This is a genomic window from Thermodesulfobacteriota bacterium, from assembly GCA_036397855.1.
Classification (GTDB): domain Bacteria; phylum Desulfobacterota_D; class UBA1144; order Nemesobacterales; family CSP1-2; genus DASWID01.
In genome coordinates, this window is sequence record DASWID010000024.1 from 1 (window position 1) to 57,355 (window position 57,355).

50 protein-coding genes and 2 tRNA genes are annotated in these 57,355 nt (G+C 40.4%); 38 read left to right on the top strand and 14 right to left on the bottom strand.

Going from position 1 to position 57,355, the window contains the following annotated elements; translation table 11 throughout:
* The 3 genes from VGA95_01625 to VGA95_01635 all read left to right on the top strand — a co-directional run.
* The coding region (locus tag VGA95_01625; protein ID HEX9665235.1) for a site-specific integrase at positions 1-121 on the top strand (121 nt) is incomplete at its 5' end.
* A 174-nt stretch (positions 122-295) separates the two neighbouring features.
* The gene (locus tag VGA95_01630; protein HEX9665236.1) at positions 296-580 is read left to right on the top strand and encodes a type II toxin-antitoxin system RelE/ParE family toxin; all 285 of its coding nucleotides are present in this window, start codon (positions 296-298) and stop codon (positions 578-580) included.
* The gene (locus VGA95_01635; protein ID HEX9665237.1) at positions 577-927 is read left to right on the top strand and encodes a helix-turn-helix transcriptional regulator; all 351 of its coding nucleotides are present in this window, start codon (positions 577-579) and stop codon (positions 925-927) included. The genes VGA95_01630 and VGA95_01635 overlap by 4 nt, the downstream gene beginning before the upstream one ends.
* A 32-nt stretch (positions 928-959) precedes the next feature.
* On the opposite strand, the gene VGA95_01640 is transcribed toward VGA95_01635, so the two are convergent.
* On the bottom strand, positions 960-1,178 hold the full coding sequence (locus VGA95_01640) for a hypothetical protein (protein ID HEX9665238.1): 219 nt from the start codon (positions 1,176-1,178) through the stop codon (positions 960-962).
* Between the two features lie 430 nt (positions 1,179-1,608).
* Between VGA95_01640 and bioB the strand changes: the two genes are divergently transcribed.
* Both bioB and VGA95_01650 read left to right on the top strand, forming a co-directional pair.
* Positions 1,609-2,598, top strand: coding sequence for a biotin synthase BioB (gene bioB, locus VGA95_01645; protein HEX9665239.1), 990 nt, complete (start codon positions 1,609-1,611; stop codon positions 2,596-2,598).
* 377 nt (positions 2,599-2,975) lie between these two features.
* Positions 2,976-4,199, top strand: a complete 1,224-nt coding sequence (locus VGA95_01650; protein ID HEX9665240.1) for a hypothetical protein — start codon at positions 2,976-2,978, stop codon at positions 4,197-4,199.
* A 677-nt stretch (positions 4,200-4,876) separates the two neighbouring features.
* Here VGA95_01650 and VGA95_01655 read toward each other — a convergent pair.
* Positions 4,877-5,032: a hypothetical protein gene (locus tag VGA95_01655; protein HEX9665241.1), complete on the bottom strand. Its 156-nt coding sequence runs from the start codon at positions 5,030-5,032 to the stop codon at positions 4,877-4,879.
* A 760-nt stretch (positions 5,033-5,792) separates the two neighbouring features.
* Between VGA95_01655 and cdd the strand changes: the two genes are divergently transcribed.
* The 3 genes from cdd to VGA95_01670 all read left to right on the top strand — a co-directional run bounded on the left by cdd (position 5,793) and on the right by VGA95_01670 (position 8,074).
* Positions 5,793-6,221 (top strand): cytidine deaminase, encoded by a 429-nt coding sequence (gene cdd / locus VGA95_01660; protein HEX9665242.1) that lies wholly within the window; start codon positions 5,793-5,795, stop codon positions 6,219-6,221.
* A 145-nt stretch (positions 6,222-6,366) separates the two neighbouring features.
* Entirely contained in the window at positions 6,367-6,681 is a 315-nt protein-coding gene (locus VGA95_01665) for a hypothetical protein (protein HEX9665243.1), read from the top strand.
* 706 nt (positions 6,682-7,387) lie between these two features.
* Positions 7,388-8,074 (top strand): hypothetical protein, encoded by a 687-nt coding sequence (locus tag VGA95_01670; GenBank protein HEX9665244.1) that lies wholly within the window; start codon positions 7,388-7,390, stop codon positions 8,072-8,074.
* A 178-nt stretch (positions 8,075-8,252) separates the two neighbouring features.
* On the opposite strand, the gene grxD is transcribed toward VGA95_01670, so the two are convergent.
* Complete coding sequence (grxD, locus tag VGA95_01675) at positions 8,253-8,585, bottom strand: Grx4 family monothiol glutaredoxin (GenBank protein HEX9665245.1); 333 nt, start codon at positions 8,583-8,585, stop codon at positions 8,253-8,255.
* A 4-nt stretch (positions 8,586-8,589) separates the two neighbouring features.
* Entirely contained in the window at positions 8,590-8,835 is a 246-nt protein-coding gene (locus tag VGA95_01680) for a BolA family protein (protein ID HEX9665246.1), read from the bottom strand.
* Between the two features lie 82 nt (positions 8,836-8,917).
* Here VGA95_01680 and VGA95_01685 point away from each other — a divergent pair, with 82 nt between their 5' ends.
* The 21 genes from VGA95_01685 to VGA95_01785 all read left to right on the top strand — a co-directional run bounded on the left by VGA95_01685 (position 8,918) and on the right by VGA95_01785 (position 33,681).
* A complete protein-coding gene (locus tag VGA95_01685; protein HEX9665247.1) occupies positions 8,918-11,302 on the top strand; it encodes a penicillin acylase family protein in 2,385 nt (794 codons plus the stop codon).
* A gap of 68 nt (positions 11,303-11,370) precedes the next feature.
* Positions 11,371-11,607, top strand: coding sequence for an Lrp/AsnC ligand binding domain-containing protein (locus tag VGA95_01690; GenBank protein HEX9665248.1), 237 nt, complete (start codon positions 11,371-11,373; stop codon positions 11,605-11,607).
* Positions 11,608-11,669: 62 nt separating this feature from the next.
* Positions 11,670-11,879, top strand: coding sequence for a hypothetical protein (locus VGA95_01695; GenBank protein HEX9665249.1), 210 nt, complete (start codon positions 11,670-11,672; stop codon positions 11,877-11,879).
* A gap of 205 nt (positions 11,880-12,084) precedes the next feature.
* A complete protein-coding gene (locus VGA95_01700) occupies positions 12,085-12,540 on the top strand; it encodes a CBS domain-containing protein (GenBank protein ID HEX9665250.1) in 456 nt (151 codons plus the stop codon).
* Positions 12,541-12,576: 36 nt separating this feature from the next.
* On the top strand, positions 12,577-12,957 hold the full coding sequence (locus VGA95_01705; protein ID HEX9665251.1) for a peptide chain release factor-like protein: 381 nt from the start codon (positions 12,577-12,579) through the stop codon (positions 12,955-12,957).
* Between the two features lie 258 nt (positions 12,958-13,215).
* Entirely contained in the window at positions 13,216-13,986 is a 771-nt protein-coding gene (locus tag VGA95_01710) for a class I SAM-dependent methyltransferase (protein ID HEX9665252.1), read from the top strand.
* Positions 13,987-14,515: 529 nt separating this feature from the next.
* The gene (locus tag VGA95_01715) at positions 14,516-15,538 is read left to right on the top strand and encodes a glycosyltransferase family 2 protein (protein HEX9665253.1); all 1,023 of its coding nucleotides are present in this window, start codon (positions 14,516-14,518) and stop codon (positions 15,536-15,538) included.
* 28 nt (positions 15,539-15,566) lie between these two features.
* Positions 15,567-16,748 carry a glycosyltransferase family 4 protein gene (locus VGA95_01720; GenBank protein ID HEX9665254.1) on the top strand — a complete coding sequence of 394 codons (1,182 nt, stop codon included), beginning with the start codon at positions 15,567-15,569 and terminating at the stop codon, positions 16,746-16,748.
* Between the two features lie 219 nt (positions 16,749-16,967).
* Complete coding sequence (locus VGA95_01725) at positions 16,968-17,669, top strand: class I SAM-dependent methyltransferase (protein ID HEX9665255.1); 702 nt, start codon at positions 16,968-16,970, stop codon at positions 17,667-17,669.
* A gap of 2 nt (positions 17,670-17,671) precedes the next feature.
* Positions 17,672-19,351 (top strand): glycerol-3-phosphate dehydrogenase/oxidase, encoded by a 1,680-nt coding sequence (locus VGA95_01730; protein HEX9665256.1) that lies wholly within the window; start codon positions 17,672-17,674, stop codon positions 19,349-19,351.
* A complete protein-coding gene (locus tag VGA95_01735) occupies positions 19,344-20,162 on the top strand; it encodes a methyltransferase domain-containing protein (GenBank protein ID HEX9665257.1) in 819 nt (272 codons plus the stop codon). The genes VGA95_01730 and VGA95_01735 overlap by 8 nt, the downstream gene beginning before the upstream one ends.
* A 47-nt stretch (positions 20,163-20,209) precedes the next feature.
* Positions 20,210-21,991 (top strand): asparagine synthase (glutamine-hydrolyzing), encoded by a 1,782-nt coding sequence (gene asnB / locus VGA95_01740; protein ID HEX9665258.1) that lies wholly within the window; start codon positions 20,210-20,212, stop codon positions 21,989-21,991.
* Positions 21,992-22,091: 100 nt separating this feature from the next.
* The gene (locus VGA95_01745; GenBank protein HEX9665259.1) at positions 22,092-22,889 is read left to right on the top strand and encodes an FAD-dependent oxidoreductase; all 798 of its coding nucleotides are present in this window, start codon (positions 22,092-22,094) and stop codon (positions 22,887-22,889) included.
* 231 nt (positions 22,890-23,120) lie between these two features.
* Positions 23,121-23,516, top strand: a complete 396-nt coding sequence (locus VGA95_01750; GenBank protein ID HEX9665260.1) for a glycerol-3-phosphate dehydrogenase C-terminal domain-containing protein — start codon at positions 23,121-23,123, stop codon at positions 23,514-23,516.
* Positions 23,509-24,237, top strand: a complete 729-nt coding sequence (locus VGA95_01755) for a class I SAM-dependent methyltransferase (protein ID HEX9665261.1) — start codon at positions 23,509-23,511, stop codon at positions 24,235-24,237. The genes VGA95_01750 and VGA95_01755 overlap by 8 nt, the downstream gene beginning before the upstream one ends.
* 66 nt (positions 24,238-24,303) lie before the next feature.
* Positions 24,304-25,533: an alkaline phosphatase family protein gene (locus tag VGA95_01760; GenBank protein HEX9665262.1), complete on the top strand. Its 1,230-nt coding sequence runs from the start codon at positions 24,304-24,306 to the stop codon at positions 25,531-25,533.
* Positions 25,534-25,606: 73 nt separating this feature from the next.
* Positions 25,607-26,566 (top strand): lysylphosphatidylglycerol synthase transmembrane domain-containing protein, encoded by a 960-nt coding sequence (locus VGA95_01765; protein HEX9665263.1) that lies wholly within the window; start codon positions 25,607-25,609, stop codon positions 26,564-26,566.
* A 319-nt stretch (positions 26,567-26,885) separates the two neighbouring features.
* Positions 26,886-28,382 (top strand): glycosyltransferase family 39 protein, encoded by a 1,497-nt coding sequence (locus VGA95_01770; protein ID HEX9665264.1) that lies wholly within the window; start codon positions 26,886-26,888, stop codon positions 28,380-28,382.
* Positions 28,383-28,878: 496 nt separating this feature from the next.
* Positions 28,879-30,288 carry an SAM-dependent methyltransferase gene (locus tag VGA95_01775; protein HEX9665265.1) on the top strand — a complete coding sequence of 470 codons (1,410 nt, stop codon included), beginning with the start codon at positions 28,879-28,881 and terminating at the stop codon, positions 30,286-30,288.
* 557 nt (positions 30,289-30,845) lie between these two features.
* Positions 30,846-32,525 (top strand): sulfatase-like hydrolase/transferase, encoded by a 1,680-nt coding sequence (locus VGA95_01780; protein HEX9665266.1) that lies wholly within the window; start codon positions 30,846-30,848, stop codon positions 32,523-32,525.
* 271 nt (positions 32,526-32,796) lie between these two features.
* Positions 32,797-33,681, top strand: a complete 885-nt coding sequence (locus VGA95_01785; protein HEX9665267.1) for a hypothetical protein — start codon at positions 32,797-32,799, stop codon at positions 33,679-33,681.
* A gap of 40 nt (positions 33,682-33,721) precedes the next feature.
* On the opposite strand, the gene VGA95_01790 is transcribed toward VGA95_01785, so the two are convergent.
* The 6 genes from VGA95_01790 to VGA95_01815 all read right to left on the bottom strand — a co-directional run bounded on the left by VGA95_01790 (position 33,722) and on the right by VGA95_01815 (position 39,746).
* Positions 33,722-33,799, bottom strand: a tRNA-Glu gene (locus VGA95_01790).
* A 337-nt stretch (positions 33,800-34,136) separates the two neighbouring features.
* Positions 34,137-35,519 (bottom strand): argininosuccinate lyase, encoded by a 1,383-nt coding sequence (gene argH, locus VGA95_01795; protein ID HEX9665268.1) that lies wholly within the window; start codon positions 35,517-35,519, stop codon positions 34,137-34,139.
* A 280-nt stretch (positions 35,520-35,799) separates the two neighbouring features.
* Positions 35,800-37,047, bottom strand: a complete 1,248-nt coding sequence (locus tag VGA95_01800) for a dicarboxylate/amino acid:cation symporter (GenBank protein HEX9665269.1) — start codon at positions 37,045-37,047, stop codon at positions 35,800-35,802.
* Between the two features lie 557 nt (positions 37,048-37,604).
* Positions 37,605-38,345, bottom strand: coding sequence for a hypothetical protein (locus VGA95_01805; GenBank protein ID HEX9665270.1), 741 nt, complete (start codon positions 38,343-38,345; stop codon positions 37,605-37,607).
* Between the two features lie 85 nt (positions 38,346-38,430).
* Positions 38,431-39,324, bottom strand: coding sequence for a phosphoribosylaminoimidazolesuccinocarboxamide synthase (locus VGA95_01810; GenBank protein HEX9665271.1), 894 nt, complete (start codon positions 39,322-39,324; stop codon positions 38,431-38,433).
* 200 nt (positions 39,325-39,524) lie between these two features.
* Complete coding sequence (locus VGA95_01815; protein HEX9665272.1) at positions 39,525-39,746, bottom strand: hypothetical protein; 222 nt, start codon at positions 39,744-39,746, stop codon at positions 39,525-39,527.
* Here VGA95_01815 and VGA95_01820 point away from each other — a divergent pair.
* The 5 genes from VGA95_01820 to rplT all read left to right on the top strand — a co-directional run bounded on the left by VGA95_01820 (position 39,747) and on the right by rplT (position 43,083).
* Positions 39,747-39,821, top strand: a tRNA-Val gene (locus VGA95_01820).
* A 123-nt stretch (positions 39,822-39,944) separates the two neighbouring features.
* Positions 39,945-41,879 carry a threonine--tRNA ligase gene (thrS, locus tag VGA95_01825; GenBank protein ID HEX9665273.1) on the top strand — a complete coding sequence of 645 codons (1,935 nt, stop codon included), beginning with the start codon at positions 39,945-39,947 and terminating at the stop codon, positions 41,877-41,879.
* The gene (gene infC / locus VGA95_01830) at positions 41,855-42,418 is read left to right on the top strand and encodes a translation initiation factor IF-3 (GenBank protein ID HEX9665274.1); all 564 of its coding nucleotides are present in this window, start codon (positions 41,855-41,857) and stop codon (positions 42,416-42,418) included. Before thrS ends, infC begins: the two co-directional genes overlap by 25 nt.
* Positions 42,405-42,608, top strand: a complete 204-nt coding sequence (gene rpmI / locus VGA95_01835) for a 50S ribosomal protein L35 (protein HEX9665275.1) — start codon at positions 42,405-42,407, stop codon at positions 42,606-42,608. Before infC ends, rpmI begins: the two co-directional genes overlap by 14 nt.
* Positions 42,609-42,729: 121 nt before the next feature.
* Positions 42,730-43,083 carry a 50S ribosomal protein L20 gene (gene rplT / locus VGA95_01840; protein HEX9665276.1) on the top strand — a complete coding sequence of 118 codons (354 nt, stop codon included), beginning with the start codon at positions 42,730-42,732 and terminating at the stop codon, positions 43,081-43,083.
* Positions 43,084-43,488: 405 nt separating this feature from the next.
* Here rplT and VGA95_01845 read toward each other — a convergent pair whose 3' ends face one another.
* Entirely contained in the window at positions 43,489-44,142 is a 654-nt protein-coding gene (locus VGA95_01845) for an endonuclease III domain-containing protein (GenBank protein ID HEX9665277.1), read from the bottom strand.
* A 238-nt stretch (positions 44,143-44,380) separates the two neighbouring features.
* Here VGA95_01845 and gcvT point away from each other — a divergent pair, with 238 nt between their 5' ends.
* The 3 genes from gcvT to gcvP all read left to right on the top strand — a co-directional run bounded on the left by gcvT (position 44,381) and on the right by gcvP (position 48,964).
* Positions 44,381-45,487, top strand: a complete 1,107-nt coding sequence (gene gcvT / locus VGA95_01850; GenBank protein ID HEX9665278.1) for a glycine cleavage system aminomethyltransferase GcvT — start codon at positions 44,381-44,383, stop codon at positions 45,485-45,487.
* A complete protein-coding gene (gene gcvH / locus VGA95_01855) occupies positions 45,484-45,879 on the top strand; it encodes a glycine cleavage system protein GcvH (protein ID HEX9665279.1) in 396 nt (131 codons plus the stop codon). Before gcvT ends, gcvH begins: the two co-directional genes overlap by 4 nt.
* A gap of 127 nt (positions 45,880-46,006) precedes the next feature.
* Positions 46,007-48,964: an aminomethyl-transferring glycine dehydrogenase gene (gene gcvP, locus VGA95_01860; protein ID HEX9665280.1), complete on the top strand. Its 2,958-nt coding sequence runs from the start codon at positions 46,007-46,009 to the stop codon at positions 48,962-48,964.
* On the opposite strand, the gene VGA95_01865 is transcribed toward gcvP, so the two are convergent.
* The 3 genes from VGA95_01865 to leuB all read right to left on the bottom strand — a co-directional run bounded on the left by VGA95_01865 (position 48,961) and on the right by leuB (position 54,827).
* Positions 48,961-49,899 (bottom strand): peptidylprolyl isomerase, encoded by a 939-nt coding sequence (locus tag VGA95_01865; protein HEX9665281.1) that lies wholly within the window; start codon positions 49,897-49,899, stop codon positions 48,961-48,963. The genes gcvP and VGA95_01865 overlap by 4 nt on opposite strands.
* 383 nt (positions 49,900-50,282) lie before the next feature.
* Entirely contained in the window at positions 50,283-53,723 is a 3,441-nt protein-coding gene (mfd, locus tag VGA95_01870; protein HEX9665282.1) for a transcription-repair coupling factor, read from the bottom strand.
* 21 nt (positions 53,724-53,744) lie between these two features.
* Complete coding sequence (gene leuB, locus VGA95_01875) at positions 53,745-54,827, bottom strand: 3-isopropylmalate dehydrogenase (GenBank protein HEX9665283.1); 1,083 nt, start codon at positions 54,825-54,827, stop codon at positions 53,745-53,747.
* A 253-nt stretch (positions 54,828-55,080) separates the two neighbouring features.
* Here leuB and VGA95_01880 point away from each other — a divergent pair, with 253 nt between their 5' ends.
* Complete coding sequence (locus tag VGA95_01880; GenBank protein HEX9665284.1) at positions 55,081-56,988, top strand: tetratricopeptide repeat protein; 1,908 nt, start codon at positions 55,081-55,083, stop codon at positions 56,986-56,988.
* Positions 56,989-57,355 lie beyond the last annotated feature (367 nt).

Sequence of the window (57,355 nt, forward strand, 5' to 3'; positions counted from 1 at the left end):
CCGCTTTCTACTTAACATGCTTCAGAAGTGGATGGGGCACGCCAAAATGGAAACAACGGCTATCTATGCCAATGCCGTCGGGGCTCAACAACATGATATTGCCGCCCGTATGTGGCGTTGACGCTGACATGAATCCGAAAATCCTGATCAGATCAAAATCCACAGCTAGGAAAAGGACAGGGGAGTGCGGCAGTCAGGGCAACAAACACCCCCGCCTGTTTATTGTTGATTTTCGGGTCAATGTGGTTTACTCTTGAAATTATGATAATTTACTCATATAATGGAGATATAGGGATTGGTTGATGCACAACCTCGGCCCATTGAATGGTTGGGAGATTCACTCGAACGGGTGAGGGATTTCCCTGTAGAGGTGAGAAAAGATGTTGGTTCCGCGGTTTATGATGTGCAAATGGGCGTGACCCCTCCGGCTGCAAGACATTTTAAAGGCGTGGGAAGCGGGGTTTATGTTCTTCACGCCTTTCAGAAGAAAGCGCCGAAAGGCATTAAAACCGCAAAACACGACGTTAACTTGACTAAACGCCCCTATAAAGAGGCGCTGGAAAAGGAGAAACAGAAATGAGCAGAAAGAAAATAGATATTGTCAAAGTCCACAGTACCGAACATGCACATTTCGCCGAAAATGTGTTCGCCGATCTCGGCCTGGATGATGCAGATGAATTGTTGACCCGTGCCAAGCTGGGCCATACAATCCGCATGATTTTGAAAAAGAAGGGTTTGAAACAGCGCGCCATTGCCGACCTGCTCAAAATCGACCAGGCGGAAGTATCGAAGCTGATGAACGGCAAGTATCACCTGTTTTCGGAGGGGCGGCTGTTTGGTTTTCTGAACAAGCTCGACCGGAAAGTGACGGTGCAGATTTCCACACTGAAAAAAGACGATAACCCGCAGGAAGTCGTTTTTGCCTGATATGTACACGGTGCGTGGTGGATCGTTCCACACTACATCGTGCCTTGAAGCGGTACTACACCATATAACGCCTGTATTTTATTCGTTCCCCATGCTTTTTCAAACGACACAGCAACAGCGGTCTTTCTGGATGCGGTTCTAACGCCGCCGTCATCCTTTGCAATGATGAATTTTCCCCTGGTTTCGGCATTCCATCGCGAAAACAAAATTCTATGCAAACCCTGACGATACCGGCGTGTGGACGAACGCATGAAAGATCGCAGTGGTTGCGGTCTGAGATTAAAAAGGAGTGAGACCGATGAAAAAATACTAAGTTTAAAATACTAAAGGCAACCCTTTGTTTACAATGTAATATTACCGATTGACTTCCTTTCGGCCACCGGTCTGAAATTCATCCCAACATCTTTTTCAAATTCATAATGACTTCATCAGAACCGCGATCCTTTCATCGTGTTTCTAGTTAATAATGCGACTTTCTTAGGTTGCTTACTGTCGGCTGGGTATAAATATAAAGTTTGGCCCCAAAACGGGTTGCATCCCCTTTACTTATGAGGCGTTGGAGTTTTGATTTTATGATCGAAGTTTTTTTAATTATTGAGAGATGTAAAAACGGCTGTCTCTAAGTTAACATATATGCGTTAAAGAAATTTAAGTGGGAGTGTTACTGCAGGTGGAGGAAAAATGAGCGGAGAAATAATACAGTTTGTAAGGAAAAAACTACTGGACAACAAAGAGCCTATAACTTTTGATGAGGCTTACGGACTAGCTCTTCTTGGCGAGGAGCACCTACTTGACCTGGTCAGTCTTTCTTATAAGGTTATGGGGGAATATAAGGAAAAAGCTATCCATTTGTGTGCCATTATAAGTGCAAAAACGGGGAATTGTCCTGAGGACTGCGCTTTTTGTGCCCAATCCATTCACAGTGAGGCACCAATGTCTGTTTCCTCAATTATCGATCCCTCTCTTATACTCAAGTCAGCAAAAGAGGCCGAAAAGTCTGGAGCCACTGAGTTTTGTATTGTAACAAGTGGTAAGGGACCGGACAAAAAAACCTTTAGAAAGGTTATCGATGCTGTCGATCTAATCCACCGCTATACCAATCTTAGTATCGGATGTTCCCTTGGGATATTAACAGAAGAACAAGCAACACTTCTTTCGAAAGCAGGAGTAAACCGCTATAATCATAATCTTGAAACATCGCGAAGCTTCTTTCCTCATATTTGTACTACTCACAGCTATGAAGAACGTGTTAAGACTGCAACTTTGGTGAAGGAAAAAGGAATGGAGCTATGTTGCGGGGGGATCCTGGGCATGGGAGAATCACGTGAACAAAGAGTTGAGCTTGCCTTTGAACTTCGAGATCTCGATCCTGCTTTAGTGCCTATAAACTTTCTTAATCCACGTCCTGGAACTGCTTTAGCTACGAAGTCTCCACTCACACCGATCGAAGCGATAAAAAGTATAGCCCTATTTAGGCTTATCCTTCCGCAAAGTATTCTAATATGTGCAGGAGGAAGAGAGGTTGTCCTTAGAGAACTTCAGCCTTTGGCTTTGCTTGCCGGTGCCAACGGCCTGATAACGGGGAATTATCTTACAACACAAGGACGTTCAACCGAAGAAGACTTGCAGATGCTTAGGGATTTAAATATGCCTACGGTGAAACTTAACTGAAAAATAGGTGGAAGATCGGGAGCGAATGGGTTTCTCTGTCTCGGCCTCCTATTTTATTAGAAGATTCATAAATTAAAGGGGATGCAACCCTTTAATTAGAATTTAATTTCCCCCGTTGGAGGCCCCTTCGGCCTTTAATATACTGTTTGTACTACGATCTTTTCAATTCCAGAATTAATTCATCGGAACTGCAGAACAATTTTTTCACTTTGTTTCTCGTTAATAGTTCTGCTTTCTGAGGTTGATTATTATCGGTCGGGCATATATATAAGATTTAGCACCAAAAAGGGTTGCCTTTAAGGTGTAAATGACAGTGTAACCCCTCTACTCTTGAATTATTTGTATTTTGTATGAGACTTAGATATCGGGGTTAAGCTTTGAATAAAATGCTTGTGTGTTTTATCGACGGATTTGATTTTAACAGGATAAACCCGGAAACAACCCCTTTTCTAGCAATATCCCTAAAAAAATATCCCTTTGCGAGAATTTCTGCTAATCCATGTACGGATCACTTACCCACATTACTGACCGGAAAACATCCTCACGAGCATGAGATATTTGATGTAATTCTTAGCAATAATAAAAAGAAAAATAATTTGTTAATAAAATTTTTTCAGCTTTTGCCAGATCTTGTAACGACATCACTTCAATGTTTTTTGTATTTAATATCAGCTTCTTTTGATCTGCCTACGATACCTCCTGATAGAAGAGAGCTATTCCAGATCATGAGAACTAAGACCTATAAACAAAAAAATAAATATGATAACTTAGTTAAAATTGGCAATTCTGAAACGATTTTTAATATTGTCGGAAAAGAGCAATGCCGTTATTTATTCACACATTCTACTGACTTAAACCAAAAAATTCTCCCAAAGATTGGGAGAGGAGATTACACTCTTGAGTTAGTAGAAGTCTACAGTGTTGATATTGCTCAGATGTGGAATATGGATAAGGCTTCTAAGATCAACAGTTATTACAAAGAAATTGATCTTTTTATAAATAACTTACATAAGAAGTGTCTTGGTAATGGTACTAAATTGATTTTAATATCAGATCATGGTTACGACAAGGTTGTTGGAACTATAGATATTTTGAGTTATATGAGAGACTTAAATATTCGCGAAGATGAATTTACTTACTTTGTGCAATTTCCAATGGCGAGATTCTGGTTCAATGATAATATCACAAGGATTAAAGCATCGGAATTTTTTCATGGCATTAATAATATGAAATCCTTTGCTTGGCAGGAATTAAAAGAATTCGATCTCGTTTTACAAGATTCCCGATATGGTGAAATATTCTGCATGGCAAAACGCGGTTATATTTTTTTCCCGAATGACTTTGTTCAACCGATGGCAGATCTTTTTTTAGGATTAGTTGATAAAGAACAGAGGCCTCGGCTGTTCGACTCAAGACATAAAGGTAGCCACACATTTCTTAGAGAGTTTGATTCATCAAGAGGTTTTCTCATAATATTTGACGATAAATATAAGGCCTTAAATTCAAACATTAAAATGGTGGATGTTGCACCATCCTTGCTAAAAATTCTAGGCTATAGAATTCCTGACAGCATGAATGGCAAACCAGCATTTAATATCTGATTTTGGGTCTTGACTAGTTGCGCGGTATCAAAGAAGCTAAGATGCCAGAAATCAGTTCGGGGTCACGCATGCATATTGACTTATAACGTGCAGAGTGGCGGAAACTGAGCTCTGGTGTTAGCCCCAAAAAGAAAAATTGATTGTGTCATTCGATGCTAGGCCGTTACTCAAACCCATATATGCACACAATCTTATTCGTGACCAATGTTATGTCACAATAAATTCAATAAATTAGGAAATCGATTTTATGAGAATTTCTGTTTTAGAGTCTGGAAAAACAAATTAAGGAACTGGCCGATGAAATATGAGGTAGCAGATATGTCGTTTTAAACCTTCTTCATAGCAACGCCCCTCAGGATTGAATATCCGGGTGACTTTATGGCATAACGAGCAGAGAGGAAGAAACGATATGGATAGGGACGGACGATTCTACTTTCGGAAATGTATATACCAGTCTAGATGGGGAGATGAATAAAGCTAGGAGGTTAAATAGGCTTGTCGGGGAGATTAGGTCTCAATTCAGGGCTTTAACCTTTCTTATTTTCAGTTCAGACATTATTCCTTAATATTCTGTAATTCATAAGAAACATGCTTGAAGAGCTAATCTATCATGACCATATTAATATTCAGGAGTAAAAGCCATGAGAAAGTTCTTATTATTAATGTTTCTTGTTCTCTTATTCGCAGTGCCCGCGATGGGGCGCGATACTCATCGTTTCAATCGTCACTTCAACCCTTATTATCAACACCACTACTATCCCCGTTATCGCTACTATCAGTACCCCCCTTCTTTCTATTTTAATTATGCAGTGCCCTATCCTTATATTTACCAATACCCCTATATATATCCCACATATCCCTATATCTATCCCTATCCATACTACACTCCATATCCGTACTTCAACTTCGGCATCATAATTAGATAATTTCTGCTGTCAGGACTGGAAATAGGAAATATGTAACCGCGTTTTAACCTTCATCTACTTGTAGTTTGACGAGTCTCTTTTGTTAAATACTGAGACGGGATGCGATCAATTTTACGCGTCTTACTTCAATTTTGTTATTACTGAACGAAATATCCTTGGGGTGGGATCTTTAGGTGTCTTGCTCAAAGGTATTTTAATCACTTCCAGTTAGCAGCCCTTTAAAACCCAATTAGGTGTTACATAGATTTTCAATCTGATGAACGAAAGTAATGGTAAGATGCAGCTCCGTTCATTGTTTTTTTCTTTAACGCCCCTAAAATAAATTAAAGGGCAACCCTCTGTATTTAGAATTTGATTTCCCCTTTGGGCATCCTTGCGACCGGTAATGTAATATGCGCATTACCATCTTTTCAATTTCAGAATTAATTCATCGGAACTGCACTGCAATCCCTTCACTGTGTTTTTCATTAATAATTGGACTTTCTAGGGTTGATTACTGTCGGCTGGGTATATGTATAAAGTTTAGCGCGAAAAAGGTTTGCGTTCCCTTTAATCCTTATACGTTTCTTATCAAATGAGCAGAATCAATTTGGATGTCCCTTAATGTTTACTGAGTAATTATTATGCTATATTATGAGACTTATATATAATCGATTGGGTCAGAACCTTGGAGATTTCTAAAGACCTTTCGTCGGATGAACGGACTAAACTTCTACAGGTAGCCCGTGAAGCTTTAAAGAACGCGTATGCTCCGTATTCAGAGCTTCGAGTAGGTGCGGCGGTTTTAACTGAAAAGGAGAATATATTCTCTGGGTGTAACATCGAGAACGCTTCATATGGCCTCACTATCTGCGCTGAGCGCACGGCAATCTTTTCTGCTGTTGCAAAAGAAGGCGGAGATAACATGAAGATCCGAGCGATTTGTGTTGTGAACGATAAAGATAGTACCTGTTCCCCCTGCGGCGCATGCAGACAGGTAATCTACGAGTTTGGGCCAAATGCGATTGTTATCTTTAGAGGCCGTGATGGGCTGGTAAGCGCGCATGCTACTGAGCTTTTGCCGGATGGCTTCGTTTCTTACCATCGATCAAATTGATAGAAATTAATACGAACAACAGGCACTAATTACAGGTTATCAAGACGACAAAATTATATATTTAATTGGTGTGTGTCACCAGTTATTTAAAAATATAAAACGAGACTCTGATTGAATTTGGAAGAGTCGGGAGGAAATTGTTGTGATGATAGCAAGATGGCAGATACGGGCGAGATTCGGACATAAAGAGGCGGCTTTGGATTCCATGAAAAGATGGATTAAAGAAGTCGGGTCCCAAATAGGCTGGACTCCGGATAGGGTCAGAGTAATTACCGGTTCTATAGGAGCGTATGAATCGACTATTGAGACCGAGATAATGATCGAGGATTTAAAAGAGCTCGATGATGCCTGGAGCAAATTAGCGAAACTTTCTCCGCACAAAAAATGGGGACAGGAGTTCGAAAAGCTGATTGTTTCTGGAACGGCACGCTGGGAGATATTCAGGGTAGTATCCGATTAATTATATCTTTCGTCCGGACTATACGATGCCTGTTATGTATGTTTCATAAAGGATTGAATAACACCACTTTGACCGTATGCCTTACAGTGGAAAGTTATTCTTCCAGCGAATGGAAGAGTATTTTAGAAAACATGCATTGGCATGCTCCCCCTTATTATTTACCTCTGCAGTGCCTCGGTTAAATAGCAGGGAAAAGTCGGTTTGTGGTCCAGAACGCGATCATAAAATCATATGAACGTAAGAATGATTCTATCGCGAGATTCAATGGTTTCATTGTGTTTCTCGATAATATTCGGACTTTCTGAGGTAGTGTACTGTGGATATATGAGGTTTGCTGCGGCTTCCCCTTTATATTAAAGGAGAAAAGAAACAACACAGGAACCCGCTGTTTCGTTCACTAATTATTATGAATCTTCTATCTTTTGGCTATGTCACGTTACCTAAGAATCCGGTTTTCAAGAGCTTATGACCAATTAGTTGACCGCGGAGTATCATGAGAGAAGATATTATTAAACTTGTTATGTATATAATAAATCGTTTATGATATATGGGTCTAATCGATTCAACACAAACCTTTGTAGTAAACGGTTATGGTGTTGTTGGGCATGGTGTGGGGTTCAAAATTGGACACCGACAAAAGATTTGATTCCTGACAAACCTGAAGGCTGTTACAATGTGCCGGTGTGAATAGGAAAAATCGAAAACTATGATGGGTTTTCATTTAATAACATTTCTAATAGTTCTACAGCTACCTTCTACTTTTTCCAATTCTTCACAAAAAGAAATTGATAACGTGTCAACTGCTTGCTCAAATCCATCTGATTGTAAAATATATCTGGCTCAAAATAATTCCACCGAATCATCAGTGGATATGCGTGAAGCGAAACCAATAGAGGAGGTCTCGGAAAAGTTAGAGTCTGTTTCGAATCCACTTGGGAAGGCTTCGGAATCCATTGAATCGATTTCAAAGCCTATAGAATCATTATCGAAACCCCTTGAGTCAGTTTCGGAACCTCTGAGCTCAGTCTCGAAGCCGCTTGGCTCTGTTTCAAAGCCAGTCGATTCGTACCTCCAACCAGTTGATTCACTTAACAACTCTCAGGAATCCGAATCAGAAATTGAAGAAGGAAAAGAAGAATTGGGAGGCTTGGGGGTTAAGTCTGTTCAGGGTGAAAAAGGGGAAATGGTAAAAGAACCATCGGCAGTTGAAGAAAAGTATAATTCGTCAGATTCCGAGGAGAGTCTTGAAGAACTGTTTAAAGGAAGTGAGAACGTTGATGTAATAGAACAGCATTACGATAGGATAAAGGGCACAGGGGGGACTTATTGCAAGTGGACGGATGAGAATGGAATGATTCACATTGAATCTGGCGAGAAGTGTACAAGGGAATAGAAAAGATAATAAGTCTCAGGCATTAACATTTGATATGACGTTTAACGCGTTATAAGACTTATCTATTGCGGGACTGATCAGGATTCGACAACAAGGTGCGCTCTCGATCATTACAACAAAGGGAAACGAAAGAGAAAAGTCGATACTTGGATGATTGTGGAAGTTCTGGGCTAAAATTTTAGTCTATCGTTTTCCCAACGCCTTCTCTCAAGAGTGGCTCGAGTTCACCCCTCTCGTCCATCTCCATACATATATCGCAGCCGCCTATGAATTTCCCGTTTATAAACAGTTGCGGTATGGTGGGCCAGTCAGAGTAATCTTTTATGCCCTGCCTTATCTCCGGGTCGGCAAGAACATCTACAGTTTCAAAGGGTACGTCATAAGAGTTGATTATCTGTACCACTCGGGCTGAAAAGCCGCACTGGGGAACTTCCTTTGTACCCTTCATATAGAGTATTACTTTATTCTGGTCAATCTGTGATTGAATTTTTTTCATAATATCTTCAGACATTTTTTTACTCCTTATTTTGTTTTCTTTCCCACTGTTGAGGTGTGTAGGTTTTCAGAGAAAGGGCGTGTATTTGTTCTTTCATTGCATCACCGAGGGCGTTATAGACTATCTGATGTTGCTCGATCAGGCTCTTACCCTCAAAATCCCGAGAAACAACAATGGCTTCGAAATGAGTACCATCACCCTGAACAGCTACGGTAGAACTGGGTAGCCCCTTTTCTATCAAGACCTTTATTTCTTCTGGGTCCATCAGGTTTATTATATAATCTTTAAATCTCCTTTCAAGTAAAGGATAGCAACCCGATGCTTGAAATTTTGGACTTATAATAGAAATGCGGAAATTAAAATGGCCAGTTTTGGTGATAGTCGTATTGACTGCTTCTGTTGTTATCTCTATTTATTCCATAGTTAGAAAGACTCGGCCGACTCTCGAAGGCTCGCTAGTAGTTGCAGGCCTTGCTTCCCCTGTAAAGGTCGTTAGGGATATTCACGCAATTCCACACATATTTGCTGAAAATTCCCGCGATCTGTTTTTTGCTCAGGGTTTTGTGACGGCGCAGGACCGACTCTGGCAGATGGATCTAACCAGAAGGATTGCTCTTGGAAGGCTATCTGAGATACTTGGTGAGCAAACCGTAGAAATGGATTATTTCTTAAGGGCATTAGAAATAGGTGAGCTGGCAAAAAAAATCTATGGCTACCTGGATAATGAGACAAAATCTGAACTTTTAGCTTTTGCAGATGGGGTAAACGGTTTTATAGATTCGGGGAAGAAACCAATCGAATCATTAATCTTAAGGTACAAAATCGAGCCATGGAATCCGACTGATAGTATATCGATCCATCTGCTTTCCGCCCTTGATCTTTCTATTAATATGGATGAAGAGATATTTATGTATCAGGCTCTTAAGGTGCTAGGGGAGGAGAAGGCAAAGGGTCTCTTCAATGGTCTTCAGGAAAAGGCATTCAGGGGTATGCAAAACATGAAGAAAGGCATGAAGATAGATTCTGATTTTATGAATGGATACAGAATTTCCAAGCAGAGATTTGGGCTTTTCAGCGGACGTGGGGCCAGCAACGGCTGGGTTGTAGACGGTACCAAATCGGAGAGCGGAAAGCCCATGCTTGCCAACGATCCCCACTTAAGAATACAGATTCCTTCAGTCTGGTACGAAGTTCATCTAAAAGCACCGGGAATTAATGTTATAGGAGCCACATTTCCAGGTACGCCCTATGTAATAATTGGGCATAACGAGAAGGTAGCATGGGGATTTACTGATTCAATGGCCGATAGAGTAGATCTATTTATAGAAAAGCTCAACCCTGATGACACTACCAAGTATTGGTTTGAGGATCATTGGGAAGATATAAAAACAAAGAAGCCTGAGATAAGGGTTAAAAAAAATTCTGGTTATAAAACTCTTGCGAAAGAGATAAATTACACCAGGCATGGTCCGATCATAAACCCTTTTAGGGAAGGACTCGAAGATATTCTTTCTATGAAATGGAGCGCCGGTGAGGTTATGGATCGGACACTCATCGGGCTTTCAAAGTTGAACAGGTCTAGAAATGTGGGGGAAATAATTTCAGGAGGTAAATATGGAAAGATCTACACCGAAAACATGATATTTGCCGATGTGGATGGTAATATCGGTTATCAACTCATCGGTGGGATTCCTATCAGACTAAAAGGAAGCGGTAAGTTTCCCGTTCCAGGCTGGTCCGGGGAATACGAGTGGAGGGGTTTTATTCCGGATGAAGCTCTTCCATATTCACTCAACCCATCTTCACATTTCGTAGTTACTGCAAACAACAAGTTAATAGGAGATGATTATCTATATCTAATTTCAAACTCGTATGCCTCACCCTATCGCGGTCAAAGGATAATTGCCCTACTCAATGAAAAAGATAGACTGTCAATTAAGGATTTCGCAAAGATGCAGGCTGACGTGTACTCTCTACCAGCCAGGTTATTTGTCCAGAGCATAAGGGGAGTAGAAACTAATGATCCTGACGTTAAATGGGCATTAGACGAACTTTCAAATTGGGATTTTGACGTAACCAGCAAGAGTATAACTGCCCTATTATATGAAGTGACGAGGTTTTATCTTCTGAGAAATACGTTTGAAGATGAATTAGGAGAAATTTTTCCAAGATTTCTGGACAACTTGGAATTTAATCATAAATTTGTGGATGGTGTCGTTGCGGATCCCGGTGCAGTATGGTGGGACAACGTGGGTTCTGAAGAGATAGAAACAAGAGAAGATATTGTCTTAAAGAGTATAAACGATGCCCTCGGGGATATTAAAGGAAAACTCGGAGAGAAAGGGGTAAATTGGGCATGGGGTGCTATCCACAAATACAAGTTCGAACATCCTCTAGGGAAGGTTAGGATTCTGAATCATATATTCGACCCAAAGCCCATGCCGGCCGGAGGGGATAGGGATACAATCAACAATTCCTCCTTCAGTTATGAAAGTCCATTTGGAGTAAATTGGATTTCCTCCTATAGGGTGATTGTGGATTTATCAGAAATGGGTAAAGCCATTTCAATGAACTCAACCGGGCAATCGGGTGATCCTCTGAGCAAGTTCTATGCTGACAATATTAGAAAATGGGCACGCGTGGAGTATAAGACTTTGTTTTTTGACAAGGAGAGTATTGAGAGAAACAATTGGAAGCAACTTTGGTTGGTGCCTCAATCAAGCATAAACTAGCTTTAAATTTGATTAAATTGCAATTTAGTTTAATTTTTAATTAATACTTGGAATAATCGGAGGTAAAGATGATGGCTGCGAGCTCATATGTACTGATAAATTTGTCTGGGCCACAGACAAAAAATGCGGTTAACAAGATTAAGAGGATAAAGGGTGTGAAGTCTGCTCACATCATCGCGGGTCCTTATGATCTTGTAGCTTTTGTGGAAGGTAAGACTGAGAAGGAAATCGGTGATCTTGTGATATCAAAGATTAGAAAGACGCAAGGTGTTACAAATACGGTGACATGCTTTGTAGTGGCTTAGTAATAATTGGTGTTATTAAAATAGTTTTGTAAAAATATCCTGAAGGCTGTAGAATTTGATTTATGAGCTTAAAGGCCATAATCATTGTGCTGATTCTTATTGGTATAATTTATTTTGGTGTTTCCAGGCTAATGGACAGTCTCAATGATGTACAGGATGTTTCGACTTCATATTTAAGAGAAACCATAGGCGCCAAAAAGAAGGCTAGGGACGTAGTTGAAAAGAGCAGGGAGCAGGTACAAAAAAGGGAGCAAATGGTAGACCACGAGTAGGAATTACTAGGATTAGAGACTGTATTTTGCACGCTGAGTATTTGAAAGTTTGGATCTTATCAGAACATACCTTTTTAATTTCTAATTATATTGATGAAAATTTCTTGGATTTTAAAATTTCTCACCCTTGTTTTATCTTTGCTGAAATACGGTAATCGGTTGTCTATTGTTAATCACCCAATAAAGCTAAAAATGGCGAGAGTAAATGAAGGTTAAGGAAATTATGACGACTCCTGTTATAGTGGGTAATGAGGAGAATACATTAGAAGAAATCGCTCACATAATACTGGATAATAAAATAGGTTGTGTCCCGATTGTTGGAAAGGATGGAAAGATGGTAGGGATAATAACGGAGACTGATTTTATGGTAAAAGAACGCTGTGTTCCTTTTTCCAGGTTCAATGCTCCTCAGTTATTTGGTAAGTGGATGCCTGAAGAAGGTGTCGAGCAAGCTTATAAAACCGCAAGGGAATTGGTGGCGAAAGATATCATGAGCAAGCGTGTTGTGAGTGTTACCGAAGAGGATGGGGTTGATGAAGTAATAAAAAAAATGCTCAAGCATGATTACAATCACATACCGGTAATGCGCGACGGGGTCCCTGTCGGAATTGTGACAAGGCATGATATTTTGAAGATGACGTTGGATAAAGAGCTAGTCTAACTTCTGTGCGGTATATAATTCTTTTTACTATTGACCATGGCAAAGTTCGGGGTTCGACCTGAAAAGGAAGACAGGCTTTATGAGCGAATGAAAGAGTTAGGCATCAGCGAAGAAGACATCAAAGAGACTTTCATCCGTTCCGGTGGTCCTGGCGGACAGAGTGTGAACAAGACCGCAACGTGCGTGCAGATTAAACACATTCCTACCGGAATCGTTGTAAAATCACAACAGGGGCGCTCGCAGGCTTTAAACAGATTTTTGGCAAGGCGTCTGCTCGTTTCTAGAATTGAAAAAAGTCTGCTTGGAAAGGAGTCACTTGAGCACAAAAGGATCGAAAAGATCCGGAAACAAAAACAAAGACGAAAGAGAAGAACTGAGAAGAGGCTTAAAAAGAGTTTTACGACTAAACTGGTTTGATTGCGTCGCCAAACAAACCAACCCAAAGGGAAATTTAAAAGGAAGGCAAGTAAAAGCCTTCAGAGGTGAGGTTTGGCAATTAACAAAAAAGAGTAAGGGCGAGTTAAACTTAAGCTATGCTTGAAGGAAAAGGGGCTTTTTTATCAAGGAAATATGTGGTCAGAGAGGAAAGTTTCGTGTTGACATGAGCTTATCTCTGCTGGATAATCCATAAACAAAGGTTTATCCATAAAATGCTATAAAACCTGTTTTGGATTCATGGAAAAACTCGACGGTAAACTTGCGGAGATTCGTGATTACTGGAATGATTACATAACCGACATCAGGTTAGCTAAATCCCCAGTTGGCACAAAGGAATTTTTTGATGAGCTGGACACCTACCGCTTCGGGCGGTCGGGGTATCTACTACCTATTGTCGAAGCGAGAAATCTAAAAGGGAAACGCTTGTTGGATATAGGATGCGGGGTCGCACTTGAACTTGTCCAGTTTGCAAAAGCGGGGGCTATTGTTACAGGCATCGATCTTTGCGCCAGACCCATTGAGCTGGCAAAAAAAAATTTCGCTCATAATGGGGTTGATGGGAACCTCCTTGTGATGAATGGGGAGGGTCTGCAATTCGAAGATAACAGTTTTGATTACGTTTATTCAAGAATGCCGTTACAATACACAGAAAGCCCCGATAAAATGGTGGCTGAATTATACCGAGTGCTCCGGAAGGGAGGCGTGGCAACGCTAATTGTTTTCAACCGGTATTCCTGGCTAAACCTAGCAGCAAAGCTGTCGGGTGAAAACCTTTTGCACCAGCGTGCGCCGGTATTCAATCTCTACTCTGCAAAAGAATTTGGCAAGCTTCTGAGTTGCTTTAAAGAGCTGGCTATCACTACTGAAAGGCTACCAACGAAGACTACAGGGTATCCTGGGTTTTTTGTTTCCATGTACAATCATTTATTTGTTCCTGCTGTCAAATTGGTACCAGAGACTATGTTAAAATCAATTGGCGCTCATATTGTCGCTAGGGCAGTTAAGTAAATTCGTCTAATCATGGACATATGACCGGCATTTGGAGGGCGATCAATAGTCGATTAGTGCGGTGACCTATACGTTTGAGGTGCCTTTTGGTCGGCTTAGCCTATGATAAGTACCTAAAGATATTCAAAAACATCTATCATATTTCCCAATCTCTTTTCCATAGCATTAAAAGAATAGAAGGTTCTCTTTCTAACTGAATTTTCCGTCGGTTAATGTTATCCGAGATGAATCCTAAAATCACACTCTCTAATCTTTTCCATGGCTAACCAAAGAGGTGTAAGGAAAATTCCGTATTCGGGGTTAAGCTAAAAAACTTTGCCCATGCTGGTCATGTTGAAGTTGATATTTTTGTATAAAGTATAAATTATATTCTAGTTCCGGTTTTATTCGTTAAAAGGATTCCTACTATTGCTTCAATTTCATCTATACTTTGAGTGGATGTTATAATATTTGACTTTCTTTATAAAAACTCATCATATTTGTTTGGCCTATTTAGGTTTAATTTGATCAGCAAAAGTCTGGGGGGCCTTTGAATCAGATACCAAATATAGCTGAACATCGTGACAGTCTCCAAAGTATAGATCTGTCTATCGTAATTCCCGTTTTTAATGAAGCGGAGAATCTTGGACTCCTTTGTTCTCAACTTAAGCTTGTGCTGGAAAGGTTAGACAAGACGTATGAGGTAATATTGATTGATGATGGTAGCACAGATTCAAGCTTCGAGATAATGCATAAATTGAGTAAAAGTGACGCTCGGTTAAGGGTTATAAGATTCCGTCGAAACTTTGGTCAATCGGCGGCGTTTTCGGCGGGTTTCGACTACGCAAGTGGGAATGTAATTGTGACCATGGATGCGGACTTGCAGAACGACCCAGCAGACATTCCAAATTTACTGAGGAAATTGGAAGACGGATATGACGTGGTTAGCGGTTGGAGAATCAATCGAAGGGATGGATATCTCACCAGACAATTACCCTCCTGGATAGCAAATTTCATAATATCCACTATTACCGAGGTTAAGTTGCATGACTATGGATGTTCTTTGAAAGCATACAGACGAGAGGTGGCGAAAAATATTAAATTGTATGGTGAAATGCATCGATTTATCCCCGCGCTTGCCAGCTGGATGGGTATTAGAGTAGGCGAAATTCCAGTAAACCATGCGCCAAGGAAATCTGGTAAATCAAAATACGGCATTACGCGTGCTGTCAGGGTTCTCCTGGATCTCGTGACTGTGAAATTCTTGTTGGGTTATTCTACGAGACCTATACAAATATTTGGTTTATTGGGTGGAATATGCTTTTTATTGGGTGTGATTATAGGAACTTATCTTTCAATTTTAAAGATCTTTTTTGGTCATCCGCTAAGGGACAGACCACTCCTTCTTCTATCCATATTGCTTTTTATTTTCGGTGTGCAACTTATAACCATGGGTTTACTTGGTGAACTTGTTGTAAGAAATTATTATGAGTCACAAAACAAGCCTACCTATATGGTTAAAGAGATTTTGGGGATTATAGAGAATAAAAAAAGAAAAGAAGGGAAAACTTGACCAGGTTTTTTGCAATTGATAATGAGTCATGAAAATCTTGATGATCGCACCGGAGCCTTTCTTCGAACCTCGGGGGACCCCTTTTTCAATCTTAGGGAGATTGAAAGCCTTATCACGGCTGGGACATAGTGTTGATCTCTTAACTTATCATGTCGGGGATGACGTCGTAATAGAGGGGATAAGGATTTTGCGGACTCCGCAATTGAGATTTATCAGAGAAGTGCCTATAGGCCCGTCTTATAGAAAAGTTCTGCTTGATATATTGCTGGTCGTAAATGCATTTATAATGCTGGTTAAGGAAAGATATGATTTGGTGCATACTCACGAGGAGGCTTCCATCTTTGGGACGGTTCTCGCCAAAGTTTTCGGGATTCGTCACCTTTATGATTTTCATTCTTCAATTCCTCAAGTAATGAGAAATTTTGTATCTCGTCAATTTCTCTTACTTATACCTGCCCTTGAATGGATCGAAAGATTGGTAGTTAATGCGAGCGATGGTGTTATCGCGATTTCACCAGCCTTGCGCGATTATGTGAGAACAATTAATAAAAGTGTTCCAATAATGGTTATCGAAAATATAATAGAGGCTCTGGATCAAGAGTCGATTACTGCTGAAAAAATTAGTGAATTCGAAAACACATATTCCCAGTTTAACGGTAAAAAGATTGTTCTGTATACCGGAACATTTGAGCCCTATCAGGGGTTGGAACTACTTATCTCTTGCGCCGAGCGGGTTCTTCAGCATAGAAAAGACGTAATATTCGCATTAGTCGGAGGGAAAAAACATCAGATTGATAAATTGCGTGAAATTGTCGTAGGGCTTGGAATTTCTTCACATTTTTACTTCACGGGTATACGTCCACCTGCAGAAATGCCCCTTTTCATGAATATTGCTCAAACATTAGTGTCTCCAAGGCTTAATGGTAACAACACGCCTTTAAAAATTTATAGCTATCTGCAGTCCGGGAAGCCAATCGTTGCCACAAACATTACCGCACACAACCAGATATTGAACGATGACATTGCCATTCTTGTTGACCCTGATCCGGATTCGATGGCGCAGGCGATACTTTCGGTTTTAGATGATTCTTCGCTTGCGACAAAATTAGGTGCGCGGGCTAGACTTTATTTTAAGAGTCGCTGTAGCTTTCGGGAATATATAGATAAAACTGAAGAAATACTCGATATGGTTTATGAGCGGCGTTCATAAAGCATTTTTAATGATTGTTATAGCACATGTTGTTTTAATTGGGATAATATTTTGACCTAGATGAATAAACATTCATATGAATTGGTGCAGAGTTTAATACTATGAATAATGGTTTTTCACTTAAGAATTCTTCAGAGAGAGTCATATTTGAACCAAACTCTAAGTCGGTGATTGAAGCAATCCAAGGAGTACTAAAATAAGAATATACACGATGTTAATGTGGCAAGAAGCGAATTGGGCACTAGAGAGTTCTTTGCTGAACTGGAGCTATGTCATTTTGAAAAGCTTGATTATTTACCGAGGGTTGTTAATTATAGCGCTTATTATGATATGACGTTATTGGAGGTGGGGTGCGGACTTGGGTTTGATTTAGGGCGTTTTGCCAGTGGTGGCGCATTTGTTACTGGAATTGATATAAGTGAAAAAACTATTGAGTTAGCGAGAAGGAATTTCAAAATTCATGGTATCGACGGTGGACTGTCACCAATGAATGGAGAGAATCTGCAATTCAGCAATTGCAGTTTAGATGTAGTGTATTCCCATGGAGTGCTAAGCTATACCAATGATGCGAAACAAATGATTAATGAAGTTCACCGAGTGTTCAAGCCCGGTGGCGAGGCAATCTTAATGATGCATCATCGAAATTCATGGCTTTTCTATCTTGCGGACTTATTCGGTTTTAAGTTAGAATGTGAGAATGCACCGGTTTTTAAGACTTATTCGATTGGGGAGATTAAGAAGATGCTGGTAAATTTTTCTTTTGTAGAGACTCTCACCGCACGATTTCCTGTTAAGACGCGAGTACATAAAGGCATTATGGGAAGAGTGTATAATTATTTATTTGTGCTTGTGTTCAAACTCCTTCCAAAGTCAATGGTAAATTCAATCGGAGCGCATCTCATGGCACGGGCTAATAAGTAGATATGAAAAGGAATTTAATCAAATTGGCTTCAAATGAATACGATCTGCTTGTGATCGGAGGTGGTATTTATGGTTCCTGTGTCGCATGGGACGCTTCTTTAAGAGGCCTTTCAGTTGCTCTGGTGGAGAAAGGAGATTTTGGCCACGCAACCTCGTTTAACACACTTAGAATAATCCATGGCGGGTTTCGTTATCTACAATCCTTAGCTGTTTTGAAGGCACGTCAATCATTCTATGAGCAGATGGTTTTCATGAGAATCGCACCCCATCTGCTTCATCCTCTTCCAGTGCTTGTCCCAGCCTACAGACACCTGATGCAGGGGAAAGAAGCACTTTCATTTGCGTTAAAGATTTACGATAAATTAGTTTGCAGAGCTTCTCACGAAGAATATCAACCAAGAATACCTAGGGGTCGAACCGTGACGAGAGAAGAATGTCTCGAAGCTTTCCCTGATATTGAAACGAAGGGCCTTACCGGTGGTATCATTTTTTACGATTGCCAGATTCCTAACTCGGAGCGACTGATTATTTCAATTGTAAAATCTGCTGTGGAATATGGGGCCGATTTTGCAAATTACGTTGAGGTTCAGGGCTTTTTAAAAACTAAAAGTCGGATAGAGGGTGTAAAGGTAAAGGACCTAATTACGGGGGATGAATTTACAGTTCGGGCAAGGTTTATTGTAAATACGGCCGGACCCTGGCTCCAAAGAATTTTGGGACTTCTCGAAAGGAAGGATTTTCAAAATAATTGTCGGTGGCTTTCAAAGGCCTTCAATTTAGTTGTAAAGCGCAAATTTCACAATGATTTCGGACTAGGGATTTATTGCCAAGCCCAAAACCATAAGACTTCACAATTATTGGGCAAAAGATCACGTTATTTATTCATCACACCGTGGAATAATTATTCCTTGATTGGTACTGAGCATCTACCATTTGAAGATAATCCGGATAACTTATCCATTACTGAAGATGAGATGACAAACTTTCTCAGGGAGATCAATGAAGCCTGTCCGCAGGCATCATTGGGATTAGAGGATGTGCGCTTTGTATATAAGGGATGCCTTCCCACTATTCCAACAAACAGAGGTTCGTTACATCTTGCCTCGAAATACCGGATATACGACCATGGAAGGGACCAGGGTTTAGAAAGGTTTCTATCGGTAAGTGGAGTAAAATTTACGGAAGCAAGACACGTTGCGGAGAAAGTGGTAGACCTTGTTTTCAGTAAGTTAAATAAGAAACCGCTAAGATCTCGTACATCGGTAACCCCTGTCTATGGCGGCAAGCTCCAGTGGTTTAACGAATTCTTAAAACAAGAGACTAGTCGTAATCTCTATAAATTAGATACTATTGATATTGAAAGACTTATCTCAAATTATGGTTCAGCATATACCGAAGTACTCAAATATCTTGAGAATGGTGAGGAATCGGAATCACTACATTCCAGTGATTTAATTCGGAAGTCCGAGATTTTACATGCGATTCACGAAGAGATGGCTCAAAAGCTAGGCGATTTTGTTTTTCGTCGTACTGATTTGGATATTGGCGACCAAATTAATTGTGAAGATATAACGACATGTGCCAAAATAATGGCTCAAGAGTTAAATTGGAGTAGCGGTAAAATCAAAGAAGAGGTAGGTGAAGTAACAACTGTATTGTCTTCATTAAACTTGAATGGATAAACCCCAAATATATCAACAGAAGGAATATGCTAAAGGATATGACGACGATAGATATGGTGGAGAATTTGGCCAATATTTACACGATTTGGATCTTAACACATTCTTGTCTTTAATGGATTTGTCTTACATAAATGTTCTCGATGTAGGAGCCGGCACAGGAAAAATTTCAATTCCTCTTGCTGTACAATCTCGGCATGTTGTTGCAGTTGACTCATCAGAGGAAATGATCAAAATTCTAAGCATGAAGGCAAAAAAAGGTGATGTCCAATTAGAAACCATCATTTGCGATGCCCACCGCCTTTGTTTTGATGATAAAGCATTTGATTGCGCTGTTTCTTCACGTTTATCGATGCATTTAGACGATTGGAGAAAAGCAATCTCAGAGCTTTGTAGGATTTCCGCAGTCGCTACAATAATAGATTTTCCGCCATGCTTAAGTTTTGCTGGTTTGAGTTCAGTCCTAAGAAATATAAAGTGCTTTTTTATTCCAACTATTCAAACTTACAAGACTTTCTATATAAAAGACGTGGTTGATCAATTTCATAAACATGATTTTGGGATCGAAGTTTCTTTTTTAGCAATGGGATGGATACGATGCGTACTTATCTTGATTTCTATGATTCCTATCTCCATTGCTGGGCTTGGAATAAGAGAGGGTTCCCTCATTCTGTTGTTAAGATCATTTGGCACCATTGATGAAGAAGGATTAGCATTTTCGCTATTGGTCTTTGCCGTAAGTGTTGTTTTGGTGGGGCTGATCGGGAGCTTGATAGGAGGAAAGAATTTATTTCGATCAAAATTTAGCCGATAGTTTTTAAAACTTGGTTTTAGCCCAACAGTGGAATGTGAGGTTATGATATGTCAGCTATCTACGGATTAGTTGGTGAAGTAGATAAAGTTCTGTTGAGTTCAATGGGGGATCGACTACTACATCGAGGTAGGATTAGGTCTGAATGCGCACCTAAACATGATGTCATGTTAGGAGAGTATATCGGCGGAGATGATGAGACTCCGCTAGTCAATGAAAGAATTACATTGGTTGCGGATGCGGAGATATATAATGTTGATGAACTAAGGGAAAGATTAGTGTCTCGTGGTCGTAAGTTTGAAACCGAAAGAGATGAAGAAGTAGTACTACATGGCTATTTAGAATTCGGACCGACTATATTCAGGTACATTAATGGTGATTTTGCAATTGCACTCTGGGATTCTGATCGCTCACTATTATTATTAGCAAGAGACGCAGTTGGTTCTAAACCTCTATATTTCTGGCATGGAAAAGGACGCTTCGCTTTTTCATCAGAATATAAGGGCTTGCTAGCGCTACCAGATATTCCTGCTTTGGTAGATCTCAATGTCTTGCAATACTTACAAAATTCAAAATACATTCCACATAATCGGGCGCTAATCAAAAATATCTGTTCTGTTCCTTCTGGACATTATCTTGAATTTATCGAAGGAAACTATAGAAAGAGCCGTTACTGGGATCTCGGTGTTAACGTAAAGAACTTATCTATTAATGAACATGCTCGAATACTACGCGATAATTTTTTAAATGCTGTTAAGAGAAGAGTTTTTGATTTGTCTAGTGTTGGTGTTCTACTAAGCGGAGGCATAGATTCTTCATCAATTGCTTCAGCTATACGTTATGTACGGCCTGAAATTCCTCTGCACACCTTTACCTGCGGGTATGGATCAAAAGATCCAGAAGTCTTAACGTCCGAAATTCTTGCAGGGGCAGTACAGTCGTCCCACCATTCTCTGATGGCAGATCCCGAAGATATACCAAGACTCTTGCCTCATATTGTATGGCACCTTGAAGATCCAATTGGTAGTAGTGAGAATCTATTGACCTTTAAGGCATCTATGTATGCCGCCAAACATGTTGATGTTGTTTGCAATGGTTTTGGAGCTGACAGTCTTTTCGGAGGAATGCCTAGGTACAAAATCATCAAGTTGATTCAGTGGTTCCCTTGGCTGAGAACTCCTTTGGAAGAATTTTACAACTATACTCAATATAGCTCGATTCCTTCTAGCATGATTGGTCGGGCCTTAAAAATTGCTTATTATCGAGGTTCGGATTCGTCTCCACCTTCAATAAATGGATTATCTACACCCTTGTCAGTTGAGCAACTACCGAAAGCTAAGCACGAATTATTGAACCACGTTTTAATAGAGGTGGTAAAAAATGATCTGTCTAAAGCCTTTCCTAAGGCGGATAGGTTGTGTGTAGCACATGGATTGAGAATTCGACACCCATTTACGGATCTTAATTTAATAGAACATGCCTTTACGATTTCAGATCGTTATAAGATTCGTTATTGGCGAGAAAAGCATATATTGCGAGAGGCTTTGAAGGATTTATTACCCAAAGAGGTACTAAATCGACCAAAATTCCCCCAGGCCATGAAAAGCGATCTCCTCCTAAGCGATGTACTAGAGGAATTATCCTGTCAAGTTCTTTCACCCGAATCAGTGCGATCTCGTGGTTTTTTCAGTATCTATGATATTGAGCGGATGAGAAAGCGTTTTTCAAATAAACCATACACCAAAGAACAATCGATGCGGCTGTGGACTGCGATTATGACAGAGCTTTGGGCGCAAGTTTTTTTAGATCATAGAGGAGAACCGATCAATTAATTAAGGTTTTACGAATAATAGGGAAGTTGGCGGGTTTCGCTATCTACAATCATTAGATATTCTGAAGTTACGTCAATCATTCAGGGAACAGATGGTTTTAATGAAAATTGCAGCACATCTTGTTCATCCTCTTCCAGTTTTTATCCCAGCCTATGGACATTTTATACACGGAAAAGAGATACTTTCGCTAGGATTTAAGGTGCATGATCATCTAGTTTGCGGAGTTCCGCATGATGACGATGAACCGAAAATACCTCGGGGTGGTACTGTGTCGAGAGAAGAATGTCTCCAAACTTTTCCTGATATAGAGAGAAAACGTCTTAGTGGTGGTATCATTTCTTACGATTGCCAGCTTTCCGATTCGGAGCGGTTTATTATTTCGCTTGCCCAATCGGCTGCCAAACAAGGCGCCGATGTGGCGAATAATCTCGAGGTAATAGGTTTTATAAAAAATAAAAATCGTATTCGGGGTGCAAGGATAAAGGACATCCTTACCGGAGACGAATTTGATTTTCGAGCAAGTTTTGTTGTCAGTACATGCGGACCCTGGCTTCAAAGTATTCTGGGACTTATTGAACAATCTCCGGAGAAGCGTTACGGGTTTTCAAAGGCCTTCGACTTAGTCGTGAAGCACAAATTTCTCAACGATATCGCAATAGGTATTCGTACCCAGATCAAGAACTATAAGACTTCAGAATTGTTGGGTAGAAGATCACGCTATCTATGTATTACTCCTTGGAAGAATTATTCCTTGATCGGGACTGAGCATCTGCCATTTGAAGATAATCCGGATAATTTATCCATTCCTGAACATGAGATTACAAACTTTCTAAGGAAGATCAGTGAAGCCTATCCGCAGGCATCGTTGGGATTAGAGGATGTACGCTTTGTGTATTAGGGATGCCTTCCAACTATTGCCGCCAAAAGAGGTTCGTTACATCTTGCCTCGAAATTCTGTATATACTACCATGGAAGGGACAAGGGTTTAGAAAGATTTCTATCGGTAAGTGGCGTAAAATTTACCGAAGCAAGACACGTTGCGGAGTAAGTTGTCGATCTTGTTTTTGCTAAGTTAAATAGGAAATTACCAAATTCTCATTCCTCAGCGACCGCGGTATACGGGGGAGACATGGAGTGTTTCAATGATTGTATTTTGGGTGAGATTCGTAGGAAGATCTTTGGATCAAGTCCGATCGACGTGCAGAGACTTATCTCAAGCTATGGCTCCATTTATGCTGATGTTCTTGAGGGCATTGATAAACCGAGACAGTTGGGCTTTGAAAATACCAGTGAATTATTAAAGAAGGCAAAAATTTTGCATGCAATTCGTGAAGAGATGGCTCATAATCTAAGCGATGTCCTATTTCGCCGCACTGAGTTGGGTATTGACGGCCAAATTAATTGTAAAGATATAATGACACGTGCCGAAATAATGGCGCAAGAGTTAAATTGGAGTAGCGGTAAAATCAAAGAACAGGTAGGAGAAGTAACAACAGTATTATCTTCATTAACTTTGAATGGATAAGCCCGATATATATCAGCAAGAGGATTACGCTCAAGATTATGACGAAGACAGATACGGTGGAGCATTTGGTCAATACTTACACGATTTGGAGCTTAATACATTCTTGTCTTTAATAGATTTGTCTTACATAAATGTTCTCGATGTAGGAGCCGGCACAGGAAAACTTTCAATTCCTCTTACTATACAATCCCGTCATGTCGTTGCAGTTGACTCTTCAGAAGAAATGATCAAAATTCTAAGAATCAAGGCGAAAAAACGTGATGTTGAATTAAAAACCATTATTTGCGATGCTAATCGCCTTTGCTTCAATGAAAAAGCGTTTGATTGCGTTGTTTCTTCACGTTTATTGATGCATTTAAAAGATTGGAGAGAAGCGATCGCAGAGCTTTGTAGAATTTCCAGGGGTGCTGCAATAATAGATTTCCCCCCATGCTTAAGCTTTGCTGGTTTGGGTTCGCTCTTAAGAAAGTTAAAACGCTTTCTTATTCCAGATACTCAAACTTACAAGGCTTTTATTATAAGAGACGTGATTGATGAGTTTCATAAACATGATTTTGAACTGGTTGTCATAGAAAGACAATTTTTTCTACCGTATGCCTTTCACCGGTGGCTTAACCTACCCTGGCTTTCTGCTAAGATCGAGAAATTGTTTATGAGATTTGGTCTTGTGAAGCTGATTGGAGCACCCGTTATACTGAAAGCAATAAGGAAAAATAAATAAGGAAATTGGATACGATGGAGATGCAGTTTTCGAAAAGGAAGAGAGCGGAAGAACTGTGGAGATTTTATGAGTAATAAATTATTCGATCGATTTATGATATGTCACATAAGTGCTCTTGATTCTAGGAGAATCAATAAAAAGCATACCCCTTTCTTGGCGGATTCGTTCAATGGATATCCGTCGGTGACAATAGAGACGATTCCTGAGGTTGACTTGGATCCAACCATTATGACTGGCGTATATCCACATACGCATAAAATGTGGCAGGTCCGCTTAAAGGATGCGTCGGGGCCTGGCTTCGGGCCGACATTAACAGACGGGGTACCTGAAGTATTAACGTCCACATTTCAATGCCTCGTCCACCTTTTCACCGGTTCATTTGATTTGGCTGGTGTTCCCAGTTGGCGGCGTAGGCGATTTGAAATAAGTAAAACAAGGTTCATGAAGAGGAGTGTAAGGGGGTTTCTGAGGCTAAATGGAATAGACACATATCTTAATGTAGTTGGTGAGAAAGACTGCAGCTTTATATATAATGAGAGGTTCGATGAATTATTTTCGGTATTGACAAGTCTTTCTCCTTTGAAGCACAAGCTCCAATTAGTGCAGATACATTCCTTAGACACCTTGCAACATTGGAATTTGGATAATCCGAATTACATTCAGACTTCCTATGGGGAGATTGATCGCTTTGTCAAAGAGCTTCATAATCAGTGCAGGAAGAATGGTATCACTCTTATGGTCTTATCCGATCATGGTCAGGAACCCGTTAAACGTAGCATTAATATACTCAAATTATTGAGAAAAATGGGGATACCTAAGCATGAGTATACCTATTATATCGAGGCTCCTAAGGCGAGGTTCTGGTTTCATTCGGATCGTGCTCGTGAGACTATTCTTGAGAAGCTCTCGTCTATACAGAATTCTACGCTTTTATCATATCGGGACCTCCATAAATATAATGTCAGATTCGAGGAGGAGAGTTTTGGCGAATACTATCTCATTGCAGAGCCCGGTTATATCTATTTCCCAAATGATTTTTACCATCCCTTGGCAAATATATTTTTAGGAGTTACAGACAGGCAACAACGAAGCCGTCTCTCTAGCCCGCAATATCGTGGCTACCATGGTTACCTGCCACATAATGAGTCTGAAAAAGGGTTCATGATTCTTTTGGATGACTGTTATAAAGCCTCGAAAAAAGCGGTGAAGATTATAGATGTCGCGCCAACTGTGTTACGGTTGCTGGGATACGAAAAGCCGGATTATATGATAGGTAATTGTGTGTTTTATATTTAACTTCACCAGTCTAGATCTTGCTCATTCTTCCGTCGTAGAAGGACTATAATTTATCTATATGGCTTTAAGTGGAATGATAAGAAAAAGGATATTGTGGACTGGACTTAGGGCATTTATTGCTTTTGGCATCCTCTATTATCTTTTTAGAAAAGTTCCTATTTCTCATGTCATAGGCACCCTTGCCAGCGCGAATTCAAACTACCTTTTTTCGTCTCTGCTAGTAACAATTCTGATAAGCCTGCTTGTTTCATACCGTTTGAAGTTTTTAGCAGAAAATCAGGGTATCCCAGTAACTACTTTACAAGCGTTCGAGATTAATACGGCGGCATTATTCTATAGACTATTTTTGCCAGGGGGTAATATAGCCGCAGGAGTCATTCGCTTTTATAAATTGTCATCACCGAATAGGAAAATGACGGAAGCCTTAGCCGCGCTCGCTTTCGATCGGATAATTGCAACAATCGCCCTGTGTATCGTGGGTATAAGCTTCTGGTTCATTCATTTTCCTTCTAATTCGGGCTATATTGCTCTGGGCATGAGTTTTGTTTTGACGGGATTGATCCTGGTAAATTTCGTTGTGTTTTTTGACAGAAGTTCAATTTTATTGAAAAAACTGTCGGAATTATTGGACCTAACTTTACTTTCGTCGGCTATATCGAGGCTTGTGACCATAATAAATTGTTTTAGGAGATTATCTTCAAATTCTATTGCCTTTATATTAACGCTATCTTTAACTTCACAGGTTCTCGGAGTAGTCGTTTACTATCTGTTGGCATTAGCGTTGAATATTGAGATTTCATTCTTTGCAATGGGCTGGATAAGGTGTGCGGTAGTTTTGATCACAATGATACCAATATCAATATCTGGGCTGGGAGTAAGAGAAGGGTCGCTGCTCCTGCTATTAAAGCCCTATGGTGTAGATAATGATGAATCCCTGGCTTTCTCGTTTCTAATATTTATCATAACAGTTGTGATGATAGGGGTAATTGGTGGACTACTAGAAGGTTTAAGATTTCTTCTAAAGGATGTTTGATTTTCCTAGAAATTATTTTAGATTGAGAAGATGTAAGCATGGATGCTTTTATGTTCTGTTAATAGAATTAGTCCTATAATAAAATATCGCGTTCGTTCGCTGCCATGAGGATCATACATATTATTAGTCGTATCAGCGCTGACTAACTTTCCTTAGATGGCACATAGATATTTTGTGTTAATTCGCTTCGCATCAAAGGGTTCTATAAAAAGCATATCATCTTTTCCATATCCGAGTGGAGATTATATGTTAATTAACCAATATCAGGAATCCTCTATAGGTTCCTCAGGCCTTTTGGGGAATTAGCCAATTAAATACTATGGGGAAATTAAATATTGATGTAAATCTGATTCACTGGTTATTGCTAAACCTGATCATAATGCTGGGTGCTTTTTTAAGATTCTATGATTTGGGAGGCGAGAGTTACTGGTATGACGAAATAATAATGCTGCGCGTGGCCCAAGATAATATCTGTACAATTGTCGAAGGTGGTCGCCCTCCTATATATATAATTCTGGCTCATTTCTGGATTAAGCTCTTTGGGACTGAAGAGGTTGCAACGAGGTCACTATCAGCGATATTGGGTGTGGCATCTATTCCTCTAATTTATTTGCTAGGTAAGGAGTTGTTCGACAGGAAAGTGGGTTTGATCGCCGCTTTTCTCATGGCGATATCGCAGTTCCAGATATATTATTCCCAAGATTTCAGGTATTACAGTCTTTTCGTACTAATGACTCTTTTTTCGTTTTTATTCTTTATACTCGCTTTAAGAGTAAGATCGGTTACTTATTTCGTATGTTATGTGATTTCAAGCATTTTGATGTTCTACACACATACCTTCGGTGTATTTATCATTGTGGCACAAGCTATTTATTTTATTTTAAAATCCAGGAATTACGGGCAATTGGTGGCACTATGGTTTTTGAGCCAAGTTTTAATACTCTTAGCCTTACTGCCTCGCATTATAAATTACCTATTTAAGGTAAACACTGGCAACATTGGCCCCAGATGGTTGCCAGATCCGCCGTATTGGACTCCTTTGATCACCTTGCAAAATTATGTTGGTGCCGGACTCGATTATCCTAGCTGGCAGACCCTTACGATAGGATTTTTGTTTTTCTTTTTCGGGATTTTGTTATTTGCTTTATGGAAGGGAAAGGATCGATGGGTCGAGTCGGTTGGAAGGCTCTCAAGAGATATAAGCGATCTTTCAACCAAACGCGACGAGTTACTGTTAATTGGTTTGTGGTTGTTGGTGCCGATATTATTGCCGTTTATATTATCGAAGATTTTACGTCCAATGTATCATTATCGATATACTATAGCTGCATCACCCGCACTGTATTTGTTCTTAGCTTTAGCCATTGCGAAATTTCGAAAGGTTATTCCTGAATTGATTTCGGTAGGCCTCATTTTAATCGTTATTGCGCCCGGATTGCATGAATTTTATGTTGCACCGGTTAGGGAGCAATGGCGTGAAGCGGCAAAATATGTAGAGGATAATTCGACAATTGATGATGTAATAATATTTGCTGATGCCGGGAAAGACCAGAATCGTGCTACTTTTAATTGGTATTATAGGGGGGCTCTGTCAGAATGTGGCATTAACAAGCACCTAAAGGACTATGCAGCTATCGATAAGGAGTTTGTGAAATGTATGAAAGACACTGGCCGGTTTTGGTTTGTGGTACGAGAGGTGCCAAGCCCGGCCCACTATTTGACTGAATTCTTCTTAAGCAACACGAAAAGAAACCTAAAGCTGATAAGGGAACGAAGGTTTACGAAAATTACAGTCTACTTATTTCAGATGATGTGAATGTCGTTGCTCATCTGTCGTGTAAAGTGTTGAATCTTTGTTACTGCGATTTGGTTATTTTCTTAAGTTATTAATTGAAATTATTGAGTCTCAATTCTATCCCTATATTTTTCTTATGAAGCGCAAGGTCTGAAAGATACCGGTTTATTTTTTTTAAGGACCCATTACCTATGTAAAATATGGATAGATTATATTATTATTACTATTAGGCGCGAACCTTAAGAATCAGATAGCTCGCTAAAAAACTTCGAATATTAGATGTCGGGGGAATGGATTATGCGAAATGATGTTAATTTAATTTTAGATATTTCCGTATTCTTGTCGATTTTATATTTCCTATCGACGGTGAAAGCATTTTCTTATATTGATCCTGGAAGTGGAAGTTATATTTTGCAAATAGTAATCGCAAGTGTTTTAGGAATCTTAACTTTGATTAAGATTTATTGGTCAAAGCTGAAGGCATTCTTTGTCAGTTTTTTGAGCAATAAGCAGGATAATGAATCCACGAAATGATAATTTTTTAAATCAGATGCCTTCACCTGGTTCTTTTCGAGATAGAAGCGGTTTTGTCTTTCTTCGTGATTATCAGATATATAGGCAAGTCAATAAAGATTACGCCGACAATTATGAGGCATTTATGGGCTCCGGGCTGTATAATGAGCTTGTTAAAAAACGTTCTTTAATTGAGCATGAAGAGGTGTCCATTGGTTATGCTCTCTCGGATGATGCCTATAAGATTATAAAACCACGTTTGATACCTTTTATTTCTTATCCTTACGAATGGTGTTTCAGTCAATACAAAGGCGCGGCACTTTTGACTTTAGACATTCAAAGAACCGCATTTGATTACGGTATGTCCCTTAAGGATGCAAGCGCATACAACATTCAATTTATTGATTGTGAACCTGTGCTAATTGATACGCTTTCTTTCGAAAAATATAAGGAGGGTGAACCCTGGATTGCCTATAGACAGTTCTGTCAGCATTTTCTCGGCCCCCTCGCGCTTATTTGCTACAAGGACGTTCGCCTCAGCCAATTGATGAAAGTGTTTATCGATGGTTTCCCACTCGATCTTGTAAGTAGTCTCCTTCCTTTCAGAACAAAGACGAAGTTTTCTCTAATTTCTCATATACATCTTCACTCAAAGGCTCAGAAGATGTTTTCCGATAAAGGGTTTAATGATAAAAAAAGAACGATTAGCAGGATTGGCATTATTAGCATAATAGATAGCCTAAAATCAGCGGTTCAAAGTCTGACCTGGGATCCTGAAAAAACAGTGTGGTCGGACTATTATGATAAGACGAATTACACGGAGCGGGGCTTTGCACACAAGAGAGAAATTGTCTCGATGTATTTAGATGAATTAAGAGAGGCGAAGAGTTTATGGGATTTTGGTTCAAATGTTGGAGAATTTTCACGGATAGCTGCGAGGAAGGGATTGCAGACGATCTCCTTTGATGCTGATCCTCAAGTGGTTGAGGAGAATTATCTTAAAGCAACCAGGGAAGGTGAAAAAAATCTTCTCCCTCTTTTATGTGATTTAACAAATCCGAGTCCTGATATAGGTTGGGAAAATAAAGAACGTTCATCACTTTTAAAAAGGGGACCCGCTGACACTGTCCTGGCATTGGCGGTGATACACCATCTCGCCATAGCTAATAACGTACCGTTGTCTAATCTGGCAAAATTTTTCAGTAGCATTTGCAAAGCTTTAATTATTGAGTTTATACCAAAGTCCGACACAAGGGTTCAAAAACTTCTTTCAACTAGGCAGGATATTTTTAAAGACTACAATCAGGAATGTTTTGAATATGAATTCAAAAACTATTTTTCGGTCCTTGATTCTGTGCTTGTAAAGGATTCAGAAAGATCGATTTATTTGATGAGGAAACTCAAGCCTTTGTAAAATATGAGCTGGGAGTGTTGCTTGTAGCAGCGGGAATTTGTGTCGATATGTCTATCACTTTTATATTGAAATAAGCGAGGATTGGAATCTTGTTTACTTCAATCCCAAGTTTCCACATTGATCGATATAAAATACTTCGGGCATTACTTGTCTCCAGTTGTTTTATTCTGTTTTTATGTTTTTTCACACCTCTTGATATATTTTTTAATAATACTAAAGAATTTGATTACCTATTCAATGAGATTTATTTATACTTACTAATAGTATCCGTATCCTTAATCGCACTTCTAACCCTAATCCTTATCTTAATTCCTAAGCCCGTATTTGAAAGAGTACTGAGTCTGTCTCTCGTTATCATAATTTTGCTTTGGGTACAGGGAAACGTTTTTTATAAAGACTACGGTCCATTGGATGGAGGTAAAATAAATTGGGATAAATGGGCGACTTGGGGTTATTTTGAGGCTAGCCTCTGGTCGATAATGATCATATTGACGATTATCTTTTTGCCTTGTATAAAAAAAATTATAAATAAAATCTGCATTGTCATAATACTAACTTTGATTTCCACTTTTGCGATCAAGTATTTTGAATACTCCCCTTTAGATAAGAGGGAAGTCATTTTTGATGAGTCAATTAAATTCGACTTTTCTTCGGATAAGAATATTATTTTGATCCTTCTTGATGAGGTGCAATCGGATGTTTTTGATGAGATCATATCCGAAAGTCCATACTTTAAGGAAAAATTTAGTGGATTCGTTTATTACCCGGATACGGTTGCTGGTTTCCCATTTACTGAAACGTCTGTACCAAACATATTGACCGGTACATACTATGATAACTCAGTCCCATTCCGCGAGTATATAGAAAAAGCTTATCTCGGAAATTCAATTCCAAAGGTATTAAAGGAAAAGGATTTTCAGGTTGACTTAATTCCGACCTTTTACGATGACACTCTTCTTAAGAGTCACACCATTGCTTCTAACCTTACTAAAAAAGGTCAGATTACAAATTTTAGTCAAGGTCTGAGCAATAGTCTTCATTTAATCGATATTGCACTTTTCCGCAATGCGCCTCAGTTATTAAAAAGGCATGTAATTAACGATAATAAATGGTTTCTAACGGAACTGTTGCCAAGTGATAAATCTAAATTAAGCCATTTAAACTGGTGGTCTGGGGACAAGAATTTCTATGGTGAAATTTCTAATATCAATAGTTCCGTGAGGGTGCCCGTGTTCAAGTTCTTTCATCTCAAAGGATGCCATGCACCATATAATTTAAACGCGCGGGGAGAGTATGTACCTTCCACAGACACCCGTGAAACTTATAAGAACTTTTTAGTATTTAATCTTAAAAGACTGGTTTCATTCTTGGATGAATTAAAATCAAAAGGAATATATGATCGGTCTTTAATTTATATCTTTGGTGACCACGGTGCAGGCAGGTATGAGGAGCTAAAAATCAATACTGAACTGATAGAAAATCATGGATATATTAATAGAACTACTATACCACACAAAATCAAGGCGAGAGCAATTCCCCTCTTCATGACTAAAACTTTTTCTTCTACCGGAGAATTAAAAATTTCAAGTGAGCCGGTATCTCTTGCCGAGATACCCCAAATGGTTTTTAAAGATCTTAATATTAAGCTAGATCATGCAGGTGGGGGATTTTTAAACGATGGATCTGCCACGCAACATACTCGTAAGTATTTTTTCTGGAATCACCCATATACTGATCCTCTATATGAGTATAGTATTAAAGAGGATGGATGGTTAGACACTTCATGGAGTGGCCCCAATAGAGTTTATACGAAAAATGGTTCGTATGAAAAGGATTTTTCCGCTATATTTGAGAAAAGCAATTCAAACAATTATAGGATAGAATCTTCTGGACCATTAGAGAACTACGAATTCGAATCGTCGGGAAGAGGGAGTTATTCGATCAAAATTAAAAAGGCTAATCGAAGATCAAACTATTTTTTGAGTCTTATACTTGATAATAATATTGAATTAGACGATCTTGAAATTAACGTTTATGTTGACAAGAGGATAATAAAGAAGATAAAGATAAAGAAAAATTCCCATATCTCTGAAACTTCAATTTTCGGCGTGCACATTCCCAGGACATATTTATTGAAAGGAGATTTAAATATAAATATCTCGTACAGCGGAGATGCCTCTTCAAGTATCGTTAACCCTTTCGAGGCTATACATCTATTTAAGCTTAAGAAGACTTAGGTTTGATCATGGCTTGTTTGTGGTTTTTTAATGTTTTCCCTATTAAAGTAAAAGTTTTCCAAGCCCGTATCAATAGAGGTCATTTTTATATCCGGTGAAACACTCTTATATCTTTCTCCGAAATCTTGAAGCGTCTGAATACTTTGAAGTATTTCTTGTCTCGGCGGTATCTTCAATCCTCATTATACGTCTTTTTTTAAGACTTACCGGGTATCCTCAGATCGGAAATAGTAACCTCCACATCGCTCATATGCTTTGGGGCGGTCTATTAATGTTAATTTCTATAATGATCCTTCTTTTTTTTCTGAGCAAGAGAATCGAGTGGTGGGCAGCGCTATTTGGCGGGATTGGATTTGGTACATTCATTGATGAAGTTGGAAAATTTGTAACCCAGGATAATGACTACTTCTTTCAGCCGGCCGTTGCCATCATGTACGTCATATTCATAATCATTTATATGGGGGTTCATACAATTCAAACCGGTTGGGTTTATACAAAAAAGGAATACCTCGTTAACGCAGTAGACAGTCTGAAAGAACTAGCTTTAAGGGATCTCGATGAGGAAGAAAAGCGGAAAACTATCGGTTATTTAAACAGGAGTAATCCATTGGACCCTCTCGTGATTTCGACAAAAAACTTGTTAGTGAATACCAAGGCTGCAACAGCTCCAAGGCCTGGAATGTATGCTCGTTCAATTTCTTATCTAAATCAACTCTATCTCAGGGTTATTGAAAAGCGTGCTTTCACTTTGACGGTCATTATCGTTTTTTTACTGAACCTGGTCGTTAGCACGTCCGTTGTCATTTTTTATATTTTTTTCCTGGGATTAGGCTGGCAGAGGATTTTAAATCTATCAATTTTTAGTCATATAGAAAATAGATTCTATAACATTTCGTTCGTAGATGGGGCTGAGATTCTATCATCCCTGGCATCAGGGATTTTTGTTTTTATCGGGATATACTATCTGCGGAAATCAAGGCTTAAGGCCTATCAGATGTTTGAAAGGTCGATTTTGATATCAATTTTCCTGACTCAGGTTTTTATTTTCTATAAAGAACAGTTTGCTGCCTTAATCGGGCTTTCAATAAATATTCTCTTTTTCGTGGTGATAAAATTTATGATCGAAAGGGAGAAATTGGGAACTAAAATTGTTTAGTATTTAAATACAAGCTTGGGTTGATCATAGCGATATTAGGTGGCAGCCCCTACGGGATTTGAACCCGTGTTTCTGCCTTGAGAGGGCAATGTCCTAGACCAGGCTAGACGAAGGGGCCGTGAAGCTACTAAAATTTGTTAACTGATCAAAATAATGTATAACATGAAATACAATAATCAAGCAAGCATGCGAGTGTCTCACTCTTTTCGTTCTGGATGCTTAAAAAAAATTAAGTTCGAGCTGGTTCCACGGGCCCTATTTTAGGTGATGAATTTACGGGTAGCTGTCGCAGACTACTTTTCTCGTATAGATCCACGCATTCTGTCATGCCCGAGGATTTTTGTCGGGTATCCACTGATAAAGAATATGGATTCCCTATTAAGGCGTTAGGGAATGACACAAATGACACAGGGAGTCTAATAACGATCGGGGACATACTTGTCCCGCTTTAACTCTTACCACTTAGAAATCTCTTTTTTATTTTCCTTGATCATATTTAAGACATTTTGTTTGGATGTTCCGCCCAGTGATTTTCTGCTTGCTACCGAGCCCTCTAGATTAAGGAGTTGGAGTAGTTCTTCTTCGATTTTGTTTGAGAATCTTTTCAGCTCGGAGATAGAGAGTTCAAAAATCTCCTTGCCCTTCTCTTCGGCATACCTGACTATTTCTCCAGTTATCTCATGGGCTTGCCTAAACGGTACCCCCTTTCTGGCTAGGTAGTCTGCCAGATCTGTTGCAAGAGTGTGCCCTCCCGTGACTGCTTTATTCATATTGTCAGGCTTGAATTTAATATTTCTCATCATCTCTATCATGATTTCAAGGCAAGATTTAACTGTGTTGACTGTGTTAAACATCGGTTCTTTATCTTCCTGCATGTCTCTATTGTAAGAGAGTGGAAGGCCCTTCATCAACGTGAGGACTGCAATAAGGTATCCATATACCCTACCGGTCTTTCCCCTGATCAGCTCTGCAATATCGGGATTTTTTTTCTGAGGCATAATGCTCGAGCCGGTAGTAAATTCGTCCCCGAGGTCGATGAAGTCGAATTCCTTGGTAGACCATAGAACAAGTTCCTCCGAGATTCTACTCATGTGCATCATAAGCGAAGACGAGGTTGAAATGAATTCAATTATGAAGTCTCTATCACTGACACTGTCGATGCTGTTTCTAGTTATTTCTGGAAATCCAAGGAGCTTAGCCACATAGTGTCTGTCAATTGGAAAGGATGTTCCAGCGCCCGCACCCACACCGAGAGGCATCACATTTACCCTTTTGCGGCAGTCAATGAGACGACTCCTTTCCCGTCTTAGCATCTCAAAGTAGGCGAGCAAGTGATGTGAGAGTAATACGGGTTGCGCCCTTTGAAGATGTGTGTAAAGTGGCATGATTACGTCCGGATGTTTTGAAGCCAGGTTCAGTAAAGTTGTAGAAAGTCTTTTGATCAGATTGAGGATTTCATCTATTTCACCCCTTAAATAAAGGCGCATGTCTAGAGCGATCTGGTCATTCCTGCTTCTTGCCGTGTGAAGTTTACCGCCAACTTCGCCTATTTTATCAATAAGGCGTTTCTCGATGTTGAGGTGTATGTCTTCGTATTCCCCCCTGAACGGAAATGTGCCTGTTTCTATTTCCCTTTGAATTTCCTTTAATCCCTTTACTATCCTGTCAGATTCTATTTTTTGAATAATGCCTGTCTTACCAAGCATCTTAGCATGCGCTATGCTACCCTCAATATCCTCTCTAAAAAGTATCTTATCTACGTCAATGGAAGCGGAGAATTTCTCAGCTAACTCATGTGTGCTCTTGTTAAATCGGCCCTGCCATGGTTTCTTAATCAAATTCGACTCCTCGATTCTGAGCTTTCAATATGTATCGGGATGTTAGGATAAACAAACAAACCCCATTCATCAATAAATTTCTGTGCTTATTGATTTTACCTAGCCCGGCTCAATCCTTTCTTCAGTGCCATAAATAAGCCCAACAATAAGTGTAAGTAGTCCTCCAAGTTGCTCTGTTATTACTAGCTGATCGGTTAGAGAATAAACAAATTCTTTTAGGTCAAGAGGAACTCAAGATTATTTTTTAACATACAACCTAATGGAATGGAAGAACTATTTGTCACGTGAGCTCTAGCGAAACCTTTTCATCTGCAATTTCTTTTGTCTCGAATCGGTCTAATACTGCGGCTCCCACGCAGTCTCCCCATACATTGATCGTGGTCCTGAAACGATCCAGTAGCCAATCTATGGATAATATCAGTCCTATACCCTCAAGCGGTAATCCCACGGCCTGAAGGACCAGCACCATAGTGACGAGACCAGCCTCGGGTATGCCAGCTGCTCCAATAGAAGCGAGCGAAGCAGTAATAAAAACCACGATCAGCTTATCCAGGCCGAGATGGATGCCGTAGCTCTGGGCTATGAATATTGCGGCAACAGCCTCGTATAGAGCGGTACCATCCATATTTATAGTCGCCCCAAGTGGTAATACGAATCGACAAACCTTTGGTGACACCTTGGCTTCGTCTATTGCTCCTGCCATTGTGAGTGGTAGTGTCGCTGAAGAAGAGGCAGTCGCAAATGCAGTTAAAAGGGCTTTACTCAGGCTTGATAAATAATCTATTGGATTCCTTCTTGACAGAACATAAAGAATCAATGGGAGAACAACAAAACCATGGATAAATAATCCGAGAAGAACGCACCCTACATATTTGCCGAGCTGCAGAGCGAGATTCATGACCTCGCTCCCACCCCCTGCCAATCCTAACCTGTTCGCTATGAGTCCAAATACACCTATCGGGGTGAAAATTAGTAGCCAGTGAACTATCTTCATTACAGCTCTATCGATTAAGCTAAAAATTTCTATAATCAATTTGTTTTCTTTTCCGAGTGTCGCAAAGGCTACGCCGAACAGGATAGAGGCTATAATCAGTGGAAGTATTTGAAATTTCGCTGCGGACTCAAAAAGGTTTGGAGATATCAAATCCTTAAGTAGGTCGACAAACGTGATCCCTTCTTTTCCTCTAATTATCTCCGGGATTGCACCTTTAAAGACGCCGCTTCCTAGACCGGGCTGTATAATGGTGACAATGAGAATTCCTATGAAGACGGCTATAGCTGTTGTAGTGAGATAGTAAATTAGCGTTTTTATACCCAGTGAGCCAATGTTTCCAGCTTTCATTATACTCAGCGTTATTGAAACAATTATTAAAGGAAGAACGATCATTTTTAATGCGTTTAGAAAGATTGCGCCGAGAAATCCCGAGTTTACACCTAATTCAGGGAAGAGTGAACCTACAAATACTCCGAGAAATGCACCAATCAGTATGCCAATTATGTGATTGTAATGTCTAAGAAGTCTTTTCATTCCTAAAAAATTTTCTACTACGTATGCTTAAGTTTCGATCTACTAAATTTTTTTCAGTTTTTTTATTAACGAAAAGTCCGTTTAACTGACAAATTTCCTATAGCTTGCTACAGGCCTTCCGGTGCGAGCACTTCGCTAACCTGTACTGGCCGTTCGACTTTTCTCAGCGCTCCTCGCAATTGTAGATGTTATTTATTTCGTTGACAAGCTTCTTTGCAATTTCATTAATATTTCTATTTTTATTAAACATTTTCGGAATTGAAGGGTTTTGATTGGTCTTCCAAAAATTGCGTTAAGAAAATCAAAAGCGAAGACGTCCAAAAAATTTACGGGTTGCGGTTGAATTAAATTTTTTAGTCGGAGTGTATGATTTTTAGCAAATTTTTGGGTAGCCTTGATTTTTGCTTCTTTGTATCAAGACAAAGAAGTCAGAAAAAAGGGTGAGATATAGGAAGAAATTGCTTTTAAAGGTTACGTCGTCGAAATATCTAACATCTACAGCAATGACTGAAGGGACTGTTTGTTTATTTGCTGATGCCATGCAGCTTGGTCCAGGGTTATTCATTAGATTTCTTTTCATCGGCGACAAGACTCAAAGACATTGTTAGCCCGTTGAAATTATATTCGGTCTTCTCGAGCGTCTCGTTATTGTCTCGAAAAGAAAATGTCATCTTCAGATCAAATTGATCATTTTCTTTAGCCATATCACTTTTTTTAAGGTTATACAGGTACGTCAACGTTTCAGTCTGATCGGTTGTTTCATCTTTATAAGGTTCTCCCAATACCGAAATGATATATCTCTTCTTGGGTATCTCATCCGAATTGCTTCCCTTAAACTCTGTACCGGCAGTACGAGTGGATTTGCTTATCTCAGATTTTCCCATAGATCCTAACATCTTAATGAGCAGGGGTTTGGATAGGTTTTTGAGAAAACGTTCTGGGAATGTCATCTCAACTAGTTTGTCATCACGCAAATAAAATAGCATAGGGATGTCATAATTGACCTTGTCAGTATCCTCATCTAAATACTGTTTTTCGAGTACATAAACCCAATTCTCCCCGTTTTCGGTTTGTTCGGTGGATAGGGGATCATTTTTCATAAGCCATATGATGTCGTCGGAAAGGAGAACTGGATTCTTGAAAACAAATTTTAGACCATTTTGGTCGTTTAGCTCAAAATTATTTTCAAAATCATTTAGCTGTCTCTTTACCTGTAAGAGCCTAAGATAAACGCATCCAGTCGATGAGACAATGAATAATATAAATATAATCGAAATTCTCTTATCTATTAATTTCATTTATTCATTTAAGAGGCCCTGATTTTTTGACGTAACATTAAAGATTATGTCTTAAAACATTAATTAACATTATTAATATATTCTTTTAGCTAATAATCTTTTGTAAAGCTTCTAGATATTTTTCTCTTGTTTTTTCAACGATCTCCGGCGGAAGAACAGGGGCAGGGGGTTTTTTATTCCATCCTATGGAGTTTAGATAGTCCCGCACAAACTGTTTATCGAAGCTCTTCTGAGGCCTCCCGGGAGAGTATTCGTCTTTTGGCCAAAATCTGGAAGAGTCCGGAGTCAGTATTTCATCTATTAGAATGACATCTCCGCTTATCTCCTCTATGCCAAATTCAAACTTTGTATCCGCGATAATTATCCCTTTTTCTTCTGCCAGTTTGTTGCCAAACTCGTAAAGAGTTATGCTGATCTCCTTCAAATAATCGGCTAAATCTTTTCCGATCATTCCTGCCATCCTCTCGAATGTGATGTTTTCATCATGCTGTCCTCCCTCCGCCTTGGTAGCCGGCGTAAAAATAGGCCTGCCCAGTTTTGAAGATTCGACGAGGCCCGAGTCTAAAACAATCCCACAGACTGAGCCATTTTGTAGATAATCCTTCCATCCCGAACCGGATAGATAACCGCGCACAACACACTCTACTGGAAGTGGTTTAGCTTTTTTAACCAACATGCTCCTTCCCTCAACGGACTTTCTATGTTTATGAATGACTTTCGGGAAATCCTCGACACTTGTGGATAAAAGGTGATTTTGGATGATGTTAGTTGTTTTATCAAACCAGTATTTGGAGATTTGAGTTAGGATCTTACCCTTGTCGGGTATTCCGTTGGGCAGCACAACGTCAAATGCGGAGATTCGATCGGTAGCAACAATAAGGAGTTTGTCTCCAAAGTCGTATATATCCCTTACTTTACCCCTTTTGGCTGGGGCAATTTCCTTAAACTCTGTTGTAAGTATTGCTCCGGTATATTTCATCGTTGAGGGCTTTGCTTTAAATGAATTTTGAACGTCGAATGATGCTAAAGTAATCTAAAGGATATCTTTAGTCTTAACAATACCGGATAAAATATCTTAAGAATCCACTACTTAAGTGTTCGGCTTCCTTGAGATATGTATTTTATCTAAGTAAAATTAAGCCAAGCTGCAGGGTATGGGTACATAAACGAACAGTCTCTTCAGTCATTGCGATGAGCCCTGATCCTGAGTTTATCGAAGGATCGAAGGAGACGAAGCAATCTAAAACGGGAAAGAAAGTATGAGATTGCTTCAATTTCGGAGTTTATCCTGAGTACATCGAAGGACAAATTTCGCGATGACGGCACGACGGTCGGTTTGGTGTCAATGACAGTGGAAACCTTGTAGCAAGCTACAGTGACTTCACGAGTTAAATCGGGCATGAGCGCGTAGCTCAGGGGGAGAGCGCTTGCTTGACGCGCAAGAGGTCGCAGGTTCAAATCCTGCCGCGCTCACCATGCACGATGCATGATACAAGATGCACGATGCACGATACATGATGCATGATACAAGATGCACGATTCATGATAAAAATCTTTTTTTTATCGTGTATCCTGGATCCTGCATCCTTTTGAATGGACATGAGTGAGTTAAGAGTAACACTCCCGGATGGAGAGGCTAAGGCCTTTCCGAAAGGGATAACTGTAGGAGAAATATTCAAGTCTCTTGGAATCGGAGATAGCGTGATAGGTGCGAAGGTAAATGGCAAGCTGGTTGATTTTTGGTTTAATCTAGAACGCGATTCAACGGTAGAGCCGGTGAAGATTGATTCTCCGAATGGACTTGATCTTATAAGACATACGGCTGCGCATGTCATGGCAGAGGCTGTGCAGGATCTCTTCCCCGAGGCAAAGGTAACAATAGGACCTGTCATTGAAAATGGTTTTTATTATGATTTCGATTATAAGAGGGGGTTTACTCCAGAGGATCTAGAAAAGATTGAATTGAGGATGAAGGAGATTGCAGAAGAGAAGAAGCCCCTGATCAAAAAGACGGTGTCTAGGAATGAGGCCTTGAGGATCTTTAGCGAAGACGGAGAGCATTATAAGATTGAAATATTAAACGAGTTGCCTCCCGATGAGAAAATCAGCATTTACGAGCAAGGTAATTGGTATGATCTATGTCGGGGTCCACACGCTCCCTCCACGGAGCATGTGAAGGTCTTTAAACTCTTGAGCGTAGCCGGGGCTTACTGGCGCGGTGATGAAAAAAACCAAATGCTTCAGAGGATATATGGAACGGCATTCTCAAAAGAGAGGGATCTTAAGGATTATTTAGAGAAAATTGAAGAGGCGAAAAAGCGAGATCACAGGAAACTTGGAAAGGAGTTGGATCTGTTCAGTATACAAGATGATATAGGTCCTGGGCTGGTTCTCTGGCATCCAAATGGGGCGAGGATCAGGCGCGTTATCGAGGATCTCTGGAGGGCTGAGCATGAGCGCTTTGGTTATGAGATATTATTTACACCCCATGTAGCCAGACTCGACCTGTGGGAAAAAAGTGGACACCTGGAATTTTATAAGGAGTTTATGTATTCACCCATGGAGGTAGAAAATTCGGAATATCAGATAAAACCCATGACTTGCCCGTTTCATATTATGATTTATAAATCTGGGGTCAGGAGCTATAGAGACCTCCCCCTACGATGGGCCGAGATTGGCACGGTATATAGATATGAACGCTCTGGAGTCTTGCATGGGCTTTTAAGGGTCAGGGGCTTTTCTCAGGATGATGCACACATATTTTGCACGCCCGAGCAGATAGAGGATGAGGTCTTGGGAGTTCTCAATCTAATTATGTCATTCCTCAAAACTTTTGGTTTTGATGACTTTAAGGTTTTTCTTTCCACCCGTCCGGATAAGTTTGTCGGGAGCGAGCATAATTGGGACAGAGCTATATTGGCTCTTAAGAATGCACTTGAAAGGAAAGGGCTAGAGTATGAGTTGGACGAGGGAGGGGGCGCTTTTTACGGACCAAAGATTGACATAAAGATAAAGGACGTTATCGATAGGTCTTGGCAGTGCTCTACGGTTCAGGTAGATTTTAACCTGCCTGAAAGATTTAATATGAATTTTATAGGGGTTGACAATACGCGACATTCGCCGATAATGATTCACCGTGCCATATTGGGCTCGTTCGAAAGATTTTTCGGGATACTTGTAGAACATTATGGTGGCGCTTTTCCTTTATGGTTGAGCCCTATTCAGGTAAGGGTGGCGACAGTAGGGGAGGAGCAGACTCCATATGCCGAGAGTATATATGATACATTGCGCGAGCGTAGGATCCGGGTTGATAGGGACTTTAGGAATGAAAAGCTTGGTTTGAAGGTTAGGGAAGCGCAACTCATGAAAATTCCCTACCTGTTGGTGATTGGAAAAAATGAAGTTGAAAGCACGACATTGACGCCTAGGAAGAGGGGAGGGGAAAATCTATCTTCGATGAGTTTGGAAGCCTTTTTAGAGTTAATCGCTAAAGAAAATGACCCGCACCGTTGGAGGGAGGTAGAGCAAAAATAGCAAGGGAACCTGAGATTCGGGTAAATCAAAGGATTAGAGCTAGAGAGGTCAGGGTCATCTCATCAGAAGGTAAACAGTTAGGTGTGTTACCAATTCATGAGGCATTGCTGAAAGCTCAGGAGGAGGGTGTAGACCTAGTGGAAGTTGCTGCAAATGCGAATCCGCCTGTTTGCAGGTTAATGGATTTTGGCAAATACAAATATGAGCTAAAAAAGCAGGCCAGCGCTAAGAAGCAAAAGGCCCATCCTCTGAAGGAGGTTAAATTTCGGCCTCATATTGGTAAGCACGACCTCGATGTAAAGATAAATCGCATATGTGAATTTTTGGAAGAGGGGAACAAAACGAAAATCAGGATATTTTTCAGGGGTAGAGAGATTGTACATCCAGAAATCGGCAAAGAGCTTGCCGACAGGATTCTTGAGCGTGTATCTTCTATGGGAGCAATAGATTATCCTCCTAGGCTTGAGGGCAAGAGCCTTATTATGGTTCTGTCTCCAAAGAAGAAACCAAAAGCAGGAAAGGACAATGGCAAAAATTAAAGTAAAGACAAATAAGGGAGCCGCAAAAAGGTTTAAGGTTACCGCCAGCGGCAAGGTAATGAGAAATCGCAGCGGAAAAAGTCATCTTAACGTTAAGAAGAGCAGAAAACGAAAAAGGAGGTTAATCTCTCCAGATTATATTGAAGGGGTTGCGGCAAAGAGGATAAAGAAAATAATACCTTATCTCTAGCTACACGATCCACGATGCATGATGCAAGATTCACGATGCGGAAAAAAATAGGTTTTTATCATGGATCATGTATCGTGCATCCTGCATCTTGTATTGAGATAAGGCTGAAGGAGAAGGAGTAATGAGAGTTAAACGATCAGTTGCTTCCAGGAAGAGAAGAAAGAAGATTTTGAAGCTCGCAAAGGGTTATTGGGGGAATAGGGGGACAAATTTAAGAAACGCGAAAGAGACCCTGCTCCGTGCACTGGCGTACTCATATAGAGACAGGCGTCGGAGGAAGAGGGATTTTAGAAGGCTATGGATTTTGAGAATAAACGCTGCGTCGAGGCCATTTGGCATTTCATATAGCACGCTAGTCGGTGGATTATCTAAGGCTGGTATCGAGATAGACAGAAAAAACCTGGCCGACCTGGCTGTGAGGGATCCAGAGGGTTTTAAAGCAGTTGTAGATATAGCTAAGTCGAATCTTAATTAAATTCTCTCCACACGGGTAGCTCACCAGTCTTGCTGGTGGGATGATCGATTGTCACGAGCAAGACTCGTGACCTACCCAAGGATATTATCGGTCAATTTAAACGGGAACGCACCAGTCCCTGTTCCCCCCACACGGGTAGCTCACCAGCTGGCGGGTTATTGTGCGCATCTTGAACACGCTCAAATTTCGGGACAAGAATTTCCCGACTATCCATAATAAATGATATTGTCATGAATCACGATAGGCGGGGTTTTCGTACCCCGCATGGAGAAAACATTTCGGACGGGATCCTTAAGGTTTCCGCTACATTTACTTCAAATTGCGGGACAAGAATGTCCCGACTATCCATAATAAATAACATTGTCATCAATTACGATAGGCGGGGTTTTCCTACCCCGCAGGAATCTACACTGTATGCGGATCGTATTCCAGAGGGCAACCTTTGCACAGGGCTTTTCTTTTGCAGTGTTCTTTTCCCACCCTTACCAAAAGTGCATGGTACTCGTTAAAGACCTGTATATCTTCGGGAAGTGAATCCATCAATAAATCTTGCATTTCTTGATATGAGATCTCTTTCGGAATCATGCTGTGCCTCGAAAGGATTCTGTAAGTATATGCATCTATCACAAATACCGGTTTCTTTAGCGCGTAGAGTAATATGCTATCTGCTGTTTCAGGCCCAATACCCTTTATCCTTAAAAGCTTTTCTCGGAGTTCATGTGTATCCTCATCGAACATCTTATCCAGGTCCCCGTTGTAGGTTTTCTTAACATAACTGATAAAGGCTTTGATCTTAATCGCTTTTTGATTGAAATACCCGGACGGGCGGATCAGGTTTGCGAGTTTCTTAGTCGGTATTGAATCCAGCTTCTCAACGGATAGTAAACCCCTTGATTTCAGATTTTCAAAAGCCTTTTCCACATTTTTCCATGAGGTGTTTTGTGTGAGTATTGCACCTAAGATACATTCAAGTTCGGATTCTGCTGGCCACCAGTTTTGAGGTCCGTAGCGATTGTAAAGTGAGTTATAAAACTCCTTGATCCTATTAGATACATTCATTTTTTTAAATTGTAAGAAGCAAGAGTGAATCAGAGTATTTGAAGTTGAATCCAAATCACCTATTGATATCTTGATATAAAGTTTAGGCAATATAAATTCTTTTTCAATGGATTTACCCGAAATTATTAGTAATTTTCATCAATATTGATAATAGCATAATTAAAAGAACGGGTACAAATATTTGTCGATATTTGTTTGTTGACAATTCTGTTTTCTGCTGTTAACTGATTATTGTATAATGCAACAAACAGAGCTTTATCGATTACATGAACACTTTGGTGCAAAGTTTATTGAATTTGCCGGTTGGGAGATGCCAGTTGAGTATTCAGGAAGCAGAAAAGAGACCATTGCAGTAAGGACGTCCGCCGGATTATTTGATGTTAGCCATATGGGTGAAATCGAAATTATTGGAAGGGACTCGGCATCTTTCTGTCAGTGGATGACAACAAACGATATCAGCAAACTGAAGAATTTTCAGGCTCAATATACCATGCTCTGCAATCATGAAGGTGGCGTGATCGATGATGTGATTATCTATAAATATTCTGATGATTATTTTCTCATGTGTGTGAATGCGGTAAACACTGCAAAGGATTTTGAATGGATTGGAAGCGTAGAACGAGAATTCAAGGTGGAGGTCTTGAACAAGAGCTTTGAGTACTCTCAACTGGCTCTTCAAGGTCCCCAATCCCAGAATATAATATTTGATGCATTTGGAGTCAATTTCTGTAATCTAAAAAGATTCTATTTCCTGCAAACAAGTTGGAATGATATCGATCTAATGATCGCGAGAACAGGGTATACCGGTGAAGATGGATTTGAAATCTTTATTCCATGGGGAGATGCCACCGAAGTCTGGGAGGCGATTCTAGATACAAGCAGTGAATATAATATTGTACCCAGTGGTCTAAGCGCGAGAGATATCCTTCGAATTGAAATGGCTTATCCGCTTTATGGTCATGAGATTAACGAGGATATAAACCCAATCGAATCGGGTCTGAGCAGATATGTGAGAATTGATAAGGGCGATTTTATTGGTAGAAGAGCTCTAGTGCGGGTTTTAGAGGCTGGGCCTGAAAAAAAATTAATAGGATTTGAGATGATCGACCGCGGCATACCTAGGCAAGGTTACCCGGTATTGAGTGGTGAGGCTGAGTTGGGTAGTGTTACGAGTGGAACTTTATCCCCAAGTCTTGAGAAGTCCATTGGAATGGCACTGTTGAGCACCAATGCAGTGGTTGGAGAAAACCTTGATATAGAGATTCGTGGAACAAGAAGAAAATCAAGAATTGTTTCAACCCCTTTTTACACGAACAAACCTATTAAGAAGGAGAAGAAGCTATGATTGACATTCCAGAGGAATTGAAATACACAGATGAGCATGAGTGGGCTAAGATTGAGGACGACTTAGTAGTTATAGGTATAACTGATTATGCACAGGATGCTCTCGGTGAAATCGTTTATATAGAACTGCCTAGCGAGGGTGATGAAATTACAAAGGGAGATTCGTTTGGTGGCGTTGAATCGACAAAGTCTGTTTCTGACCTTTATGCTCCGGTCAGTGGTGAGGTTATTGAGGTCAATGAATCTCTGCTTGATTCACCGGAAACCATAAATGAAGATCCGTACGGAGACGGCTGGCTGATAAAGGTGAAGATACACGACTCTGATGAATTCGATGACCTTATGGATAACGAACAATATTCCGAATTTATTGAAAAGGAAACACACAAATAGGTAATGAGTGTGTCTAAAAAATCTTCGTATTCTTTAGGCTAATAATATGAAAACGCTCCGAATAAAATAAGTTTGGTTATTGTTTTATCCGCGATAGATTTATTCAAGCGGCTCAGCGTTATTATCGATGAAATATAAGCAAGATGACTTGGCCTATCTTAAGAACGATTCTCCACCGACAGAGTTGGATTCCCATGATTGCTTTTCAAGGAGGCATATCGGTCCGGACGAGCGAGAGTTACAGGAAATGCTCACGGTTTTGGGAGTAACCTCTTTGGACCAACTGATGGACGAGACGATCCCAATCTCGATCCGTCTAAAAAATCCTTTGGATTTAACTCCCCCATCAACTGAGCACCTCTACTTGGAAGGGTTGAGGAAGGTAGCTTTAAAGAATAAGGTTTTTAAGTCATTCATCGGATTGGGCTATTACGATTGCATAACACCGGGCGTGATTCAGAGGAATATCCTAGAAAATCCCGGTTGGTATACTCAATACACTCCATATCAGGCGGAGATATCACAGGGCCGTCTCGAGGCGTTAATTAATTTCCAGACCATGGTAATAGACTTAACGGCGATGGAAATTGCTAATGCCTCCCTCCTTGATGAAGGAACCGCTGCCGCTGAAGCCATGACGATGCTTTTCAGGATTAGGGAAGCAGGTGAAGTGAGAGGAGGGGCAAATGTGTTCTTTGTTTCGGAACAATGTTTCCCCCAGACTATAGACATATTAAGAACCAGGGCTGAGCCTTTAGGGATAAGACTGATTATAGGTGACCACGTGAACTTCGAGTTTGAAGACAGAGCATTCGGAGCCTTGTTACAATACCCTAACGCAGATGGAGAAATCCTGGATTATTCCAATTTCATTCGCTGCGCCCATGATTCAGGGTCAATGGTCGCTATTGCTGCCGATCTGCTGTCACTTACACTCGTCAAACCACCAGGAGATATGTGTGCCGATGTTGTTGTAGGATCGACTCAGAGGTTTGGTGTACCTTTGGGCTACGGCGGGCCTCACGCAGCTTATTTTGCCACCAGGGATAAATATAAACGACAGATCCCTGGCAGAATAATTGGTGCGTCGATCGATAGGCATGGGAATACGGCTTTTAGGATGGCGCTGCAAACCCGAGAGCAGCATATAAGAAGGGAAAAGGCCACTTCCAATATTTGTACTGCTCAATCACTCCCTGCAATAATGTCAGGCATGTACGCCGTTTATCACGGACCAGACGGCTTGAGATCAATTGCAAAAAGGATTCAAAGATTAACAAGGATTCTGGAATTCGAATTAAATAAACTTGGTTACGCTCAGGCCAATAAATATTATTTCGACACCTTGAAAGTCGACCTTGGTGAATCCTCAAACCGTGTTCGAAAAAAGATCGAGTCACTCGCCAGAAAGGCTCAGATGAATTTTAGGTACATAAGCACCAGGTTTATCGGCATATCATTAGACGAAACGGTTAGTCTTGAGGATATAAGGCGGATAGTCAATATATTCGCTAACGCTAGGGGACCGGAATATCAAGGTTTAGCAGGTATAGGACCTGATGATTCAGGTGAAGTTCTCTATCCTGGTGAATTAACACGGAAGAGCGATTTTTTAACCCATCCGGTTTTTAACAGTTACCATTCTGAGACCAAGATGCTCAGATTTATAAAGACTCTGGAGAGTCGAGATCTTTCTCTGACGACATCGATGATACCGCTTGGGTCCTGTACCATGAAGCTCAACGCAACTGCAGAAATGATACCGATTAGCTGGCCAGAGTTCTCAAGATTGCATCCATTCGTTCCTTTAGACCAGGCCGAGGGATACGCTGAGATAATTAACGAGCTAGAGAGGTTTTTAAGTGAAATAACGGGACTTCCCGCTGTGTCACTACAGCCTAATTCCGGCGCACAGGGAGAGTATACTGGTCTCATGGTTATTCGAGCCTATTATCAGGATATAGGCGAGGGGCATCGTAATATCGTCTTAGTACCAGCCTCAGCGCATGGTACTAACCCCGCCAGTGCGGTTCTTTCAGGCATGAATGTAGTGGTTGTTTCTTGCGATGGAGAGGGCAATATTGATTTTGGGGACTTAAAGAATAAGGCATCCGAACATAGGGATAACCTGGCCGCTATCATGATCACATATCCGTCAACGCATGGAGTCTTCGAAGAAAGCGTCAGGGACATTTGCTCATTAGTCCACGATAACGGTGGACAGGTATATATGGATGGCGCAAACATGAACGCACAGGTGGGACTTACAAGTCCTTCAACAATAGGGGCTGATATCTGTCATTTAAATTTACATAAGACTTTCAGCATTCCGCACGGAGGTGGAGGGCCTGGAATGGGCCCAATATGCGCAGCCGAGCATTTATCGCCATATCTTCCGGGCCACCCGCTGATACCTGTTGGGGGTAGGAAATCAATCACTGCAGTAGCTTCCGCCCCTTGGGGGAGTGGAAGTATTCTTCTGATATCTTACGGATACATTAAGATGCTTGGCTCTAAGGGTGTTACAGACGCGTCCAAGTTTGCGATCTTGAATGCAAATTATCTTAAGTCCAGATTGGAAAGATATTACAGGGTCTTATATGATGGGGCTCATGGAAGGGTAGCACATGAATTCATATTGGATTTACGACCGTTGAAAATTAGCTTTGGTATTGAAGTCGAAGATGTGGCTAAGAGGTTGATAGATTATGGTTTCCATGCGCCTACCATATCGTGGCCTGTTCCCGGGACGATGATGATTGAACCGACTGAAAGTGAGGGGAAAGGTGAACTGGATCGCTTTTGTGATGCCCTTATTTCAATCTATCAGGAGGCTAAGGAGATATCTGTCGGAATTGCTGACTCTAAGGATAATGTATTAAAGAACTCACCTCATACAGCCGAAGAAGCACTCTCGGATAAATGGAGCCACCCCTATACCAGAGAGAAGGCTGTCTACCCCCTTCCCTATGTAAAAATCAATAAATTCTGGCCGCCGGTTGGAAGGATTAATAATCCTTACGGGGACAAGAATCTTGTATGTACATGCCCGCCAATCGATGCCTACGCTAAAAAGGGTAGTTAAATCCTCAGATCAATGTAAGCCGAACTTTTTATTTCATCTATCCATGCACTTAGTTCTTGCTCTGCTTTTTCTCGATACAGCTTTTCCTTAATTTCTTCTCTATAGTCGTCAAGATTGCCCTCGTTCGTTTTCTTGTCCAGAACCTTTACGATATGATAGCCTGCTGGAGACTCGACTGGCCCTGCAATCTGTCCAACAGGAGTCGAATAAGCAGCATTTTCAAGGGATTCGACGAGGTCTCCCCTCCGGAAGTATCCAAGTTCACCACCTTTAACGGAAGATATCGTGTCGTTAGAATACTCTCCTGCCAATTTTCCAAAGTCTTCTCCTGACTTGGCTAGTTTTGCAACCTCTTCTGCTCGTTGTTTTGCCTGTTCTTCTCCACCCGCTGCCTCTGGAGTTATTAAGATGTGGGCTACTTTAACCTCATCTATCTTTTCATCACTTCCATAGTTCGTTTTATAGTATTCTTCAATCTCATCTTCCGTTACCGCTAATTGCCCCTGGAGTTTAGACCCAATCACCTTCTGGCTTAGTATCTGTAGCCTCCACTGTTCCCTGAACTGTTCTGGTGTAAGGTTTTCCTTAGCCAATACCTCCTTCATTTGATCATCGCTCAGGTTGAATTTGCCTATTACGCTCTTGATGGCGTTATCGACTTCACTTTCTGAAACCCTTATTCCTAGCTGCTCCGCTTGTTGTTCTAGTAGCTTTTGCTCTATCATCTGATCTAATATAGTTTTTTCTTGTTGAGGGGTAATTTTTGTGTTCTGATTCGGGAGCTTTTCCTCAAATTCGGAAAGTGTAATCACGTCATCGTTTACAACTGCTATAACTCCATCTATTACGTCTCTGGCGGAAGATATATTTACAAAGGTCAAGAATAAGAGTATAAAGATACCGACGTATAAAGATGAAAATGCAATTTTTTTCACTTTTTGTGCTCTCCGGAAACTAATATATACCATAGAAATATACTATATTCTGCTTAAAATAAATTACTAGATCAAAAAAATTTAAATTGGTTGCCTGAACACTAACCTCCATTTAAGATAACATGATACCTTAGAATGGTCTGCTGATAAATAATTCTGGTTACAAATCATTATGGTTTCCAAACCAAATGTTTAATCGATGCGGGGTTGGAAAACCCCGCCTATCTTCCTTCGACGATGCTCAGGACAGGTCAGGTCCGCATTCCAAATGCTTTATCCATTCGGGGTTGGAAAACCCCGCCTATCGTAATTGACGACAATATTTATTATGGATAGTCGGGACATTCATGTCCCGAAATTTGAACATGTTGAAGATGCGCCTATTATAAATCAGGGTAACTTCTCCGGTTTTGCCTCTTTTCAGCATTCATAACGGCGATCAATTCCGTCAGTCTCTTCTTAATTTCTATAAATTGGTTTCCATCGCTACTGATAATCCTCAACCTGCCGGCTGGCTTAAACCTACTGAGCAGAGGAGATTTTTCACGAAAGTCAATTATTGTATCACCGGGTTTTATCTCCATTTTGCCAATTTGCAGTTCTTTCATTAATATCTTCAATTCTACTATGTTCAGTAGATTCAAGCTGGGCTCTGGGATTTTCCCAAATCTGTCTCTTAGTTCCTCCTTTATTGAATATAATTCATCTTCTGATGAGACTGTTGATAGTTTTTTGTAAAATAACAATCTCTCAGTAGGGTCTTCAATATAATCATCGGGAATAAAGGCTGAGAAATTAAACTTGATTTCGGGTTCATATTCCAAAGGTGTTTCTTCCATTTTTAATTTCCTGATCGATTCATCGAGCATCTCAAGATATAGCTCGAGGCCTACGTCGGCGATATGGCCCGATTGTTCTGTGCCAAAGATATTTCCGGCACCTCTTATCTCAAGGTCTGACAGAGCAAGTCTATATCCTGAGCCGAGTTCATTGAGTTCGGTAATTGCCTTGAGGCGTCTCCTGGATTCTGGGGTGAGTGAACCTGTGCTTGGGATCAGAAAATAGGCGAAAGCCTTCTTGTCTGACCTGCCCACCCTTCCCCTTAGTTGATACAGGTCTGCGAGTCCAAATTTGTGGGAATTATTTATGATCATTGTGTTGGCTCTTTGTATGTCAAGTCCGGATTCAACAATCGCTGTAGTTACCAGTACATCTATTTCGCCATGAGAAAACTTATCGATACTATCTTCAAGTTGTTTCTCGTGCATCCTTCCATGAGTGACCTCGATTCTAGCCTCCGGTACAATATTCTTTAATTCTTCGGCAAGATTGAAGATATCCTCTATCCTGTTATGGATAAAGAATATCGAGCCTCCCCGATCGATTTCTTTTAAGATTGCTTTTCTTATTAAGTTTCGGCTGAATCGAAGTACATATGTCTCGATGGCCTGCCTTCCTTCTGGGGGGGTGTTTATAAGGCTTATGTCCCTGATTCCGGCCAGCGATAGTTGAAGTGTGCGTGGAATCGGGGTAGCACTCAGCGATAATACGTCTATGCCCTTCTTAATTTTCCTCAGTCTCTCCTTTTGAGAGACTCCAAACTTGTGTTCTTCGTCGATTATTAATAGCCCTAGGTCCTTGAATTGAATTTTATTTCCTAGGAGTTTATGGGTTCCGATGATCAAATCGATGTTACCGTCCTTAAGCCTCTTTAGGATTAATTTTTCCTCCCTTTGAGACTTAAATCTTGATAGCGTCTCTATTATTAAGGGATATTGTTTTAGACGCTCAACTGACGTCAGATAATGCTGGTAAGCCAGGAGGGTCGTCGGCACAAGGAAGGCAACCTGCTTTCCGTCCATTACCGCCTTGAAGGCAGCTCTTATAGCTACCTCTGTTTTTCCAAAACCAACATCGCCGCAAATCAGTCTGTCCATCGGCGTTTGCGACTCCATGTCACTCATCACGTCTTCTATAGCGGAGTCCTGGTCTATTGTTTCTTCGTACGGGAATTCGAACTCGAACTGCTTAAATAGCTTGTCTCTTTTCGAAAACTGAAAACCGCTCTCTGCTTTTCTGACAGCGTAGAGCTCTAGGAGCTCCTTTGCTATGTTCTCAACCGCTTTTTTAACCCTCCTTATCACCCTTTTCCAGTTTTGATGGCCGAGTTTGTCGATTCGTGGATTCTTTCTCTCACCTATGTACCTTTGAACGAGCTTAAGTTTATCTACGGGCACATAGATCTTATCACCTCCTTGGTATTCGCATTGCAGAAAGTCGCCTTCCATGTTGCCGAATCTTAATCTCTTAAGGCTCCTGTAGATACCGATCCCGAAATCCACATGCACAATGAAATCGCCGGGTTTAAGCTCACTGAATGATGTTAAGAAGGCCGAAGGTATGTTCTTTATCTTTCGAGGGCGTATTCTTTTGCTATCCTCGAATATATCTTTTTCTCCGATGATCATTTGATTAGCCGCGGGGAATATAAATCCAGAAGAAAGGTGGCCAATATGCGTCTCAAAGTTGCTTATCGACCGCCCTCCGAGCGCTTCAATTATCATTTCTCTGCTTACATCGTTGCTAACGATGATATGTGCCGAGCAGCCCATCTTTTCTGCTTCCAATATCTTATTGGCAAGTGGTTCAAATGGAGAATCGAGATCGTTTTTTTTCTTAATGTTAATAGGTTCAGTATATAGATTAATGCCATCTGTTTCTTCCTCATTCAGCCATAAGTCTTCGACTTGAATTGTTTGAAATCTTGAGATTTCCTCTCTAAGGCTCTCATTTGTGAGATAGAGCTCGTCTATGTCCGGTAGAATGTTGTTATTGCCTGGATTTCTGTTGATTCTGAATAATGAGTCAGCATATGAACCAAGGGACTTAAATATGTCATCAGCCGGATCTAAAATGATCAGCGTTTCTGGGAGAAGGTAGTCAAAGACTGTTCCAAGATTAGGGTAGAATGATGGTAATAGCATGTTGATGCGGGGCAGCCTTTTACCTCCCTCTATGTCATTTATCAGCGAGATCTTAGTGGAGGCTGGTATCTCATGATCTTTGGCTTTCTTTTTTACATAGCATATCGATCGGCTTATAGCCTCCTTGCTCAGAATTAGTTCGCTTGCCGGTAAAATTATGGCACTTTCAGTTTTTTCTATGAGCTTCTGGTCAGACGTTCCGAAATATCTGATAGAGCTTATTTCATCTCCAAGGAGTTCTAGCCTTATCGGATTGGGGGTTGCGGGCGAAAAAACGTCAATTATCGATCCTCTTGTGCTTATTTCTCCGTCGTTCTGCACGAACTCTGTCTGTACATAACCCATCTCCACAAGCCTGGCAATAAATTCATATCTTGACACATTATCCCCAGTTTTTATGGATATGACGGAGTCATCGAATACGTTCATCGGAATCACCCTCTCGAGAACAGCGGGCGCCTCGGCTATGAGTACTTTATTCACTCTCGCAAGGTATAACCATTCTAAACGAGCCGAAGTTTCCTTGGAGACCGATGAGAAGATCGATTCGTTTAACTCTAATTCCCTTTTTTCGAGGAGTGGCGGTTTTTGTCCACTAAAACATGAGATTTCTCCCTGTGCCTCGACTGATCTTTTAACTGAATCGGTTATGTAGAAAACGGGCCGATTGAGTAATTGAGCTATTGCCGAAATCAGATAGGACCGCGATGAACCGGTAAGCCCGGTCAGGGTGATCCGGCGGGGACCCTCTTCAATTTTATCAATAATCTCTTTAAAGATTTCGGAATGTCTTAAGTTGTCGAATAAATTTTTTATTTCAGTTCTTTGTATCGAATTCACAACCAATAAGTTTAATTAAGACTACTGTAATTTATAGATTTCCTCCAATATTATGTTTCCCATCTCCCTGCATCCTACCTTCGTAGTGCCATCCTCGAAGATATCCGCTGTTCTGTAACCCCTCTGAAGAACGGTTTTGATGGCTTCTTCTACATCGTCTGCCGCCTTATCCAGATTGAGTGAATACCTCAATAGCATTGCCAGGGACAAGACCGATGCTATAGGGTTTGCAATATCTTTCCCAGCAATATCTGGCGCGCTCCCGTGCGCTGGTTCATAAATTGCCCCAGTAGCTCCGATACTTGCTGATGGGAGCATCCCTAACGAACCTGTAAGCTGTGCGGCTTCGTCACTGATGATATCGCCAAACATGTTATCCGCAAGAATCACATCAAAGCTCTTCGGTCTACGGATTAGCTGCATGGCTGCATTATCGACGTAAAGATGCTCGAGTTCAATTTCTGGAAACTCGGCAGATCCGATCCTTGATACGCATTTTCTCCAGAGCTCCATTACCTCGAGCACATTGGCCTTATCGACAGATGTGACCTTTTTTCTCCTCTTGGTAGCGATCTGAAATGCTATTCTAGCGACCCTTTCAATCTCGGATGTGGTGTAAAGGAGCGTATTTACCCCTTTCTCGCCCCCGTTTTGGAGCTTTTCGATTCCCCGTGGGGTCCCAAAATAAATGCCGCCCGTAAGCTCCCTTATCACCATGATATCAACGCCATCGATAACCTCTTTTTTCAGGGTAGAAGCGTCAATAAGTGAATCATAAACGACTGCGGGTCTTAAATTTGCGTAAGCATCGAGCTCTTTCCTTAACGCAAGGAGTCCCCTTTCGGGCCTAATACCGTATTCAAGCTGGTCCCACTTTGGACCGCCGACCGCCCCCAGAAGCACCGCATCCGATGACTTAGCCTTGTTTAGAACCTCCTGGGTAATGGGAACGCCACAGGCATCTATGGAGCTTCCACCAAATAATGCCTTCTCGACATCGAACTGAATATCATATTTATCCCCGATTCCTTTTAGAATCTCGAGGCTGACGTCACTAACCTCTACTCCGATCCCGTCCCCGGGCAGAACCAGTATTTTAGGCACATTCGAGCTCCTTTTAGGTGTGATTACAGTAACTTGGTATTCTACCTGAAGTTGAAATTTTTAAGGAATTTTTCATAATTAGAAGTAACAGGTCTTAGTAGGATGAAAAGGGTATAATAAAACGATCGCTGAGATATTAATTACGATAATTGCCATAAATGCTAAAGGTGCTTTTTTAATTTACTGGATAATTACAAAGAAGGACAAGAATTTAATTGTATTTTATTTTTGGTGTTTCCTTTGGGTCTGAATAATGGACAAGAAAAAGAGGAAAGCAAAAAGTCTCACAAAGCAGCAATCACGAGATGCAGATGTAATTCAAAAGGACAAAAAAGAAGGCGTAATCGCAGGACTTTTTCATAACAAATTCCTAGTTGCACTTTTTCTCTTCATATTTTCTCTGGCGGTTTTTATTCCCACTCTAAGTAGTGATTTTGTCTGGGATGACGAGAGTATTTTAAATAATATTTATTCTTATGATACTTCTAAAATAGAATCACATTTACTTAGCCCCACTCAAATTCATTATCGGCCAATATTGGTTTCGTCATTTACGATTGATCACAAAATCTGGAAGGACTCCGCCTTTGGTTTTCATTTAAGTAACCTGGTCATGCATTCCATTGTTACAGTGTTATTTTATTTCTTTGCTCTTTTTGTACTTGGCGAATTTAGAATAGATAGAAGGGAAAGCGTGGCTATTCTCTCATCGATTTTGTTTGCTGCCTTTCCGATGCATGTTGAAGCAGTATCGTTTGTTGCTGGTAGGTCCGATTTATTATGCTGTATATTTTTTTTGCTTGCCTTTGTATTCCATATACTCTCGTTCAGGAAACTATGGTTTTTAGTTTTCACCGCTTTTTGTTTTGCTCTTTCACTACTTTCTAAAGAGGTTGCGATTGTTTTTCCAATCGTAGTAATAAGTTATGACATATTTATTCGAAGGATTGCAATTCGCACTAACCTGCTGAGATATTTTGTCTATGCCTTCTTATTTTTTGTCTATATCTATATACGAACTGATACCTTTAAGAATATGATCGCGGACTTCTCATTACTAGGTAGCATAAATGCCTATGGTAGAGAACTTTCCAATAGTCTAGCCAATGTTAGCCTGTTCCAAATTTCTGACGGGCAACCTGATGTAAATTTTCTTCAGACCGTTTTTTTTAAAATAAAAATTGCTTTATTTTCATATATATTTTATATAAAGAAGCTTGTTTTTCCCTTTGACTTAAATCCCTTCATAACAAATGTCCCAAAAGAGGGAATATATCTATTTGGTTCTATAATCTTATTATTGCTGCTATGCATTATGACCATAGTTTCCGTAAAGAAAAGAGAGGGTATAACCGCATTTGGTATTTCTTGGATCTTGATTACGCTTGTGCCTCCGATTCTTGTTGCTGTGTTTAGAATAGCCGCAGCACCTTACGCTGAGAGGTTTTTATACATACCCTCTATCGGATTTTGCCTATTGCTTGGCTATTGGATTTTTGAATTCGGCAGAAAAATAAAATACGAAAAGCTAGCATGGGCAGTTGGTATTCTTATAGGTATTTCGTTTCTAATAACAACTATACATGGTCAAAGCATATGGAAGAATAACCTGAACCTGTGGGCAACGGCATCACAAAAATCTCCCTTTGCAGCCGATCCGCACATAAACCTCGGGCATGCCCTAAGGCAAGAGGGAATGGTACAAGAGGCAATTCAGGAATATTTAAAGGTTTTTGATCCAAGGGTTAGAGTTTCAAATGAGAGATTGGCTTATGCAGCAAATAACCTTGGAGTTGCGTATATCAAAATAGGCGAATTCGATGACGCAGAGGAGTGGTTTCGTAAATCGTACAATCTACATAGAAAATCTGAAAGATATTATTATTATCATATGGGGTATCTCAATTTTTTGAGAGGAGAACGTGAATTAAAGAGGAATAGATATTCCGTTGAATATTATGAGGAAGCTGAGCGATACCTGAATAAACTATTTGAGAATTACAAAACTGATGGAAAAGCACAAGTTCTTTTTGCAAACGTTTATATTCGTCTTGGTAATAAGGCAAAAGCTGCTGAACTTGCCCGGAAGGCGCTTCAAATGAGACTTGATCCTCGATTGAAGAATCAAGCACAGGCTATAATACGACGTACCACTAATTAGATGATTATATTTATCCAGCCGGTTTAATCCTTATAATTTGAATAAATCTAATTTCAATAAATCGATTATAAACTTATATTAATCCAGCGCCCGTTCCCCGAACGGGCATCAATATGTGGACCGATATGGGAATCGGTCCCTACATTCTCGTAGGATTGGCAAAAATATATTGTCGGTCAATTTAAACGGTAGCCCACGAATCCATACCCCCCACATCATTAGCCCACCAGTTCCTGTCCCCCCCACGGGTAGCCCACCAGTCTTGCTGGTGGGACGATCCACTGTCACGAGCAAGACTCGTGACCTACCCTTCAATCGGGACAAAAAAGTCCCGACTATCGATAATAAATATTGTCATCAATTACGA

Bases quoted from the DNA above. Each gene is read 5' to 3' on its own strand.
- VGA95_01730 (HEX9665256.1), top strand. From the start codon at position 17,672: ATGAAAAGGAATTTAATCAAATTGGCTTCAAATGAATACGATCTGCTT.
- gcvH (HEX9665279.1), top strand. From the start codon at position 45,484: ATGATTGACATTCCAGAGGAATTGAAATACACAGATGAGCATGAGTGG.
- VGA95_01750 (HEX9665260.1), top strand. From the start codon at position 23,121: ATGGAGTGTTTCAATGATTGTATTTTGGGTGAGATTCGTAGGAAGATC.
- VGA95_01755 (HEX9665261.1), top strand. From the start codon at position 23,509: ATGGATAAGCCCGATATATATCAGCAAGAGGATTACGCTCAAGATTAT.
- VGA95_01880 (HEX9665284.1), top strand. From the start codon at position 55,081: ATGGACAAGAAAAAGAGGAAAGCAAAAAGTCTCACAAAGCAGCAATCA.
- bioB (HEX9665239.1), top strand. From the start codon at position 1,609: ATGAGCGGAGAAATAATACAGTTTGTAAGGAAAAAACTACTGGACAAC.
- VGA95_01700 (HEX9665250.1), top strand. From the start codon at position 12,085: ATGAAGGTTAAGGAAATTATGACGACTCCTGTTATAGTGGGTAATGAG.
- VGA95_01710 (HEX9665252.1), top strand. From the start codon at position 13,216: ATGGAAAAACTCGACGGTAAACTTGCGGAGATTCGTGATTACTGGAAT.
- VGA95_01690 (HEX9665248.1), top strand. From the start codon at position 11,371: ATGATGGCTGCGAGCTCATATGTACTGATAAATTTGTCTGGGCCACAG.
- gcvP (HEX9665280.1), top strand. From the start codon at position 46,007: ATGAAATATAAGCAAGATGACTTGGCCTATCTTAAGAACGATTCTCCA.
- VGA95_01805 (HEX9665270.1), bottom strand. From the start codon at position 38,345: ATGAAATTAATAGATAAGAGAATTTCGATTATATTTATATTATTCATT.
- gcvT (HEX9665278.1), top strand. From the start codon at position 44,381: ATGCAACAAACAGAGCTTTATCGATTACATGAACACTTTGGTGCAAAG.
- VGA95_01635 (HEX9665237.1), top strand. From the start codon at position 577: ATGAGCAGAAAGAAAATAGATATTGTCAAAGTCCACAGTACCGAACAT.
- VGA95_01665 (HEX9665243.1), top strand. From the start codon at position 6,367: ATGATAGCAAGATGGCAGATACGGGCGAGATTCGGACATAAAGAGGCG.
- VGA95_01640 (HEX9665238.1), bottom strand. From the start codon at position 1,178: ATGCGTTCGTCCACACGCCGGTATCGTCAGGGTTTGCATAGAATTTTG.
- VGA95_01800 (HEX9665269.1), bottom strand. From the start codon at position 37,047: ATGAAAAGACTTCTTAGACATTACAATCACATAATTGGCATACTGATT.
- VGA95_01670 (HEX9665244.1), top strand. From the start codon at position 7,388: ATGATGGGTTTTCATTTAATAACATTTCTAATAGTTCTACAGCTACCT.
- VGA95_01785 (HEX9665267.1), top strand. From the start codon at position 32,797: ATGTTAATTTCTATAATGATCCTTCTTTTTTTTCTGAGCAAGAGAATC.
- VGA95_01770 (HEX9665264.1), top strand. From the start codon at position 26,886: ATGGGGAAATTAAATATTGATGTAAATCTGATTCACTGGTTATTGCTA.
- VGA95_01680 (HEX9665246.1), bottom strand. From the start codon at position 8,835: ATGGACCCAGAAGAAATAAAGGTCTTGATAGAAAAGGGGCTACCCAGT.
- VGA95_01810 (HEX9665271.1), bottom strand. From the start codon at position 39,324: ATGAAATATACCGGAGCAATACTTACAACAGAGTTTAAGGAAATTGCC.
- rpmI (HEX9665275.1), top strand. From the start codon at position 42,405: ATGGCAAAAATTAAAGTAAAGACAAATAAGGGAGCCGCAAAAAGGTTT.
- VGA95_01845 (HEX9665277.1), bottom strand. From the start codon at position 44,142: ATGAATGTATCTAATAGGATCAAGGAGTTTTATAACTCACTTTACAAT.
- VGA95_01765 (HEX9665263.1), top strand. From the start codon at position 25,607: ATGATAAGAAAAAGGATATTGTGGACTGGACTTAGGGCATTTATTGCT.
- VGA95_01775 (HEX9665265.1), top strand. From the start codon at position 28,879: ATGAATCCACGAAATGATAATTTTTTAAATCAGATGCCTTCACCTGGT.
- VGA95_01815 (HEX9665272.1), bottom strand. From the start codon at position 39,746: ATGCCCGATTTAACTCGTGAAGTCACTGTAGCTTGCTACAAGGTTTCC.
- VGA95_01760 (HEX9665262.1), top strand. From the start codon at position 24,304: ATGAGTAATAAATTATTCGATCGATTTATGATATGTCACATAAGTGCT.
- thrS (HEX9665273.1), top strand. From the start codon at position 39,945: ATGAGTGAGTTAAGAGTAACACTCCCGGATGGAGAGGCTAAGGCCTTT.
- rplT (HEX9665276.1), top strand. From the start codon at position 42,730: ATGAGAGTTAAACGATCAGTTGCTTCCAGGAAGAGAAGAAAGAAGATT.
- VGA95_01685 (HEX9665247.1), top strand. From the start codon at position 8,918: ATGCGGAAATTAAAATGGCCAGTTTTGGTGATAGTCGTATTGACTGCT.
- VGA95_01735 (HEX9665257.1), top strand. From the start codon at position 19,344: ATGGATAAACCCCAAATATATCAACAGAAGGAATATGCTAAAGGATAT.
- VGA95_01720 (HEX9665254.1), top strand. From the start codon at position 15,567: ATGAAAATCTTGATGATCGCACCGGAGCCTTTCTTCGAACCTCGGGGG.
- VGA95_01745 (HEX9665259.1), top strand. From the start codon at position 22,092: ATGAAAATTGCAGCACATCTTGTTCATCCTCTTCCAGTTTTTATCCCA.
- VGA95_01695 (HEX9665249.1), top strand. From the start codon at position 11,670: ATGAGCTTAAAGGCCATAATCATTGTGCTGATTCTTATTGGTATAATT.
- grxD (HEX9665245.1), bottom strand. From the start codon at position 8,585: ATGTCTGAAGATATTATGAAAAAAATTCAATCACAGATTGACCAGAAT.
- asnB (HEX9665258.1), top strand. From the start codon at position 20,210: ATGTCAGCTATCTACGGATTAGTTGGTGAAGTAGATAAAGTTCTGTTG.
- VGA95_01705 (HEX9665251.1), top strand. From the start codon at position 12,577: ATGGCAAAGTTCGGGGTTCGACCTGAAAAGGAAGACAGGCTTTATGAG.